Origin of the sequence: Ruminococcus sp. NATIVEDY160, assembly GCF_045819885.1 — a bacterium.
GTDB lineage: Bacteria > Bacillota > Clostridia > Oscillospirales > Acutalibacteraceae > Ruminococcoides.
The window spans coordinates 573,107-630,777 of sequence record NZ_CP162391.1; the positions used below are offsets into that span (position 1 = coordinate 573,107).

The window sequence follows — 57,671 nt, forward strand, 5'->3', positions numbered from 1 at the left end:
GCGGTGACAACGCAGCTATGGTCGGCTCGCAGGGCTACTATGAGTATCTCAGCGGAAATATCGCAAAAACCGATTTGAACGCCTATGCTACGATGAGCATTGAATGATAATATGTCTGAAAAAAGATTGACAAGAAAGACAATCTATTCTATAATAAAACCATAATTTTTTAAGGAGGTTAGCCATCATGGATAACAACTTCAACAATGATAATGTGCAGCCCAATCAGGTGCCTAATCCTGAGCAGACTCCGCAGGGTAAGGATTATTCCGCTCAGTTCGCTCAGTACAACCAGCCCAGAAACGGCTTTGATAACCAGAATACTGACGCTAATCCGTATCAGCAGCCTGCTCAGACCGATTACAACCAGTATCAGCCGCAGCAGCCCGCTCAGCCCGATTACAACCAGTATCAGCCGCAGCAGCCCGCTCAGCCTGACTACAATCAGTATCAGCCGCAGCAGCCTGTTCAGTCTGACTACAACCAGTATCAGCCGCAGCAGCCTGTTCAGCCCGATTACAACCAGTACCAGCCGCAGCAGCCTGCTCAGCCCGATTACAACCAGTATCAGCCGCAGCAGCCTGCTCAGCCCGACTACTACAACCAGTATCAGAACAATCCCGTTCAGCCCTACGACTACAACCAGGCAGGCTATCAGCAGCCCGAGTACCAGCAGGGCAATGTTTACAACGCGGCTCCCGCTGAGGGTCCCACAGGCGCGGCAAAGGTGTTCAGCATCATCTCTCTCGTCTGCGGTATCATCTCTGTAGTTTTCGGATGCTGCGGATGGGGTATCCTGTTCGGTGTTCCCGGCGCTGTATTCGGTATTATCTCTAAGGCAAAGTGCGGTGCGAAGAATCCGCTCGCTCTTGTCGGCATGATTCTTTCATTCGTAGGCATCGGTCTCTCGATCATTATGATCGTCGTAATGTGCGTAAGCGGCAACAGCAGCTTCTCCACGCCGTACAGCTCCTACAACTGGTAAAATCTTCACAACTGTAAATCATCGGGCAGAGTGATCTGCCCGATTCTGCTATAGGGAGGTGAGCGCGTGAAGTATAAACCATGGCAGAAGGTGCTCGTCATTGTCGCGCCGTTCGCGGTTCTGGCGGTGCTTGCGCTCGCGGCGTGGTTTGTTCTGACGCATTTTACCTTTCCGACCTGCCCGAGCGTGCAGTATTTTCATATTTACTGTCCCGGCTGCGGCTCAACAAGGGCGGTAAAGGCGCTTCTGAGCGGAAATATCCTTCTCGCGCTAAGGCAGAACCTCTCAATTCCCGTACTGACGGTCATTGCGGCGCTGTATTACATCGAGTTCGCGCTGAAAATTTTCGGCGTGCGCTTCCGCATACCGCCGCTGCACAATTTGAAATTCATGGTATTTCTGCTGGTTTTGTGGTTCGCGTACTTTGTTCTGCGCAACTTCATTCCCGCGATTGCCCCAATATAATAGAAAAGGAAAGTGTATTTATGTCAAATCCCATTGTTACATTCGAAATGGACGGCGGCAAGCTCATCAAGGCTGAGCTTTATCCAGAAATCGCGCCGAACACGGTCAACAACTTCATCAGCCTTGTAAACGACGGATTTTATGACGGCCTGACTTTCCACCGCGTAATCTACGGCTTCATGATTCAGGGCGGCTGTCCCGACGGAACAGGTATGGGCGGTCCCGGTTACCGCATCAAGGGTGAGTTTGCGATGAACGGCTTCAAGAACGAACTTAAGCACACAGAGGGTGTGCTCTCGATGGCGCGTTCGATGATGCCCGACTCCGCAGGCTCTCAGTTCTTTATCATGCACAAGGCGGCTCCGCACCTCGACGGCCAGTACGCGGCTTTCGGCAAGGTTATCGAGGGCATGGACGTCGTAAACGAGATAGCTGAGTGCGATACCGATTTCTCCGACAAGCCTTTGGACGCTCAGATTATGCGCAAGGTCACGGTAGAAACCTTCGGAGAGGCATATCCCGAGCCCGAAAAGTGCTGATTTTCGTATACTATATATAGTGCATATTAAGGAGGACTTTTATGAACGTACTTTTAGCGGGCGGAGCAGGCTATATCGGCAGCCACACCTGCGTTGAACTGATTGAGGCGGGACACAGCGTTGTCGTTGCCGACAACTATTCGAACTCCTGCCCCGAGGCTATCGCGAGGGTTGAGGAGATCACCGGCGCATCGGTCAAGCTCTACGAGGCTGACGTTTGCGACCCCGGGGCGGTCGAAAAAATCTTCAGCGAGAACGATATTGACGCCGTTATCCACTTCGCGGGACTCAAGGCGGTGGGTGAGAGCTGCGAAAAGCCGCTTCTGTACTACCGAAACAACATCGATTCAACCCTGACGCTTCTCGAGGCAATGAAGCGCCATAACGTAACGAGGTTTATTTTCAGCTCATCGGCTACGGTTTACGGCACCCCGAAGGAGGTTCCGCTGGTTGAGACCATGCCCACAGGCACCCCGACCAACCCCTACGGCTGGACAAAGCTGATGATGGAGCAGATTCTTACCGACACACAGCGCGCAAATCCAGGAATGTCGATCGTGATCCTGCGCTACTTCAATCCCATCGGCGCGCACAAGAGCGGCAGGATAGGCGAGGATCCCAACGGCATTCCGAATAACCTCATGCCCTTTATCACCCAGGTTGCCGCGGGCAGACTGCCGCAGCTCGGAATTTTCGGCGACGACTATCCCACACGCGACGGCACAGGCGTGCGCGATTATATCCACGTCGTGGATCTTGCGAAGGGTCACGTCAAGGCGATCGACTACTCCGCAGACCACACCGGAGCTGAGATCGTCAACCTAGGCACAGGCACCGGTTACAGCGTGCTCGAGATCGTAAAGGCATTTGAGCGGGTAAATAATATCAAAATCCCGTATGTTATCAAACCGCGCAGGGCAGGAGACATCGCCGAGTGCTTTGCAAACGCCGAAAAGGCCGAAAAAGTATTAGGTTGGAAGGCAGAGCTCGGTATGGACGAAATGTGCTATGACTCGTGGAACTGGCAGTCGCATAATTTAAACGGGTATAAATAAGCTATTTTGTTGTGGAAAACGACAAATTCTTGACTAATTATTTGTTTGAATAAACAAATTATCAAAAAACCGAAAATTTCCGATTTCCAATTTCGAAAATTTATTGACTTTTGGGAATCACTTGTATTATAATAGTATTGCTTATAGAAGCATTACTAAACAAGGAGGAAAAAAAGAAATGTTCAAAAAAGCATTAAGTCTTCTGCTTGCGTTAATGCTCATTGTAACATCGGTTTCCATCACCGCCATCAGCGTTGCTGCTGCCGAAGGTGACGAAGAGGTTGCTGCCGCTGCATATTATGTAGTTGGTGACAGCGAAGAGCTCTTCACCAAGGCATGGGGCGAGGGCATGATCGATTCAAACGCGATGACCGCAAATGAAGACGGAACATACACGAAAGTGTATGAAGCTGTTGGTCCTTTCGAAAAGGCTGTTTCCTTTAAGGTAACAAACGGCACCGATTGGATTGGCACAAGCGATGGCAAGAATGTTGCCATTGATGTTTTTGCTGCCGGAGACATTACTGTAAAGTATGATCCCAAGGCTAAGGACGATCAGGTTACTGTTACCGGTAAAGGCGTAAAGACTGTTGAGTCAACCAGCCCTGTTGAGACCACAGTAGCTGAGCCCGCAACTGCTGAGCTTGCTGCGACCACAACTGCTGCGGCTGCAACCGTAGCACCCGTAACTGAGCCCGCTGAGACAGCTGTTGCAGCTGTTGCCACCGAAGCTCCCAAGGCTGCTGCTAAGGCAGAGGATGCACAGGTTGGCGCTCCCGAAGGCGAAAAGCTCGTTGTAACTGCCAAGTCAAACATCACTCCTACCTACACTCAGAGCTTCGATCCCACCACAGGTCAGGTTACTGTTACCTACTGGATCCAGATGACTGAGAAGTATATGATCAATGCTCAGTGGACAATGTCTTATGACAAGGATTACCTGACCATTGACAATACCAAGGGTGTAAACACTGACAGCAAGGGCAAGAAGAACCTTATATTCAGAGTTACAGAAGGCGCAGGTACCATCGTTAATACTGAAGTTGAGTCAATGCCCAAGGGCGGTATCAAGGCTAACGCTTCTGACCTTGACGGTTATGATCTCAATGACGAAGGCGACAGAGTTCCTTTCGTTTCCGTAACCTTCAATCCCACCGGTAAGACCGGTAACACAGAGGTTGTTCTCGACGTTGAAATCATGAACGTTAAGAATGACGATGATCCTAAGGAAGATTTCTTTATTAAGAATTCTGAGATCGTTCAGAAGGGCCTTGAGTATCTCCCCAAGGAAACTCCTTCTGCTGTTTATGCAGGTCCCTTCGATTCCGATTATAATGCACCTGAGCAGCCCACAACTGCTGAGCCCACCACTGAGGCTCCCACAACAACTGAGGCTCCCACAACAACCGAAGAGCCCACAACAACAGCTCCCGCTAAGCACCTCACTGTAAATGCTAAGTCAAACTCTGACTACTTTAAGCCTGCTACTCAGACTTATAACGAGCCCGAAATCCCCGAGAAGGTTACCGTTCAGTTCTTCATTAACACCGCAGCATACCAGATGGTAAACGGCCAGTTCGAGCTTAAGTATGATCCCAAGGTTCTCGCACTTAAGGAAGAGAACAACAAGGAAGGCAGAAAGAGCACTCTTACTCCCGCTGCAAGCGCTACTCCCGGTACCGCAATCGTTGCTAACTGGGACAACCTCGCTGTTGAGCCTGTACTTCCCATCAACTTCTCCAACATCAACGACGGCGGCATCTGGCTGACCGAAGAAGACGGCACTCCGCTGGCAGTTATCAGCGCTGTATTTGAGGTTGTTGGCGATGGCGACACAGAAGTATTCCTCGATACTCAGGTTCTGACTCTTAACACAAAGGGCCAGCCTGTAGATCCCGATACGTGGTTTGAGGCTAACAGCAACTCTGATAACTATCAGGAAATGCTTGCTAAGTTCGCTGAGAAGGCTGAAATGGGCTTCAAGATTCTGCCCGAAGTTACTCCTACTCCCACTGAGGAGCCCACAACTGCTGAGCCCACAACTGCTGAGCCCACAACCGTAGAGCCCACAACTGTAGCTCCCACCACAGAGGCTCCCACAACCGAGCCCAAGCCCGCTGAGGATATCTTTGTAATCGCAGGTTCCTCCAACTTTGTTGAGAACGGCTGGTCACCCGATCCCGATACCAACAGAATGACCTTTGATACCGCTGACGGCCTCTACAAGGTAACAGTACCCGATGTAGCTGCTGAGGAAGGCGCTCTCTATCAGGTTAAGGTTGTTCAGTTTGTCGGCGGCGATCCTGCTAACGCTGTATGGCACGGCATGGACGGCACAGACCTCAACTATGACTTCATGCTCAACGCTGACGGTACCGTAACCGTAACCTACAACCCCGAAACAGCCGAGTTCGCTGTTAAGGGCGACACCGTAATTCCGCCCGTATACAAGATCGACTCCATCACTGCTGTCGGCGGCGGCCAGGGCAACTTCCTTAACGGTATTACCTGGGATCCCGCTGCTGCTGAGAACAGAATGACAGAAGTTAAGCCCGGCGTTTATGAGATCACCTACGAAGATGTTGATACCAACACAGAATATCAGTTCAAGTTTGCTGCTAACGGCGGTTGGGATATCAACTGGGGTCTTGTAAAGGATACCGAAGCTAAGCTCAACGAGGCTAATCCTTCTCAGTACAACGGTGAGAACATTCTCTTCAACGTTGAGTCTGAGGACGATACCTGCAACGTAACACTCCAGCTCGATATTACTAACTGGGATACCACAAAGAAGACCGGTGCTACATACACCATCTTTGTAAACAGAGAAGAGCCCACAACTGAGGCTCCCACCACAACTCAGCCCGCTCCCGAGACTCTCGCAGTTAACGTTAACACCGGTGTAAGTGAGCACGTAACTGACATGCCTAAGGTATTCGCTCTCGACGGCGAAGCTGCAAAGACTGTCAATGTTGTCGACACCTTCACACTCACATGGAAGCTTGATTCCGACGCTAAGGCTGTTGAGTCCTTACAGTGGATCTTCAACTATGATGCTACCAAGCTCGAGCTTGTAAATGCTGAGATGCCTCAGATCACCTCCGGTGCAGAGATCAACGATACTGTTGCCGGTGTTGTAAAGGCTAACGCTTCCAACATCAAAGGTTATGCAGTAGATGCTGACAATGCCTTCATCAACCTTACCTTCAAGGCTCTTGCTTCCGGCACTGTTGACACCACTATGACTCTTGACGAGTTCGCACTTGTTCCCGTTGAAGAGCCCACAACCGAGGCTCCCACAACTGCTGAGCCCACCACAGAGGCTCCCACGACTGTAGAGCCCACCACAGAGGCTCCCACAACCGTAGAGCCCACCACAGAGGCTCCCACAACCGTAGAGCCCACCACAGAGGCTCCCACAACTGTAGAGCCTACAACAGAAGCTCCCACAACTGTAGAGCCTACAACAGAAGCTCCCACAACAGAGCCTGTAGAGCCCACAACTGATGCTCCCACAACTGTTGCTCCCGAGACAACAACAGCTCCCGAGACAACAGCTCCTGCTACTACAATAGCTCCCACAACATCCAAGTCTACATCAGATTCTGCTACAAAGGATAGCAGCAACAGCAGCAATGGTACCGTTAAGACCGGTAGTGCTTCTATGGCTGTAATTATCCTCCTCGTACTTGTATCTGCAACTGCGGCTATCTACTTTGCACGCAGAAGAGATAAGGAATAATTTGAGTCTATGATTCAAATTTGAAAACTGAATAAGTTTGGCACCCTCCGAGAAATCGGAGGGTGTTTTTTTGCACATTAAGGAATTAACTCGGTTAGTATCCAAACGAGAACAGATTAAATTTGAATTTTATATGAAAAATTGGTGAAAATCCTTTAATATTCGTTGAAATAATATTTTTTATGTTATATAATAGAATAGCTAATCAGACGAAAATTCCTCTGATTCAGAACAATCAACGTAAAAGGAAAGATATTAATTATGAGACGACTGATTTCTATCATTACCGCTGTTATGATGACCGCATTGATTCTCACAACATCTGTTTCCGCCGCGAATGCAGCCGATGATGTGCTGACAATTAACGGAGAAGGCAAGGTTAATGTAGGTGACACCGTTAAGTTCACCCTTTACCTTGATGAAACAAAGGAAGACATTATCGGCTTTGAGCTTCGTCTGTTCTACAACAGCGAATATCTTAAGCTTGATAAAAAATCTCTTACCTCAGAAAAGTTTGACAATCTCTTCTATAATCCCGATATCGACGGAAAGATCCCAATGAACTGGACAGATATCGGCAATCCTGTCAGCTTTGCCGCAAAGGATGTTTTTCTTTCATGTGAGTTTGAGGCAATCAAGGGCGGCGAAGCGTCGATTGAATACTTTGTCACCGAAATGTACGGCGACGATATGACCTATCTGAAGTCATACAAGTGGACGTATGATCTCGAGGTAAATGGTAAAAAGGTAATAACCGACGGAGTTCCGCCTATCACCAGCGATGAGGAAACTCTCAACGAACGTCAAAGCAGCTTCATCAATTATGTTGACGGAATGGGCGAGGAGAATACTCCGAACAAGGACAACCACGAGTCTGTGGAGGGCAAGCATCACGCAACCTACAATGTATACGAAAATGACGTGATTGAAGTTACAAGATACGAGGATGTTGAGAACAGTCCTGCGAAAAACCCGAACTTCTGGATTCTCGCGATCGGCATTCCCGTTATTGCCGCGCTTGTTATTGCCGCAATTGTCATCGTGATAAAAAATAAGAAAAAAGCAGGAAAAACTGAAAAAACTGATTCTTCTGACGAAAAATAATTAGGTAAGCAATACACATTTGTGCATCTGAACGAAGGTTTATTTAAACTTTGTCTTGATTTTTTAATTATTTTGTTATATAATAGTGATAACCGAAAATCGGAATACTATTGGAGGAATTTAATATGAGAAAGAGAATTTTAAGCGTAGTTCTCGCAGGCGCTCTTTCCGCGAGCATCGTTGCTACAGGCGTAGTTACCGCTTCCGCTACAAAGAACCCTGACGATACTTACACTCCCACTCCCGGCGTTACAGCTAAGACATACAGTTTTGCTATGCCCGGTGCCTGGGAAAGTGATTATTGGACAAAGAACGAGAAATGCGCCGGTATCTACTGGTGGACCGGTTCTGACACTCCCGGCAGTGTATTTACACATGACTGGCCCGGCTATAAGGTAAAGACCGTTGATGAGGAAGGCGTAAAGAACCTTTACAGTACTCCTGTTCCCGCAGACGCTAACCAGATTATTTTCAGCAACCATATCGACGGTGGTATGCCTAACACTGAAGGCTTTACATGGGAACGTTTCTATGCTGCCTGCCAGATCAAGGATACTCCCGCTCAGTACTATTCATTCATGGAGTCCGACTACTATACAAAGGCTCTTTGGAAGTATGTATGGGACAAGGCTGCTGACGCAGTTGAGATGGATCACGTAAACTGGAGTGATGATGAGACTCAGATGACCAAGGATGAGGCCGCTGAGGTTGCTGCTATTTACGAAGCACTCCAGGCAGCTGTTGAGGATGACGAGTTTGAACTCGATATTCCCGAGTTCGGCAAGTATGCAAAGAACTTCTATGTAGAGATGGAAAACGGCGACGGTATCGCTCAGAACTTTGATAACATGGTATTTGTTGCTAACCTTGACAAGAATACCATCAGAAAGTCCTACACCATCGTTCCCGAAGGTAAGGATACATACGACGGTGACTGGTTCTTCTATTATGGCAAGGGCGAGTACGGCACATGGCCGACCAAGGAACTCCTTATGGAAAACACAGGTATCACCTTTGATGATAAAGGTAATCCCGTTCTTCCCGAAAAAAGCGATCTTGTAATTGATGAATACGGCTCTGTAAATCAGCTTAAGGAAGTTACCTTAACTGATGAAAAAACCGGTGAGTCACGTAAGGTTAAGGTTAATCTTATGGTTTACGGCAACTTCACGGGCAAGTACTATGAAGACAAGACTGCTCCCGAGCATCCTTCAGTTCCCACTCAGCCTACAACTGTTGCTCCCACTGCATCTCCCGATGCTACTTCCGCTACAGGCGCCACCAAGGGCTCCTCAAGCAACAGCAGCACCAATAGCGCGAACGGTTCCGTTGCTACAGGCGACTTCTCCTTCGCAGCAGTTATCTTTGTAGTTGTAGTCGGCGCTCTCGGCGTATTCTACTTCTCACGCAAGAAGTACAACAAGTAATTAACTGATTACCATAAACGCTCCCTTATCTGAGGGAGCGTTTGTTTTTGTAATGCTTGATTTTTAATACAACTTAGGGTATAATGTATAGAGAAAATGCTGTTCGGAGGTTTTCGTGATGTCTAAATGGACGGTTTGTCTTTTTATGACACTCGTCCTCGTGATTGCGTCCCTTACGGGAGTTTACGCTGAGGAAGAGCCTGAGGAAACACAACTGAATACGCCTGCTGCCCAAGATAGCACCGAGCCGTTGTCATCAACCGCTGAAACGACGCAGCCGACTTCAACCGAGGAGGTCATTCCCGCGGATTATCCCGCGCTTACCGTCAATGCGATCTCAAATTTTTTCCCGAACGCTACGGCTGAGTATTCCGTCAGCAAGAAGCAGGTTGAGGTTACCTATTCTTTGCGTTGTTCTATGAACATGATGAACGTACAATGGTACCTCTATTATGACCCCGAGGTTTTCACTGTTTCTGAGGAGCTGAACAATCCCGAGTCGATCTGTCCCACGATCGGCGACAAGGCAGCCATCACCTACGGCGAAAACGTGATTATCTACCGCTCGTCCAGCATTAATCTTTACGATTTTTCCACGAAAGAGGTTCCTTTCGTTAAGATTATCTTCAATGTCAATGAGCTTGACCCTGAGCAGCCTGTTATTACAAAGTGCGACCTCACTGTCGATGTGCTGTGCGCTTCCGAGCTTGACCCAAAGACCCGCAAAAGCGATGTAGATAAAGAAGTATTTTTTGTATCAAATTCGGAGCTGAGCCAGAGAGCGATCGATTCTGTACGTCTTTCCCGCAACACTTTCCTCACGCAATCGAACTTCGTCCAGGCGACCACCGCTCCCGTAACGACAGCTCCGCTGGCAACGGACGAGCACGGAAACATTATTCCAGCAACTCCCGATGAACCCGAGGAGAGTACCGCATATAACACGGCGTCGACAGACGCGACCTCTGCAACAGGTGAAAAGCCCGAACCGCCGACAGCTCCGACTGAGCCGCCGACCACACCCGAGGAAAAGGCTCCCGTAGGCACGGGCGGCCCCGGAAATGCGCTTATCTGTCTGGGCGCGCTGTTTATTGCGACGTCCGCGCTGTTCGTAATGCGCAAGAAGGAAATTCTTTATAACTAAACGAAAAAAGGTCGGACTCACAGTCCGACCTTAATATTTTTACAGATATGAAAAAAGGGCTGTTCCGGTGAACAGCCCATTTAATTCTTAGTTGGCACGGGTTACCTTGCCTGAACGCAAACAACGGGTGCAAGCATATACACGCTTGGGAGATCCGTCAACGATAGCCTTTACGCGCTGTACGTTGGGCTTCCAGGTTCTGTTGGAACGTCTGTGTGAGTGAGATACCTTGATACCGAACTTTACATCCTTACCGCAGAATTCACATTTTGCCATGCGTCTGCACCTCCTTATTCAAATCAAATATTATTCCTAACTTTGTTATAATAACAGAAAAATGAAAAAAAAGCAAGTGTTTTTCGAAAATTTCTCAACTTGTTTTTTTATCTTGTAATTTCGGTTACGATATTGTATAATATATATTACCTATAAATCTATTATGGAGGCTTATATGCTTTCTCAGTTACTCAGCGGAAATTTTACAATCCAGACGATTATCGCCGAAATTCTGGCGGTTCTCGTCATCATCTTTCTGATTTTGCCGTTCCACGAGTGGGCTCACGCGCAAACCGCCTACCTGCTCGGCGATAAGGGCATAAAGCAGCGCGGCAGACTGTCGCTGAATCCTCTCAGCCACATCGACCCAGTTGGTGCGTTGGCAATGCTGTTCATCGGCTTTGGCTGGGCAAAGCCCGTGCCTGTTGATGCGCGCTACTTCAAGAACCCGAAGGTCGGAATGGCGATCACCGCGTTCATGGGACCTGTCGCGAACCTCATCGCTGCTCTCGCGGGACTGTTTGTTTTCCATACGCTGTGGTGTATAGTACCAACGTTTTTCACGGCAGGCGGATTCGGCAGCTACGTGCTGGCGTTTCTGCAGTTCTACATCATTGTAAACGTCAACCTCGCAGTGTTCAACCTTCTGCCCATTCCGCCGCTCGACGGTTCAAAGATACTGTTCGTTTTCCTGCCCGACAAGGCGGTAATGTTCTTCTACCGCTACCAGATGTTCTTCATGATCGGCCTGATCGTACTGCTGTGGGCAGGCCCGCTCAGCTACGTGCTGACCTTCCTTTCGCGCGGCGCGCTATACGGAATATATCAGTTCTCAACTCTGCCGTTCCGGCTTTTCGGACAGAGCACGGTTCCGTTTAACGCGATTTTCTGAGGCTGAGAATGGAAGCACAGTTACAGTACAAGTTCGACGTATTCGAGGGACCTCTGGATTTGCTGCTTTCGCTGATTTCGAAGAATAAGATCGACATCTACGACATTCAGATATCAGAGCTGCTCGACCAGTATATGGAGCAGATCGCGCAGATGCGTGAAAACCGGATGGACATAGCCTCGGAATTCCTGACAATGGCGTCGCGGCTTGTCTATATAAAATCCGTCATGCTTCTCCCGAAGTACGAGGAAGAGGCTGAGGAGCTTAAGAAGGAGCTGACAGGACAGCTGCTTGAGTACGCCGTATGCCGTGAGATCGCGGCAAAGCTCGGCGGTATCTACGATTTTGACGCATTTTTCCGTGAGGCTTCTCCCGTGGAATATGACTTGACCTACAACCGCCTTCACCCGAGCACTGATATCGTCAAGGGCTATATCAGCGCGGTGGGCAGAGGCAAACGAAGGCTGCCGCCTTCCGAGCAGGCATTTTCGGGCATTGTCGCCCACAAGATCGTCTCGGTAAACAGCAGAATCATTCACCTCATGCGAAGGCTGCGCCACGGTAAGCGGCTTGAGTACCACGAGATATTTGAGGCGTGCGACGGCAAGAGCGAGCTTGTCGCGACATTTCTCGCAACTCTCGAGCTTGTCAAGGGCAAGCGCGTACGCATTGAGGGCGAGGGCGAGCATGCTGTCGTCAGAATGATCGAAGGGGATAGAGAATGAGTGAAATAAACTACACCGCCGCGATTGAGGCGATACTCTTCGCGAGCGGAGCGTCGGTTGAGGCCTCGCGAATAGCCGAGGCGCTCGAAATCAGCGAAAAACAGGCGATTGAGTACGCCGAAACGCTGATTGAGGAGTATAAAGCCGCCGACAGGGGAATAACAATATTGCGTCTGGATAATTCCTTCCAGATGATTTCGAATAAGGAATACGCGCCTCAGATACGCACGGTTATGGATCTGCGCCGCAACACTCCGCTTTCGCAGGCGGCTCTGGAGGTGCTCGCGGTTGTCGCCTACAACCAGCCCGTCACAAAGGCGTTTGTCGAGCAGGTGAGAGGCGTTGACTGCAGCGGTGTTATCGGCAGCCTGACCTCGAAGGATCTGATCGAAGAGAAGGGCAGGCTTGAGCTGCCGGGACGGCCGCTTTTGTACGGCACGACCGAGAACTTCCTGCGCTGCTTTAATCTGCAGAGTCTGGATGATCTGCCGCCGCTTCCCGAGGACGAAAAAAAGGACGAGCCTGAAGCACAAACCGCTGAGGAATAAACAAGAGGGAGGGTTATTTTGCTCTGGCTGTATATATTAATCGGAATAATCCTCTTTTTCCTGCTGATACTGCTCATACCCGTCGGGGTGAGGGTGTGCTACAACGAAGAATTTATCGCGGAGCTTAAAATCGGTTTCATAACGATACAGCTTTATCCGCCGAAGCCGAAAAAGCCCAAAAAGAAGAAAAAGAAGAAAGAACCAAAGAAAGAGGAGAAGCAGGAGGAAAAGCCGAAGGAAAAGAAGCCGAGCCTGCTCAAGGAGAAGGGCATCGGCTGGTTTGTCGATTTGATTCGGCAGATCGCGACCCTCGCGGGCGGAGTAATGAAGGACTTCTTCAAGCACCTTGTGATCCGCAATCTGCAGGTCAGCATCACCTACGTCGGCTCAGACGCGCAGGACACCGCCGTTAAGTACGGCTACTTCTGCCTTTCGGTCTATCCCGCGGTCAGCATTCTCGCTGACGTTGCCCACTGCAGACACTACGGCGTAGACATTGCGCCGAACTTCAACGAAAAAGACAAGTCCGTATATTACGCCGAAATCGACATCAGGATCCGAATAATCTGGGTCGTCGGTCTGGTATTCAAATACGGCTTTCGTATAATAAAGCTCCTGCTCGCGCTAAGGCGCGGCAAAACCGAGGAGCTTGAAAAATTCCTGAATGAACAAACTTCAAATAAAGGAGAGAGCGATATGGAACATCCAATCGGCAGCTTAATGAACATCACAATGGAAAAAATCAAAGAGATGATTGACGTCAACACCATCGTCGGCACTCCGATCACGTCTGCTGACGGCACGCTGATTATCCCTGTTTCCAAGGTCAGCTACGGCTTCGCCTCGGGCGGCTCCGACCTCCCCACCAAGAAGGAGAACAAGGACTGCTTTGGCGGCGGTTCGGGCGCAGGCGTTACGATTCAGCCTGTCGCCTTTCTCACGGTATATCAGGGCAATGTGCGCCTGATTCCCGTCGACGGCAACAAATCAGCGCTTGACGGCATAATCAACGCGATTCCCGATGTTGTTACCAAGGTAAAGGAGTTCGTTGGTGACCGCAAGAAGAATAAGGAAGGCGAAATTGCCAAGACGGACGACTTCTCAGAGATCACGGTGGACGATATCGATATTTGATTTCATAAAACAGAGCCCTTCCGCGTAAAATTAAGCGGGAGGGGTTCCTATGAAAAGACTTGCCGCAATCATGATCTGCGCCGTTTGCGCGTTTATTCCGCTCAAAGCGTACGCCGCCGACGCCCCCGAAACGGGCGCTCAGGTGTACGTGCTCTACTGTCCCGACAACGGTGAGATCCTCGCTTCAAAGAACGAAAACGAGCGCATGAAACCCGCAAGCACGACCAAGCTCATGACCACGCTGATTACGCTTGAGAGCGCCGCAAAGGGCAATGATATCATCACGTTTAACAAGGACATGACAGCCGAGGGCAGCTCGATGTACCTCAAGCTCGGCGAGCAGGTCACACTGCGCGATCTGGCTGTCGGAATGATGATGTCCTCGGGCAACGACGCGGCAAACGCTGCCGCGATCACTATAGGCGGCAGCTCTGAGGGCTTTGCGGAGCTTATGAATGAGCGTGCGGCAGAAATCGGAATGAATAACACTCACTTTGTCACGCCGAGCGGACTCGATGACGACGACCACTACAGCACCGCCTATGACCTTGCGCTGCTGATGGCTGAGGGCTTGAAGAACGCTGATTTCGCCGATCTCACCTCACTGAAAAGCGCTCAGGTGGTGTTTCGCGAGCCGAATGACAAGCGCGTGACATATACTAACCACAACCGCCTGCTTTCTCTATATGAATACTGCATAGGCGGCAAGACGGGTTACACCCAGGCCGCGGGCAGGTGCCTTGTTTCGGCGGCAAAGAAAGACGGTCTGACGCTGATCTGTGTCACGCTTAACGATAAAAGTGACTGGGACGACCACATTTCGCTTTACGATTACGGCTTTTCGAGGCTGAAGGCTGTCCGTTCAGATGACAGTGAATATCGGCTCGACGTTCCGCTCGTCGGCGGTGAAAGCGACTCCGTACCCGTTGTCGGCGGCAAGGACTTCTCCGCGACGGTACCGGATGACGCTGAGGTCGAGCGCAGGGTCGTGCTCGACAACTTCCTCTACGCGCCGATCGGGGAGGGTCGTCAGGTCGGCAGAATCGAATACCGTGCGGACGGCGAGCTGCTCGGCGCGGTACCCCTTATAGCGGCGGCTGACGCGCCCGAGCGGCAGTACCAAAGGGGATTTTTTGACTGGATAAAGGATTTGTTTACACATGGATAAAAAAGAACCCATCAGATTACAAAAATTTTTGGCTCAGTGCGGCATCGCGTCGCGCAGAAAGGCTGAGGAGTTGATTTTGCAGGGCAAGGTCAAGGTCAACGGCAAGCCCGCGATCCTCGGCGACAAGGTGACGGACAAGGACAAGGTCTTTGTCAGCGGCAAGAGGATTGTTATGCCGCGCACCAAGTACCGCTACATAATGCTCAACAAGCCGCGCGGCTTTGTCACCACTATGAGCGACGAGAAGGGCAGAAAGTGCGTCGCGGAGCTCGTCGCGGACGTAGGCGAGAGGGTTTATCCCATCGGAAGGCTGGACAAGGACTCTGAGGGAATGCTCGTTTTCACAAACGACGGCGAATTTGCCAACAAGGTCATGCATCCGCGCAACAGCGTGTATAAATTCTACCGCGTGACCGTCCGCCCGGGCATCACCGAGGAACAGCTCGTAAAGCTCGAGACAGGCGTTGAAATCGACGGCAAAAAGACCGCACCTGCGATCGTCCACGTTCTCGTACAGGACAAGGAAGCTAACCGCGTTGTGCTCGAGATGATCCTGCACGAGGGCAAGAACCGCGAGATCCGCAAAATGTGCGCGGCGGTGGGGCTGGAGGTCGCGAGACTTCGCCGTACCCAGATAGGCGGCGTCAAGATGGGAATGCTCAAGCAGGGCGACTGGCGCGACCTCACCGAGAAGGAAGTAAAAAATCTTCTCGCGAACCCGATCGTTAAAGGACGGGTTATTTAAAAATCTATTGTTTTTTATCTCATTTTGTAGTATACTATAAGATGTTTGAGTAATATTGGCATTGGAGGAATAATGTAATGAGTATGGAACAAATCAATGCCGCAAGGGCTGAAATCGCAGCGACCTCCGCGTACAAGACGATCACGGAGTTTTTTGACGCTGACAGCTTTTGCGAGATTGACGCTTTCGCAAAATCAGGCGAGGGCTTTGCCGAGGCAGTAGCTGGCTACGGCACCGTTGAGGGTCTGCCGGTTTACGCGTTCGCGCAGAACAGCGATATCAGCGGCGGCGCTCTCAGCAAGGCGCAGACAGCGAAGCTCAGGAAGCTCTACGCTCTCGCTCTCAAGACAGGCGCACCCGTTGTCGGCTTTTACGACAGCGTCGGCGGCAGACTCGCTCAGGGCACAGAGCTGCTCGCGGGCGCAGGTGAGGTGCTGAAATACGCGTCGAAGATTTCGGGCGCGGTACCGCAGATTTCCGTAGTAACGGGCACCTGCTTGGGTACAAACGCTCTGGCTGCGGCAAGCGCTGATTTTGTGATTATGACAGAGGACGCTCAGCTTTCTCTCGACGTGACAGGCAAGGACGCGGACGCGCAGACAAACGCAAAGAAGGGTACCGCTTCCTTTATCGCGAAGGACAGCTCCGACGCGGTGGCAAAGGCGAGAGAGCTGATGACATATCTTCCCTCCAATAACCTGACCACAGCGCCCCAGTACGACAGCGTTGAGCCCGACGGTGAAAACACCAACTGCATCGTCAGCAAGCTCGTTGACGCAGGCTCAAAGCTCCGTATCGCGGACGATTTCGGCGACAACGCGCGCATCAGACTTGCCCGTCTCGGCGGACAGGTTATCGGCGTGGTTCGCACCACAGGCGGCAAGCTCGACTGCAAGGCTGCTAACAAGGCGGCAAAGTTCGTCCGCTTTTGCGACGCTTTCTCGATTCCCGTGATCACCTTCGTCGATTGCGACGGATTTGAGGAAATTAAGGCTGCCGCGAAGCTGACTTCCGCGTATGCCGAGGCCACCACAGCGAAGATTTCCGTTGTTGTCGGCAAGGCTGTCGGTTCCGCTTACATCGCTCTCGCGGGCACAGGCGCGAACGCCGACGTGGTTTACGCTCTTCCCGAGGCGGTGATTTCTCCCGTCAACGTTGAGGCTGCCGCGTTCATCATGGCTCCCGAGGAGATGAATGTTCCCGTTTCCGAGCAAAAGGCTGTTGCCGATAAGTTCGCTCAGGAGAAGCTCAGCGCGTTCAACGCCGCTCAGAACGGCTATGTCGACGGCATTGTTGAGTTTTATGAGCTCAGAGCAGCGCTGCTTTCAGCTCTTGAGATGCTCTCAGGCAAGAGAGTTCCGACTGTCGCCAAGAAGCACAGCACCATTTAACCGCATTTTGTATTGATAAATTAACCGTTCCATTGGAACATTACTGAGATAAAGGGGAAATCAAACATGAAGAATCTTAGAATTACCGTAAACGGCACCGCATATGATGTACAGGTCGAAGAGCTTTCCGGCTCCGAGGCTCCCGCAGTTGCCGCTGCACCCGCAGCCGCAGCTCCCGCTCCCGCCGCAAAGCCCGCAGCTCCCGCAGGCGCGGCAGGCAGCATTGTTGTAAAGGCTCCCATGCCCGGTACCGTTGTTAACGTCGTTGTTTCCGCGGGACAGGCTGTAAAGTCCGGCGACGACCTCGTATTCATCGAGGCTATGAAGATGGAAACTCCCGTTAAGGCTCCCCAGGACGGCACCGTCGCTACAATCGACGTGGCCAAGGGCGAGGCTGTTGATTCAGGCAAGGTACTCGTAACACTGAACTAAAGGGGAGAATAAGGCAATATGGCAAAGAAAATCAGAGTAACGGAGACTGCGCTGCGTGACGCGCACCAGTCTTTGATTGCGACCAGAATGACAACTGAGGATATGCTTCCGATTCTCGACAAGCTCGACAAAATCGGCTACTATTCCCTCGAATGCTGGGGCGGCGCGACCTACGACTCCTGCCTTCGCTTCCTCAACGAGGATCCGTGGGTAAGACTTCGCACGATCAAGGATCATTGCCCCAATACAAAGCTCCAGATGCTCTTCCGCGGACAGAATATGCTCGGCTACCGCCACTACGCGGACGACTGCGTTGAGTATCTCGTACAGCGCTCGATTGCGAACGGCATCGATATTATCCGTATCTTTGACGCGCTCAACGACATCAAGAACCTGCAGACCGCTATCAAGGCGGCTAACCGCGAGGGCGGCCACGCTCAGGTTGCCATCAGCTACACCACAGGTCCCGTTTTTACCGACGAGTACTATGTTGAGTACGCTAAGCGCATTGCCGACGCGGGCGCTGACTCGATCTGCATCAAGGATATGGCGGCGCTTCTCACTCCCGTGCGCGCCGAGAGCCTTGTCAAGGCGCTCAAGCAGGCGCTTCCCGAGATGCCTGTTCAGCTCCACACCCACTACACCTCCGGTCTTGCTTCCATGTGCCTTCTGAAGGCGGTTGAGGCAGGCGCCGACGGTATCGACACCGCTATCAGCCCTCTCGCTCTGGGCACCTCTCACGCTCCCACAGAGTCCATGGTTGCGGCGCTTCAGGGAACCGAGTACGACACGGGTCTTGATATCCGTCAGCTCGCCGAGATCCGCGCATACTTCATGACTCTGCGCGACAAGTACATCGAAAACGGTCTGCTCGACCACAAGATGCTCGCTACCGACGCGAAGGCGCTGATTTATCAGGTTCCCGGCGGTATGCTCTCAAATCTCCTCTCCCAGCTCAAGCAGGCGGGCAAGGAGGATAAGCTCGACGAGGTTCTCGAGGAGGTTCCGCGCGTGCGCGAGGATTCAGGTTATCCGCCGCTCGTAACCCCGACCTCACAGATCGTCGGCACACAGGCTGTGTTCAACGTGATCACAGGCGAGCGCTACAGCATGTGCACCCGCGAGTTCAAGGGCATGGTTGCAGGCGAGTACGGCACGACCCCGATGCCTATCGACCCCGAGTTCCAGAAGAAGATCTGCGGCGATATGGAGATCATCCACGGCAGACCCGCAGACCGTCTTGAGCCCGAGCTCGACAAGCTCAGAGGCGAGATCTCCGAGTGGATCGAGCAGGAGGAGGACGTTCTCTCCTACGCTCAGTTCCCGAAGGTTGCGCTCGACTTCTTTGAGAAGCGCAGAAACGCGAAGGCGGGCATCAACGGCGATCTGCTCGACAAAGAGAATATGATTCACCCCGTCTAAGGGTAAGCTAAAGGGACAGCCTCGGCTGTCCCTTAATTGTTTGTATTCAGATGTGACGGTACAGGAAGTCAAGCGCGTATTCTGTCGCTTCGTCGTGGTATTCTCCCGAGAATCCGTGACCCGCGCCGTCGATTATGTGGTACTCCGAGTCGGGGTACAGCTCGCTTGCTTCCTTTGTGACGGACGGCAGGACAATGTTGTCCTCGCTGCCCTGTAAAATCAGCACGGGCTTTGTGAAATCGGAAATCTCCTCGCGCACGTCGTAGTCCTTGATATCCTCAAAGAACTTTTTGCCGACGGTGATACCGCTGATGTCGGTTTCTTCCTGCATATCCTCGCTGTACAGATATTTCGCGAAGTCCACCATTCCGAAGGCGGGGTAGAGGAGAATCAGACCCGCGACCTCGTCCTGATGCCGCATTCCCGAGATAGCCGTGACAAGACCGCCCTGACTGCCGCCCTGGAGGAAGATTCTGTCCGTGTCGACAAAGTCCCATGTTTTTGCTGCGGCAAGAATCACGTCGATATCCGACACCTCTGTCATGACCGACATATCGAGTGACGAGCCGTCGCTTTTGTTCTCGTTGTTCTTATTGCTGCCGCCGCGGAAGTCGAAGGTGTATACCGCGAAGCCCTTGGAAGCGTATTTTTTGGCGTATGACGCGCCCGATTCGTGGTTGGCGCCCAGACCGTGGGAGGTGATGATAAGCGGAGATCTGCCGTCTGTTTTTGGTACGAACGCCTGACCGTAGATTTTCTGTCCGTCGTTCTCACACCAGATTTCGCGCACTTCATAGTCGTAGGTTTTATATTTGTCAACAACAGCAGCAGGTGCAGTTGACGGTTCCGTTGTCTGAGCCGCGGTTGTCTGCTGCGAGCTTTGCTGAGGACTGCCGCATGACGTAAGCGATAAAGCCGTAACCGCTGCCGCTAATATTGCTGCTATTCTGTATTTCAGTTTCATAGCACGCCTCCTTTTTATTATATTATATCGTATTCAATTCAAAATATCAAATAAAAAAAGAGACCCGATTTTCGTCGGGTCTTTTTTGTGCATTTGGATTATTCAGCCTGGATCTTTACGAACTGCTCCTGCATGTACTCGTATACCTCGGGGTCGAGGTTGCCGAATACGTAGCACTTGTCGAGATACTCGTCGCTCGGGAGAGTCAGCTCGTTGTTCTTGATTTCATCGTCGAGCAACTTTACAGCCTCGTCGTTAGCGCAGCCGTAACGGAGGTACTTGCAGTTCTCGGCGGCGATTTCGGGCTTCTGCATGAAGTTGATGAACTTCTCGGCGTTCTCCTTGTTCTTGCTGCAGGTGGGAATGCACATAGCGTCATAGAACAGGTTTGAGCCGTAATCGGGCAGGCAGTAGTCGAGATCCTCGTTCTCGTCCATCATAGCAGCGATATCGCCGGCGTAGTAGGGAGCGATCGCGGACTGAGAGGTCTCCATCTCGGTGAATACCTGATCCATTACGTACTTCTTGAGCAGGGGCTTCTGCTCGCGGAGCTTCTCGCTTGCCTTGTCGATATCCTCCTTGGTGCAGTTGGAGGGGTCGATGCCGAGAGTCTGCATGGCGATAGCCATAGCGTCACGGCTGTTGTTGAACATCAGAATATCGCCCTTGAGATCCTCGTCCCAGAGAGCGTCCCAGTTCTTGGGAGTGTTCTCGACCTTTGTCTTGTCGTAAACAAGAGCTGTAACGCCCCACTGATAAATAACGGTGTACTTGTTGTCGGGGTCGCAGTCAAGGCCCTTGAAGCGGTCGTTGATATACTTGTAGTTCGGAATGTTGTCGTAGTTGAGCTCGAGCAGCATGCCTTCCTTAATCATCTTAGAAATCATGTATTCCGAGGGAACAATAACGTCGTAGCTTACGTTGCTGTTCTTGAGCATATTGTAGAGGTCCTCGTTGGTCTCGTAGGTGGTGTAGTTGACCTTGATGCCCGTTTCCTTCTCGAATTCCTCGATAACGTTCATCAGACCGTCCTGACCCTCAGCGATATACTCGCCCCAGTTGTACACGTTTACTTCTCCCGCGTCGGTCTTGCCGCAGCCTGCGAACATTGTCGCGAAGGAGCCGAGCATTACAACGCAGAGAGCGATGGCTAAGATTTTTTTCATTTCCCAATCCTCCAAAAAATATTATTAGTCACCTTGTGACGGGATAACAGATTTTACAGACTCATTTTTTTCTTTTCAGCCCTGCGGTCGCGGATATTGATAAGCACCATGATAATGATGATCACGAGGAACAGCAGGGTAGAGAGCGCGTTGATCGTGGGCGGAATCTTGCGGCGAAGCATGCCGTAGATTTCGGTACTGAGGTTCTGGAACCTCGCGCCCTGTGTGAAGTGAGTGATAACAAAGTCGTCGAGCGAATATGTAAAGCTTATCAGCGCGCCCGAGAAGATACCGGGCATCAACTCGTGAATGACGACCTTGCGGAACGCCTGGAACGGTGTACAGCCCAAATCGAGAGCCGCATCGTACAGACTTGAGTCCATGCGTCGGATTCGCGGCATGACGTTGAGCACAACGAACGGTACGCAGAAGCAGATATGCGAGAGCAGAACCGTTGTGAAGCCCATCTCGAAGTTGAAGATCACGCCGAGGAAGGTAAAGAGCAGCATCAGCGATACGCCCATTACGATATCAGGGCTGATGATCGGGATATTGGACGCGTTCTGCACGAGCATGCGCGTTTTGCCCTTAAGGTTGCTTATGCCGATTGCCGCAGACGTGCCGAGAATCGTCGCAAAGAACGAAGCGAGCACCGCTACCAGCAGCGTATTTGTGAGCGCGTTCATGATTGAGCTGCTCTTGAAGAGCTGGATATACCAGTCGAAGGTGAATCCGCCCCATGCAGCCGAACGGCTCTTGTTGAACGAATAGAAGATAAGCACCGCGATAGGCGCGTACATGAACACCATTATCAGCGCTATGTAGACCTTGGTGAGAATACCTTTGTTTTTCATTACGCAATCGCCTCCTCATCGCCGAACAGGTTCATCAGTACGAGGAACACGAGAATGAATATCATCAGAACGAGCGAGATCGCCGCGCCGATGTGGTTGTTTGTGAAGAAAATCTTGTCTATGATATCACCGATCATGATGTCGTCGGTGCCGCCGAGGTACTGAGCCACGACGAAGGTACTTGCGCTGGGCACGAAAACCATCGTGATGCCCGAGATGATGCCCGGGATACTGAGCGGAAAAACGACCTTGCGGAAAACCATCATCTTGTTTGAGCCCAGATCCTGAGCCGCCTCGATCAAACCCTTGTCGATCTTGCCCATAACGGTGTAAATCGGCAGCAGCATGAAGGGCATGTACTCGTAGACCATTCCGACGATGACCGCCGCGGTGTTGTTGCTGTAGGAGCCGTGGATACCGATTGCCGAGAGCAGGGTATCGAGAGGGCCGCCGCTCTGAAGCAGCAGGACCCAGGCGTAGATCCTGAGCAGAAAGTTCATCCACATCGGGATCATCAGCAGCATGATGACAGTGTTCTGGGTCGACTCGCGCATCTGGGTGATCATATACGCCAGAGGGTACGCGATGATCAGGCAGAGTATCGTCGAGAGCAGCGCGATCCACAGCGACTTGAGAAAGACGTTGGTGTACTCAAACGCCGAGCTGAACGCGTCGAGCGAAAAGCTGCCGCTGTTGTCGGTAAAGGCGGTTATTCCTATCATCACCAGAGGAATCATCGTAAAGACGAGCATCCAGACGAGGTAGGGAACCGAGAGGAGCTTTGATTTCATTTCTCACCCTCCCCGTTTTGCGGTTCGGGGTCAAGCACCTCGAACTGAGCCTTTGTAAAGTCAAAGCTGAGCGGCACATATGTCGCGACCTGTTCGTCGGTATCGCTGAGCATGAGCCATTTGCGCTCGTCGGACTCGAGAATGATCTCGTTATGCTCGCCCTTGTAGACGACAGACTCGATGTAAACGTCCTGCAAATCGCCCGTGCCGTCGCCCGCGAGGGAAAGCGCTGAGGGCGGAAGAGTGATTCTGACTCTTGTTCCCTCGGGGAAGAAGTGACCGTAGACCTTGATGGTTTCCTTCTCGAGCTCAAACTCGAAGTACTTTTCTTCCTTGCTGCCGTAGCTGACGGTGGTTTCTATTATATTATCATAGAAGGGCAGGAGCTTGTTCATGATCTGGATATTGAACGGTACGATGCTCATGCCGACGGTTGTGCCGACTTCGGCGCTTCTTGTGGAGTGAACGAGAATCTCGCACCTGCCGCAGCGGATGCTCATCTCGTAGTGAACGCCCTTGAAGGTGACCTTCTCGACGACGCCCGTCAGCTGACCCTTATCAGGAGGTGTGATGATGATATCCTCGGGGCGGATAACCACATCAACGGGAGTGTTCTTGCCGAAGCCCTTGTCGACGCACTCGAGCTCCTTGCCGAGGATTCGGATTCGGCAGTCGTCAATCATGATGCCGTTGAGGATATTCGCTTCGCCGATGAAGTCTGCGACGAAGGCGTTGACAGGCTCGTTGTAGATATCCTCGGGAGTGCCTGTCTGTTCGATTACGCCGTTGTTCATGACTACAACGCGGTCGCTCATGGTGAGCGCCTCTTCCTGGTCGTGGGTGACGTAGATGAAGGTTTTCTGGGTGTTCTTATGGATCTCCTTGAGCTCGAGCTGCATATCCTTGCGCAGCTTGAGGTCGAGCGCTCCGAGAGGCTCGTCAAGGAGAATGATGTCAGGGTCACAGACGAGGGCGCGCGCGATCGCGACACGCTGCTGCTGACCGCCCGAAAGCTTCTGCACGGGACGCTTCTCGTAGCCCTTGAGGTCTACGACGGCGAGCATCTTTGTGACCTTCTGTTTTATCTCATTCTTCGGCAGCTTCTTGAGCTTGAGGCCGAAGGCAACGTTGTCATATACATTCAAATGCGGGAACAGCGAATATTTCTGAAAGACAGTGTTGACGTTTCTCTTGTGCGGCGGCAGGCCGTTGATCCTGTTGCCGTCAAAAATCACGTCGCCGCTTTCGGGCTCGACAAAACCGCCGATAATGCGCAGCGTAGTGGTTTTTCCGCAGCCGCTCGGGCCGAGAATCGTCACAAATTCCTTTTCATGAATATCAAGGTTGATGTGGTTGAGAATTACCTCTCCGTCGAATCTGACGAAAATATCCTTTAAGGATACGATCACCTTTTTAGATGTCTGTTCCATTTATGCACCCCTGTTCTGTAATTGTATTCAGGCTTGGGCATATTCGCCTACAAAACCATTTTAGATTATATTCGAATAGCCCCGAAATGTCAAGGATTTAGCACCGTTAAAAGCACCAAAGAAAAGATAATGAATTGTAAATAATACAATTTAAAACAGTCAGCTTGCGCGAAGTTGCAGTAATTAAGGCGTATTGATAAAATAGTGGTAAAAATACATGAAAGTCAAAAGGAATTAAAAGGACAAATGCGCTAAAAATTTTTATCATTTCGCATAACAAAATGAATTAAATAAAATTTCAACAAAATATTTGTTATTTATTTGTAATAAAAACCATATACTTTTGATTATTGATTTGATATAATAAAAATGAACTTTTATGAAAGGATGATTTTTGGATGAAAATGTTCAGAAAGCTCGTAAGCGTAGTTGCGGCTGCGACAGTGCTTACGTCCTCTTTGGCGTTTACCTTTTCCTCCTACGCGGCGACAGTTCCCGCCGATACAGAGGTCTCCGCGGACACCGCGATACAGGAAAACGTTCAGGACGGCGTAATCCTGCACGCGTTCAACTGGTCTTACAACTCAATCAAGGAAAATCTGCCTGCAATCGCAGCCGCGGGTTATTCCACTGTACAGACTTCACCTGTGCAGCAGCCCAAGGATTTCAGCGCGTCTACCGACGTTGCGGGTCAGTGGTGGAAGCTCTACCAGCCCGTCAGCATGCAGATCGCGCAGAAGTCATGGCTCGGCACAAAGGCTGAGCTGACCGCTCTCTGCTCCGAAGCGGACAAGTACGGCATCAAGATTATCTGCGATATCGTATCAAACCACTTCGGTAACCTTTCAGAGCAGGCGGGCGCAAACTCGCTCAGCGATCAGGTTGCAACCTATCAGCCCGATTTCTACAACAACAAGTCCTCTTACTTCCGCTCAAACAACTTCAATGCGGACGACAGCTCAATCCAGAAGACCGTTCAGGGTCACGTTTCCAACTGCCCTGACCTCAACACAGGCAACTCCAACGTACAGCAGGCTGCTCTTAACCTGCTCAAGGAGTGCATCGACTGCGGCGTAGACGGCTTCCGTTTCGACGCTGCAAAGCACATCGAGACTCCCAACGACGGCAGCTACGGTTCACAGTACTGGCCGGTTGTTGCGAACGGCGCAAAGACCTACTACTCGCAGAAGAATCCCGGCAAGAGCCTCTTTATCTACGGCGAGATTCTTAACACCTGCGGTACAGGCAGAAACTTCGGCAACTACACCCCCTACATCAACGTTACCGACAACAAGACAGGCGACGCTTGTCTGGCGGCCGTTAACAACAAGAACGCGGGCTCAGCGGCAAGCAGCCAGTACAAGGCAGGTGTTGCGGCTTCCAAGGTAGTTCTCTGGGCAGAGTCCCACGATACCTACGAGGGCAACTCCGGTTCAGGCGGTCTGAGCAACACCTCAGGCGTTTCCGACGAGACCATCGCCAAGGCTTGGGCGATCGTTGCGGCGAGAAAAGACGCTACAGCTCTGTTCTTCGCGCGTCCCGGCACCGCTCACATGGGCGAAGCTTCAACCGACGCTTCCTACAAGAGCTCAGCGGTTGCCGAGGTCAACAAGTTCCACAACCTCTTTGTAGGCCAGAGCGAGAAGCTCGGATCCTCGGGCAGCATCGCTTATGTACAGAGAGGCGGCAAGGGTATCGTTCTCTCCAACGTAAGCGGCACCTCTACCACCGTCAGCGTTGCAAACACCGGTATGGCTAACGGCACCTACACCGATATGGTTTCCGGTAACACCTTCACCGTTTCGAACGGCACCGTTTCCGGTTCAATCGGTTCCACAGGCGTAGCGGTAGTTTACCAGGGTCAGACCACTCCGAAGGCAACAAGCTCCGTTGAAAGCTGCACCTTCAAGGGCGAGACCATCACCGTTAAGCTCGCCTACGAGAACGCTGTAAGCGCTACCTACTGCCTCGACGATTCCAGCCCCGTAAGTTTTGCAAACGGCACCGCTATCAAGATCGGTTCCGACTATAACTACGGCGACACAATCACTCTCACCCTCAAGGCTACAGACAAGAACGGCGTGACCGAGACCAACGTATACAAGTACAAGAAGGAACAGGATACAGGCTCGGGTATTTACATCTGGCTGAACGCGGCCAAGAAAACCACTTGGAAGGCTCCCTTCAACGTATATATCTACGATGAGGACACCGAAAAGGGCAAGACCTACGTCAACGCTGTTGCATGGCCCGGCGATGGTATGACCTATGATGAGACCCAGAAGATGTGGTACTATGAGGTTCCCACCACCAGCTACCTCAACGGTCAGGTCAGCAACTTTGACCTCACAAAATCCAGCAACGCATACTTCATCATCAACGGTATTTCTACCTCCACAAACCAGACTGTTCAGTATCCCGCGGACGGTACTGCCCAGAGCAAGAAGCCGAAGGTAAACGGTCAGTCATGGGAATATGCCGTAACAAACGGTAACTCAATGACCACTTCCACCAGGAAGCCTTCAAGCGTTGACATTCCCGCTACGGTAGTAACAAAGGGATATGAGGCTACAACTGCGGCTCCCACAACCCAGGCTCCCACAACCACACAGCCTCCCACAACAACCCAGCCGCCCACAACAACACAGCCTCCTACAACAACCCAGCCGCCCACAACAACACAGCCTCCTACAACTGCGGCTCCCACAACAGCGAAGCCCACTCAGGCTCCTACAACAGCGAAGCCCACTCAGGCTCCTACAACCCAGGCTCCCACAACCGAGCCTGAGCCCGAGATCATCAGATATTACGGCGACGTAACAGGCGACGGCGTCATTGACATCAAGGACGTTTCTTTCGTACAGCTTCATGTCGCGAACTCGAGAAAGCTCACCGGACTTGATCTTCTTATGGCTGATGTTGACGGCAACAACGAAGTCAATATCACCGACGCTACCTACATTCAGCTCTACATAGCTAAGTATGAAAAGCACGCTAAGGTTGGCGAACCCTACGCAGTTCCCAGACCCACACAGCCTACAACGGCAAACCCTACTGAGCCTGCGACGACCGGCAAGTCGCTGACGGTAACGGCAAAGTCCAATATCTTCCCGCAGGCGACAACAAAATTCGATCCCATCGCAAACCAGATTACCGTTACCTATTGGATTAATATCAAGGAGTACCCCATGGTTAACGCTCAGTGGGCGCTCTCCTATGATAAGAATTATCTGACAGTCGACATGTCCGATGGTGTGAATTTCAAGACCGGCAAAAACAACAAAAAGGTTCCGGCGGTATTCCCCGCAACCGACGACGGCAATTCTCCCGTTATCAACTTTGAGCCCGAGTCAATGCCCAACGGCGGTATCCTTGGCAACGCTTCCGACCTCTCCGGCTATGACCTCACTACAGAAGACGGCGGAAGAGTACCGTTTGTAACCGTTACCTTCAATCCCGTAGAGGGCGCTGAGGGCAGCACTACCGTAAATCTTGACGTTATTGTCATGCAGCTCGGAGATGATCAGGGCAAGCAGTTCTACTTTATCAACGACTCCAAGATCGTACGCCCCGACATCAATTATCTGCCTTCCGATACCGCGACAGCTGTATACGCAGGTACATTTGATAACAGCAAGCAGCAGACACCTGATGTTACTACTCCCCAGCCCACAGAGGCTCCCACAACGGCTGCTCCTTACCCCGGCAGCCTCAGTGTAAAGGCAACATCAAACATTTTCCCGCAGGCGACAACCACATTTGACCCTGTCGCGAACCAGATTACCGTTACGTACTGGATCAATATTAAGGACGCTACTATGATCAACGGTCAGTGGACAATGTCGTATGACAAGAAGTACCTCACCTTTGACAATACAGACGGTGTTAACAGAAACGGTAAGAAATATCTTATTTTCCGCGCGACCAATGGCGAGTCAAGTGTCAATAATATCGACGTTGACACTATGCCCGGCGGCGGAATCAAGTGCAACGGAGCTGACCTTGATGGCTTTGACCTTTCCGGCGAAACCGGCGGAAGAGTTCCGTTCGTATCCGTAACCTTCAATCCCGTAAGGGGCATGACAGGGGAGACAACCGTAAATCTTGACGTAGAGTATCTGCAGCTCAAGGATGACTCCAATCCGCAGTACTACTTTATTAACGATTCCAAGATCGTACGCTCCGATATCAGCTACCTGCCTTCCGATACCGCGACAGCTGTATACGCAGGTACCTTTGACAACACCAAGCAGCAGAAGCCCGACGATGTGCAGCCCACAACAGCGGCTCCCACAACACAGGCTCCTACAACACAGGCGCCCACACAGGCTCCTACAACTCAGGCTCCTACAACTCAGGCTCCTACAACTCAGGCTCCTACCACTCAGGCTCCTACCACGGCTCCTACAACTCAGGCTCCTACCACGGCTCCTACAACAGAGCCTCCCACAGAGCCTCCGACAGATCCGGTTCCTGATGATTTCACCGTGAAGTTCACAAACAACCTCGGCTGGTCAAGCGTATATGTACACTATTGGACAGACGGCGCTTCCTCCTCCGAGTGGCCGGGAATCCAGATGAATGACATCGGCGAAAACGGCTATGATCCCGGCGTACACAACTACTCCGCAACCATTCCCGAAGGCGCTGCAGGCATCGTATTCACCGCAGGCGAAAACGGTCCCCAGACAACCGACGTAACCGATTTCTCAGCGGAAGGCTGGTTCGTAAACAGCAGCTACACCACCGAAAAGGACGGCAAGACCCTCTACAACGCACTTCCCTGGGGTACCGATATCAGCGGTGGCGGCGGTTCTGACACCTATACCGTCAAATTCTCCTGTAATTGGGGCGGCACCATGAGAGCGTATTACTGGGCAGAGGGCAACACCCCTGTTGAGTGGAACAGCGCTCCCACAATGAATGTTGAGCAGCAGGACAATGGCTACGGTCAGTCTGTTTACGTCATCGACATTCCCTCAATTTACAACATGGTCATCTTCCAGAACGGAAGCAAGCAGACTGTTGATATCAACACCAACAGCCAGAGCACAAATTACTTTGACGCAGGTGAGAGCAACGGCAAGCATAATGTCGGCACCTGGTAATCATTTGAATAACTGAACAAAACGCATCCAATATGCGGCGTCTACCCGGGCGGTAGGCGCCGCTTTTGGCGTTTATATCAATAAAAAATGAGTAGTTTATGAAAATTTTTCAAAAATTTTCTCCAAAACACTTTACTTTGATAAATTGTTACTATATAATATTAAGGTATGATTTTTAATCAAATAAATTATTGGAGGAAAAATTATGAAAAAGACACTTGCATTTCTCATGGCCGGTGCGATGGCTGCTGCCGCTCTCGTCGGCTGTTCCGCAAAAAATGACACAAGCTCAGCTGCGTCCGACGCCGCTGCTACCACCGCTGCCACTGCTGACGGCGACTGGGATTACATCTCCGGCAAGGGTGAGATGACAATCGGTATCACATACTTTGAGCCGATGAACTACATCGGTGAGGACGGCAAGCTCACAGGCTTCGAGACCGACTTCGCTACCGCTGTTTGCAAGGAGCTCGGCGTAGAGCCCAAGTTCCAGGAGATCGAGTGGGATTCCAAGGAGATCGAGCTCAACGCTAAGACGATCGACTGCATCTGGAACGGCCTCACCATCACTGCCGAGAGAGAAGCCAATATGAGCATTACCCTGCCCTATATGTCCAACAAGCAGGTAATGGTTGTAAAGGCTGAGAACGCTGACAAGTACAAGACCGCAGCCGACGTAAAGGGCGCCAAGGTCGTTGCCGAGGCAGGTTCCGCAGGCGAAGAGGTTGCAAAGGGCGAGGACTTCTTCAAGGAAGCGACCTACACTCCCGCGGATTCACAGGCTAAGTGCCTCCTCGAGGTAAAGTCCGGCACATCTGACATTGCTATCATCGACTACGTTATGACCATCGGCACACTCCGCGCGGGTTCTGACTACTCAGACCTCAAGATGGTTGAGGGTCAGGATTTCTCTCCCGAGGTATACGGCATCGCATTCAGAAAGGGCAGCGACGCAAGCCGGAAGGTCAGCGACACTATCGTGAAGCTCTATAACGACGGCAAGCTCCAGGAGATCGCGAAGAAATACAACCTTGAGGAGCAGATTCCCAAGATCAACGCCAACGCAGAATAATGGATCAGTTTTTAAACGTAACTCTTGACCTGCTGAACGGCTTCGGTCAGAACTGTACCATCTTCGGCTTAACGCTTCTGATGGCGATTCCGCTCGGACTTATTATCTCGTTCGGGTCAATGTCAAAATTTCTTCCGCTCAAGGGTCTGGTCAAGACCTTTGTGTGGATTATCCGCGGCACACCGCTGATGCTGCAGCTCTTCGTCGTATTCTATATTCCCTCGCTCGTGTGGGGAGTCTCTTTTGACCGCATGACAGCTGCGATCATCGCCTTTGTCATCAACTACGCGGCGTATTTCTCAGAGATTTTCCGCGGCGGCATCGAATCAATCCCGAAGGGACAGTACGAGGCGGGACAGGTGCTCGGCATGAAGAAAAGCCAGATTTTCTTCAAGATCGTTCTCATGCAGGTCGTAAAGCGCATTGTAGCTCCGATGAGCAACGAGATCATCACCCTCGTCAAGGACACCTCGCTTGCGCGTGTAATCATGGTGCCCGAAATGCTCAAGGCAGCCGAGCGCTTCACAATGCAGGGCTTGATCTGGCCGCTCTTCTACACAGGCGTGTTCTTCCTGATTTTCAACGGCGCGCTCACTCTGCTTTTCTCCTTCATCGAGAAAAAGCTCAGCTACTACAAGGGTTAAGGAGGGGTCGCTATGCTTAAGGTTGAAAATATCGGCAAGAGCTTCGGCAAGAACGAGGTTCTCAAGGATATCAGCTTCTCTCTCAACAAGGGAGAGGTTCTCGCGATCATCGGCTCCTCGGGTTCGGGCAAAACAACGCTCCTGCGCTGCCTGAACTTCCTCGAAACCCCTCAGAAGGGCAAGATCTCCGTAGGGGACGAGGTGCTGTTTGACAGTGACGGAGAGGTGGCTAAGAGCGACCTCGATATCCGCCGCAAGCGCCTGCACTTCGGACTGGTGTTCCAGAACTTCAATCTGTTTCCGCAGTACAAGGTCATCGAGAACATAACTCTGGCGCCGACGCTTATGGCGAAGGAGCAGCTCCGCGAAAACGGCTCCTACAAGGGAGCGAAAAATATGAAGCAGGCTCAGCAGGCGATACGCGAGGAGGCGGAAAGCCTGCTCAAAAGGGTCGGTTTGTACGAGAAGCGCAACTCATATCCCTGCGACCTCAGCGGCGGACAGCAGCAGCGTGTGGCGATTGCCCGCGCGCTCGCGCTTGACCCCGACATTCTCTGTTTTGACGAGCCTACCTCGGCGCTCGACCCCGAGCTGACGGGCGAGGTTCTCAACGTAATCAAGGGACTCAAGAGCTCTGACAGCACGATGATCGTTGTTACCCACGAAATCGGCTTTGCCCACGACGTCGCCGACCGCATAATCTTCATGGACGGCGGTCTGATTGAGGAAGAGGGCACTCCGCAGGAGGTCATCGACAATCCGAAAAGTGCGAGAACCCGCGAATTTCTGGCTCGCTTCAATCAGTTTGGAGATTAAATTTATTTGTATCAAAAGAGACGGCTTTGCGCTGTCTCTTTTTGTTTTTGCGGAAAAAGGCGCTTTTTGCCTAATAATGGAAGTGCGCGCGCCGCTAAATTTTATTTCCAACCTATTGAAAAGGCTGAGGTAAAATGTTATAATATCAATAATTATGTGATATAATCAGTATAAGTATGTGATACGGAGGAATGAAGATGGCTGTCAAGGTTACCTTGCTCAACTACACGCCAAATCCCGAGCAGACCGTCGCGATGGCGGCAAAGCTCTGCTACTCACCGTCGGGTATCGAGGATATCCGCGACGGACTCACCGAAGAAAAGACCGCGGCGTTTATTGATATGCTTTCAGACCTCGGTCACGCCAGCCCGATTGAGCACGCGTCCTTCACCTTCGGAATCGAGGGTATTTCGCGCGCCTGTTCACACCAGCTTGTTCGGCACCGCATTGCTTCCTACAGCCAGCAGTCACAGCGCTATGTCGACGGCACAAAGTTTGACTTTGTAACACCGCCCGCAATCGCCGAAAACGAGAAGGCTCTCGCCGCGTACGAGAAGGTCATCTCCATGCAGAGCGAGGCGTACCGCGAGATCCGCGACGCGCTTGTCGCAGGATATATCCGCGATTATACGGGCGAAAACTCAGGCAGGACCGACGCCGAGATCATGGTGGACTTCAGGGAAACGGACAAGAAGCGCTATTCCGCCTTCGTCAAAAAAGCCAACGAGGATGCGAGGTTCATTCTGCCGAACGCCTCGACAACAAAGATCGTATGTACCTTCAACGCGCGCAGCCTTCATAACTTCTTCGCGCACCGCTGCTGCAACCGCGCACAGTGGGAGATCCGCGAGGTTGCCGAGCAGATGCTTCTGCGCTGCCTTGAGGTAGCTCCGCACCTGTTCAAAAACTGCGGCCCGTCCTGCCTGTTCGGACCATGTCCCGAGGGCGCGATGTGCTGCGGAAAAACCGCGGAGGTCCGTAAAAAATACGGAAGAAAGTGATAGCATGGGAAAGATTATTGTAATAGAGGGTCTTGACGGCAGCGGCAAGGCTACCCAGACAAAGCTGCTGTTTGAAAAGCTGCAGAGCAGGGGAATGAACGTCAGAAGGCTCGAGTTTCCCGACTATGACAGCCCCAGTTCCTCGCTTGTTAAAATGTACCTCGGCGGCGAGTTCGGAAGCAATCCCGAGGACGTCAACGCCTACGCCGCGTCGGCGTTTTACGCGGTTGACCGCATCGCGGGCTTCCTCAAGGACTGGAAGCGCGGCTATCAGGAGGATACAGTGTTCCTCAGTGACCGCTACGCAACCTCGAATATCATCTACCAGATGTCAAAGCTGCCCGAAAGCGAACGCGAGAGCTATATCAGGTGGCAGGAGGATTTTGAATACGATAAATTAGGCCTTCCGCGACCCGATGCGGTGCTCTACCTCGACGTTGAGCCCGACGTTTCGCAGAAGCTGATGGAAAAGCGCTACGGCGGCGACAACTCCAAGAAGGATTTGCATGAGAGCAACCTCAGATTTCTTCTGAGCTGCCGCGAAAGCGCGCTGTACGCCGTTGAAAACTGCGGCTGGCAGCTGATTAACTGCTGCGAAAACGGCGATATCAAGCCGATTGAAAAAATCGCCGCCGATATTGAAGCGGCGCTTGAGAGTATTTTATGCTGAATTTTCAACACCTCGAAAAGTCAAAAATAAAAGAATACGAATCATACTATTCAGACCCCAATGCGGTCGGACTGGAGTACAACTTTGTTTCCGCCTACCTCTGGTCGCGCGAGTACGATATCAAGGTCGCCTTTTATGACGACACCATGATAAAAGCCTATTTCCGCGACAACGGCTCGGTGTGGGGCTATTGTCTGCCATCGGGCAAGAACGTGAAGGGCGCTGTCGATGCGGTTTTCGCGGACGCAAAGGAGAAAAACGAGAGAGCCTGCTTCGGCTACCTCTCCCAAAAGGAGCGCGACGCGCTTGAAGCGCTCTGCCCCGAACGCTTTGTCTTTGAGCGCAGCGACACAACTCAGGATTATATCTACTTTTCCGACGACCTCGCGTACCTCGCGGGGAAGAAATACCACTCCAAGCGCAACCACATCTCAAAGTTCTTCCGCACCTTTGGCAACACAGAGGTCAAAAGCATGGCACCAGAAAACATCGGCGACGCGATGACAGTGGTTGAGCTGTGGTGTGAGGAAAACGGCATTGACCGCGAGAGTTACGCTGAGTATTATGTGATCCGCGAGGCTCTGGATAATCTCATTGAGTTTGCTATGCGCGGAATTATCCTCTACGTCGAACGGAAGCCCGTAGCGATGACTCTCGGCAGCGAGATTTCGCCCGTGTGCTTTGATGTGAATTTTGAGAAGGCACTGACAGCCTACGACGGAAGCTACGCTGTGATAAACAATGAATTCGCCAAGCGGCTGACCGCATATACATATATAAACCGCGAGGAGGATCTGGGGCTGGAGGGCCTGCGAAAGTCAAAGCTGTCCTACCACCCGGCGATCATCTACGACAGATATGACGGAGTGGCGAAATGGTGAGCTTCTCAAAAACCGACAAGACCGATCTGCCTGCGCTTAAGGCTCTATGGCTGACCTGCTTTGAGGAAGATGAAAGAGCTGCAGAATTATTCTTTGAAAGAACAATGGGCTTTACCCACGCCTACAAGGCGACGGAAAACGGAGAGCTTATAGCCGCCGTTTATCTTGTCGGCTGTACCTTGAACGGCAGGCAGGCGCATTACCTCTGCGGAGCAGCGACCCGCCCCGACTGTCGTAACCGCGGTGTTATGAGCGGACTGATTCGCTTCGCGCTCGACGACGCAAAAAACAGGGGAGACGTGTTCTCCGTTCTTTTTCCTGCCGACGAGGGGCTGTACCGCTTCTACTCAAGGCTCGGATATCTCGCAAAGTGCACCGCGAGAACGCGCAGGCTGACCCGCGCCGACTTGGGCGAAACGCAAAACCCCGGCTGCGGTACTCCCGACACCGACGTGCTGCAAAAGCTGTCGCTGAAAAATAATTTTCTTTTTTGGAATAAAGACTTTGTGAAATTCGCCTCTGACTATTACGGAGTGTACGGAGTAAAAACCGCTCGCTCCGAGAACGCCTTCGCGATCTATTCGCTGAAGGGAAGGACGGCAACCGTCTACTATTCGATTTATAATGAGATAAAAGAATTAAAAAACCTGCTTTCCAAGATCGAGGCAGATACATATATAATAACGGGAACGGGCGCGAATCCGCTTCTTGCGGGAGCAAAGCGCGAAATCTGCGGAATGCTGCGCCCGCTTACAAACGAAAACCCGCCCGACGATGTGTTCATCGGGATAACGCTCAACTGAAAGGAGCAGCTTATGTTTTATTTGTTTTTAGCAGAAGGATTTGAAGAGACCGAGGCGCTTGCCACTCTCGACGTAATGCGCCGCGCGCGCCTCAACGTCCAGACCGTAGGCGTTACAGGCGTATATGTAACGGGCTCACACGGCGTGACCGTAAAGCCCGACGTTGACCTCTCGGACATCACATTTGACGGACTAGAGGGCGTGGTGCTTCCCGGCGGAATGCCCGGCACCATCAATCTCGGTTCAAACGAGCAGGTTCTCGAGTGCGTGAGATATTGCTTCGAAAACAAGAAGATCACCGCCGCAATCTGCGCCGCACCGTCGATTCTCGGCAACCTCGGCTTTTTGGCAGGCAGAAATGCGACCTGTTTCCCGGGCTTTGAGTCCGAGCTCAAAGGCGCGCTGTGCACAGGCGCTCACGTCGAAACCGACGAGCACGTCATCACCTCAAAGGGCGCCGGCTGTGCGATCGAGTTCGGCCACGCTATCGTCGCCCTCGCTCTCGGCAAGGCTGACGCCGACAGGGTCATCGAGGAAATGCAATGCCTTTGATCAACGTCAGAAAACGCAAGCACGAGCTTCGCGCGCGCTTCAAGCGGTTCCGCGCGGAGTGTCCGCCAGAGCTGAAAAAATCGCTGGACAAACGGCTTTTTGAGCGGTTCGTTTCACTGGAGGAGTATTTGGCTGCGGACGTTCTCTTTGCATACATCTCACAGCCGATCGAGTGCGACACCTCGGCGATTATCGCGGACGCGCTTGAAAAGGGCAAGCGTGTCGCGGTGCCTAAGTGCCACAAAACCTCGAATGAAATGGATTTTTATTTCATAAAATCATATGACGACTTAAGCCCCGGCAAATACGGCATTTTGGAGCCTGTGCCCGAGCGGTGCGAAAAGGCGGTGGATTTTTCGTGCGGGCTGTGTCTGGTACCCGGGCTCAGCTTTGATCTGCAGGGCTACAGACTCGGCTTCGGCAAGGGCTATTACGACCGCTTTTTATCGGATTTCGGCGGCACGACCGTCGGTATCTGTTACAGCAAATGCACCATGGGCGAGCTGCCGCGTGGCACCTTTGACCGTGCGGTCGACATCGTTTTGACCGAAAAATTCAGCAACCGCACAGGAGGCTGAACATTCCGCGAAAGCGGCAGATAAAGGAATGAGTATTATGAATAACGACAACAACATCAATTCGCTGGAGGAACAGCGCCGCCGCAAGGCGGATAACTTCCGTCTCCGCATTCAGGACGATTACGACGACGAGGGCGAGTCAGGCTACAGCGACGAACCTGAGGAAATCAGCTCCTACAGCGGCGAAGATGTGAAGGATCAGATAGCGCGCGAGTCCAGACGCTCGCTCAAGCGCAAGATGAAGGAGGAGAAGCGTGAGCTGCGCGCGCGCAACAGGAGAAACAGACGTATTTTCCGTATCGCGTGGCTTGTGTCCGTCGCCATCGTCGGCGGTGCTATCGCCATGTTCCTCATCACCGGCATGAATGACCTGCTCGCGATCAACCGCAAGAATCCCGACACTGTCACCGTCACAATACCCAAGGATCCGACGGTTGACAGCGTGACCGAGGTTCTCGCGAAGAGCGGAGTGATCGGCGAGCCGAATTACTTCAAGATGTACGCGACCGTCACCAAGTCAGACCAGTTCACCCAGGGTACCTACGAGCTGACGAAAAATATGGACTATCAGGCGATAATCTCCAATCTTCAGGGCAATTCGCGCCGTACCGACACCGTTGAAGTCACTATCATCGAGGGTATGAGCGTCGTTGAGATCGCGGACAAGCTGGTTGAGGAGAAGGCGATCGCGGACAAGGACGAGTTCCTCAAGCTCTGCTCGTCCGACGAGTTTGATGATGACTTCGACTTCCTCAAGAGCATCAAAAACTCATCTGACCGCTACTTCAAGCTCGAGGGTTATCTCTATCCCGATAAATACGAGTTCTACCAGAACGACGACCCGCGCAGCGTAATCTACAAGCTGCTCAACAACTTCGAGAATAGGCTGTACCAGAAGCAGGACTTCGGCTACGACAAGCTCTACTCCGTAAACAAGATGCTTGAGATTTCCGAAACTCCCTACAGCCTCGACGAGATCCTCACGATCGCGTCAATCGTACAGGCTGAGGCTGCCGATAAAGAGGATATGTACTATGTTTCCTCTATCCTGCACAACCGTCTGTCAGCCGATTCGTCAATGGGTGTTTCAAAGCTCGGTCTTGACTCGACAAAGTACTATCCGTACCGCAGCGAGGACAAGCTGCCTGCGGATTCCGCAAAGAACTACAAGAGCCGTTACGATACATACGATAAGGAAGGTCTGCCGCCCGGACCTATCTGCAACCCGGGTATGGAGGCGATCAAGGCGGCGCTCAAGCCCTACGATACAAGCTACTACTTCTTCTGCCACGACAAATACGGCAACGCCTACTACGCTTCGACGATTTACGAGCACGAGGCGAATCTGGAGAATATAGATGATTAAGCGGCCTGAATTATTAGCTCCCGCGGGCGATATGGAGAGCCTGCGCGCGGCGCTGAGTTATGGCGCCGACGCGGTCTATCTCGCGGGAAAGCAGTTCGGTATGCGTTCCGCGCCGAAGAACTTTGACAGCGACGACCTGAAGGAAGCCTGCCGTCTTGCTCACGGCATGGGCAGGAAGATTTACGTCACCTGCAACGTGCTGCCGCGCAACAGAGAGCTTGCGGACTTGCCGGCGTTTCTCAGCTACGCGCAGGAATGCGGAGTTGACGCGTTCATCATCGCCGACCTCGGCGTGCTTGAGCTCGCCAAGCAGTACGCGCCGAAGGTTGCGCTTCATATCTCCACACAGGCGGGCGTGACGAACTACGCCTCCGCCAACGCGCTCTATAAAATGGGCGCTTCGCGTGTAGTCCTCGCGCGCGAGATCCCGCTTGATGAAATCGCAGAGATCCGCGCAAACATTCCCGACGACCTCGAGATAGAGTGCTTCGTTCACGGCGCGATGTGCGTGTCATTCTCGGGCAGGTGCCTGATATCGAGCTATCTCACGGGGCGCGACGCCAACCACGGCGACTGCGCGCAGCCGTGCAGGTGGAAGTACCACCTCTTTGAAGAGAAGCGCGAGGGTCAGTTCTTTCCTGTTGAGGAGGACTCAAGCGGCACCTATCTCTACAATTCGCGCGATATGTGCATGATAGAGCACATTCCCGAGCTTGTCAGAGCAGGCGTTTCGAGCCTCAAGATCGAGGGCAGAGCGAAATCCGCTTACTATACAGCCGTAGTCACAAATGCCTACCGTCACGCCATCGACGATTATCTGAGCGAGGGCGATGATTACACGCTCAAGCCGTGGATACTTGAGGAGCTGGAAAAAATCAGCCACCGCGAGTACAGCACGGGCTTCTATCTCGGCGGCGAGCCGGGACAGGCGGTTCACAGCGGCGGATATATCCGCCACTACAATCAGGTGGCTGTCTGCGAGGAAAATATCAACGATAACACAGCCGTTATCACCCAGCGCAATAAATTCTGCGTAGGCGACACGCTCGACATTCTTCCGCCCGACGGTATACCTCGATTAGTCAGGTGCCTTTCGCTCACGAATGAAGCGGGCGAGGAGGTCGAAAGCGCGCCGCACCCGATGGAGCGGCTGACCATAAAAACCGACAATCCGATTCCCACAGGATCGGTTATCAGATTAAAGCTGAATAAGTAAACCCATATAAAGGAGTAATCAGAACAATGCAGTGGACAGGATTAAACGAGCTCAGAGAAAAATTTCTTGAGTTTTTCGAGTCAAAGGGATGTCTCAGACTTCCCAGCTTTTCCCTTGTTCCCAAGGACGACAACAGCCTTCTGCTTATCAACAGCGGAATGGCGCCGATGAAGAAGTACTTTACAGGCGAGGTAACACCGCCGCGCAAGCGCGTTACCACCTGCCAGAAGTGTATCCGCACGCCCGATATCGAGCGCGTAGGTATCACAGCCCGTCACGGCACCTTCTTTGAGATGCTGGGCAACTTCTCCTTCGGCGACTATTTCAAGCGCGAGGCGACCGCGTGGGCGTGGGAATTCTTCACCAAGGTGCTCGAAATGCCCGAGGAAAAGCTCTATGTTTCCATTTATCAGGACGACGACGAGGCATACGACATCTGGACAAAGGAAGTCGGCGTAGATCCCTCACACATGGTTCGTCTCGGCAAGGAGGACAACTTCTGGGAGCACGGCTCAGGTCCCTGCGGTCCCTGCTCCGAAATCTACTTTGACCGCGGCGACGAACACGGCTGCGGCAAGCCCGATTGTCACGTCGGCTGCGAGTGCGACCGCTTTGTTGAGGTCTGGAACCTCGTATTTACCCAGTTCGAGAACGACGGCAACGGCAACTACACTCCTCTCGACCACCCGAACATCGATACGGGCATGGGTCTTGAGCGTCTCGCCTGCGTAATGCAGGGCGTTGACAACCTCTTCCTTGTCGATACCGTTCAGAATATCATGAAACACATCTCCGAGATCACGGGAGTTGAGTACGGCAAGGACGCCAAGAGCGACATCTCGCTCCGCGTTATCACCGACCATATCCGCAGCACCACATTCATGATCGGCGACGGTGTTATGCCTTCCAACGAGGGCAAGGGCTATGTTCTCCGCCGTCTGCTCAGACGCGCTGCGCGTCACGGCAGGCTTTTAGGCTACCACGAGCCCTTCCTCTACAAGGTATGTGACACCGTTATCAGGGAAAATCTCACCGCTTATCCCGAGCTCAAGGAGAAGCAGGAGTTCATCACAAAGGTTATCCGCGTCGAGGAGGAGAGCTTCGCCAAGACGATCGACCAGGGCTTCAGAATGCTCAATAACCTGATCGAGAACAAGGAAATCAAGAAGATCAGCGGCGAGGACGCATTCAAGCTCAACGACACCTACGGCTTCCCGATCGACCTGACCCGCGAGATTCTCGGCGAGCAGGGCATCGAGGTCGACGTTAACCGCTTCCAGGAGCTCCTCAAGGAACAGAAGAAGCGTTCGCGCGACGCGAGAAAGAACGCCGGCGCTGACGCGTGGATCTCCGATTCCACCGACCTCTCCGATATTCCCGCGACCAACTTCGTCGGCTACACAGACCTTACCGCTCAGTCAAAGATTCTCGCAATCATCAAGGGCGGCGAGCGCGTCGAGACCGCAGGCGAGGGCGAGAGCGTAGCGCTCGTTCTCGACACCACTCCGTTCTACGCTGAGAGCGGCGGACAGGTAGGTGACACCGGTGTTATCGGCGGCGAAGGCTTTGAGGTCGAGGTTGATAACACCACAAAGGATGCCTCCGGCAAAATCTTTATCCACTCCTGCCTTATCAAGGAGGGCGGCGTAGCGGTAGGCGAGAGTGTTACCGCATCGGTAGACTCAGACAGACGCGCCGATATCATGCGAAACCACACCGCTGCACACCTGCTCCAGTCGGCTCTCCGCGAGGTGCTCGGCAACCACGTTCAGCAGGCTGGTCAGCTTGTAAACGACACTATTCTCCGCTTTGACTTCACTCACTTTGAGGCGCTCACAGCCAAGGAGCTGATGGACGTCGAGGAGCTTGTTAACAGGAAGATTTTTGAGGCTATCGAGGTAAATACCCGCGAGATGCCTATTGAAGAAGCCAAGAAGCTCGGCGCTATGGCTCTGTTCGGCGAGAAATACGGCGACGTTGTCCGCGTTGTAAGCGCAGGCGACTTCTCTGTAGAGTTCTGCGGCGGTACTCACGTAAAGAATACCGCGAACCTCGGTCTGTTCAAGATCCGCCAGGAGGGTTCCGTTGCGGCGGGCGTAAGAAGAATTGAGGCGCTCACAGGCAACGGCGTTATCCGCTATATCAACAACGCCAACGCCTTGATAATGGGCACTGCACAGATTCTCAAGTCCAACCCCAAGGCTCTTATCGACGGCGCTCGCCGCGCTGAACAGCTGATCAAGTCTCAGGCAAAGGAGATCGCAGACCTCAACGCGAAGCTCGCTTCTTCTCAGCTCGACGAATTCTTCGTAAACGCCGCTGATGTCAACGGCGTAAAGATCGTCACAGGCTTTGTCAAGGGCGCGAACGCCGATCTGCTCCGCGATATGTGCGCGCGCGCAAAGGATAAGGAGAGCTCGGTAGTAGTCGTGATCGCCACCGCGAACGAGGGCAAGGTCACCTTTGCTGCGGGCTGCGGCAAGGACGCGCTCGCAAAGGGCGCGAATGCCGGAAAGATTGTCAGAGCGGTCGCTCAGGCGGCAGGCGGCAACGGCGGCGGCAAGCCTGACATGGCAATGGCGGGAGCCAAGGACGAGAGCAAGATAACAGAAGCGCTCGCTGTGGTTAAAGATACGGTTTTATCCATGCTGAAATAATGCCCGGAATAAAATATTCCGCGTTAGCATACATATTAGTGTTAAAAACTTACAATTCTGAGAACAGATAATTGTGAATTTATCCAGTTAAAAAATTTGAAAAAGTATTGAAGTTTTGTAACTTTTATTGTATAATTATTGTACTGAGATTTAAAAATTCTCGGATGAACGATCAATTTTAGGAGGAGATCAAAAAATGTTCAAGAAAATTGCAAGCATTCTTCTTGCAGCAATTATGGTTGGCAGCACCGCTGTCGTAGCCGCAAGCGCTGCTGAAGCTGACAACGCTGTTGCTGCTGCAGACGATTCCGCTGTAGCTGCCGCTGACGATTCTGCCGTTGCTGCTGCAGACGATTCTGCTGTAGCCGCTGGAGATGATTCTACTGTTGGCGCAGGCAACAAGATTTACTTTGAAGTTAACCCCGACCTGTGGAAGAACTTCAAGACAGTTACCCTTTATCTTTATCCCCACGGCGGCGACGCTCTTATCACTTGGGGTTCCAAGAAGGGTAACATGAAAGACGAAGGCGGCAATAAGTGGTCTTTCGACTTCGACGCTAAGGACATCGAGATCGAGTCCGGTAAGCAGTACGGTATGATTTTCACCGGCGACTGGGGCGTTCAGACCTGCGACATTATCTGGGATTCCAGCGTAATGGGCGACACCGCATATTGCACAGGCGATCAGGTTGAGAACAACGTAGACTCTAACAAGAAGAGCTACTATGTAAAGTGGAAGAACGCTGACGCTTCCAAGTATGCTCCGCCCGTATGCATTACCTCTATCGGTAACATCATCGGTGAGGCTCTCTGGTCAGGCACAACCTACTATGACATGCTCGTAAACTTCATTAAGTCCGACGGTTCCGACGGTCTTTCCAACGCTCTCAAGTACAACGGCAAGAATGCTCAGCAGACTCTTGACGATATCGCTAAGCAGTGGGGTCTCAGCCAGGACGACATCGAGAAGGCTATCAAGGAAGCAGGCAAAGAAGGTCAGGTAGACTGGAAGAAGTCCAATTCTTCCGCTTCTGAGAGCTCCGGCTCCGGTTCCGGCGGTTCCTCAAGCTCCGGCGGTTCCTCAAGCTCAAGCTCAGGTTCTTCCTCAAGCTCCTCTTCCTCCAAGACCTCAGGTACAGGTTCTGTAACCTCCGGTGAGGGCGACACTCTTATCTTCCTCTTCGGCGGCATCATGCTTGCTGCTGCAGGCGTAGTATTCCTCGCAAGAAAGAGAAGAGAGGACTAATTCAAAACTGAATTATGTTGAAATAAAGGGAATGGTCCGCCATTCCCTTTTATTTTTCAAAAAGTTTAAAATATCCCTTGACAAATGCATCTGTATTTGATATAATCTTAATGTTGCATCGGGATGTAGCGCAGTTTGGTAGCGCACACGTCTGGGGGGCGTGGAGTCGCAAGTTCAAGTCTTGTCATCCCGACCAAATAGAGCAGTTTTCGGACTGCTCTTTTTCTTTTGCCATCTTTACTCAAAACACCTAAAATCGGCTTGAACAGTGATTTACTGAGCATTATTAAAGTTAAGTTATCTTTAATAGAACAGCAAACATATCTTGCGCTGATAAACATATGGTGCTGTAAAGTGAATAAAAGCGTGTTGACTTTAATGCCGTACTTTTCGGCAAACTCCTTTTGCTCGTCGGTAGGCGTGAAATCCAAATTCTTTAAGGCGTTAATGATTTCATTGCCTGTAGCACCGTATGGCATTTTATCTCCGTCCATAATGTTGCGAGAGATTTTGAATTCTTCTTACTTTAAGCGGTGAAAAACAAAAGTTTTTTGTCCACTTTTTTTCAAAAAAGTGGGCGGGGTCAAGGGGCGGCAGCCCCTTGGCGGGATTTTAAAGGGTGCAACCCTTTAACTCCCCAAAATTCAAAACAAAATTTGCGTAAGCAAATTTTGGCAATTTTTTTAAATACTAAATCAAACAGTAATTTTAAAAAATCAAACAGTAATTTCAAAAAATATCTTGAAAAAATACGGAATATATTATATAATCAATCATTGTGAGAAGGGGTTTGAGTTTCAGAGTCCCTCCAAAGCGATTTTTACGAACCACTCATTAAAGAGTTAAGGCATACGGACAGCCGGGTTCACTGCCGATTGGTGGGTTTATCCACTTTATTGATTTTATACTTTCGTTTTGATAAGTCGGTTGTCGGATAATCAATGCAGAATATCCTGTTATACAGACTTATGAAACGGTCAATAAGAGTAGTAAAAGTATTTGTTGCTATATAGGCTCTGCGTACCCTTTTATCTGATGATGTGTGGTTATCGGTTTTCCGAAAAAGAATTTTTTCGGGTATTTATGGCAATCACGAATATCACCGAAAACATTTACGCAAGCTGTCTGTTGGGTCAGTTTGCGTTTTTTTGTGCTGAGGTTTATTATGGGAGAAGAAAGAAAACTTAATCAAAATCATGCCCCTATTTATGAGGCACTGGAAAATTTTCGTAAGATGCGTGTTGTGCCGTTCGATGTTCCCGGACACAAACACGGCAGGGGAAATCCTGAACTGACTGAATTTCTGGGAAAACAATGTGTAAGTATTGATGTCAACAGCATGAAACCGCTGGATAACCTTTGTCACCCTGTTTCTGTCATCAAAGAGGCAGAACTGCTTTGTGCGGACGCATTCGGTGCTTATCATGCTTTTCTGATGGTAGGCGGAACAACCAGTTCCGTACAGAGTATGGTGTTATCGGTCTGTAAGCGTGGCGATAAAATCATACTGCCACGGAATGTTCACCGCAGTGTGATTAATGCGTTGGTGCTTTGCGGTGCAATTCCTGTTTATGTCAATCCCGAAGTGGATACAAAGTTAGGAATATCTCTTGGTATGAAAAGGGAACAGGTAGCCAAAGCGATTGAAGAAAATCCCGATGCGGTTGCGGTTTTAGTCAACAATCCCACCTATTACGGAATATGCAGTGATATGAAAGCGATTGTTGCCATGGCACACAAGGCAGGTATGTATTGTCTTGCTGATGAAGCACACGGAACACATTTCTATTTTGGTGAAAATATGCCGATATCTGCGATGAAAGCGGGAGCAGATATGGCTTCTGTTTCCATGCACAAAAGCGGAGGAAGTCTTACACAGTCCAGTCTTTTGCTGATGGGAAAGAATGTCAATGCAGGACACGTCCGTCAGATTATCAACCTGACACAGACAACATCAGGAAGTTATTTACTGATGTCCAGTCTGGATATCAGCAGACGTAATTTAGTACTGCGTGGCAGGAAAGTCTTTGCCAAAGTAGTAAATATGGCGGAATATGCCCGTGAGGAAATCAATGCCATAGGAGGCTATTACGCTTTCGGAAAAGAACTCATCAACGGTAATTCCGTTTTTGACTTTGACCCGACAAAACTGAGTGTTCATACCAGAGATATCGGTCTGGCAGGCATTGAAGTCTATGACATTCTGCGTGATGAATACGATATTCAGATAGAATTCGGTGATATCGGCAATATACTGGCATATCTTTCCATAGGCGACCGCAGACAGGAACTGGAAAGACTGGTAAGTGCATTGGCAGAGATAAGACGCAGATATCAGAAAGACAGCAGTGGTCTGCTCAGTCAGGAATATATCGACCCCGAAGTGGTAACCAGTCCGCAGGAAGCCTTTTATGCCAAAAAGCACAGTGTTCCTCTCAGAGAAAGTGTTGGTTGTATATGCAGTGAATTTGTCATGTGCTATCCTCCCGGTATTCCGATTTTAGCCCCGGGAGAACGCATTACGCCCGAAATTCTTGACTATATTGAATATGCCAAATTAAAGGGCTGTTCCATGACAGGACCTGAAGACCCTGATATCTTAAATCTGAATGTTTTGGTGTAAGGAGTGTTTTTATGGAATTATGGTTCAGTGAGTTTCATGCTCCCGATGTCAAGCACAGTATCAAAGTAAAACGACATCTTTATTCGGAAACAAGTGACTATCAGCAGATTGATATTTTTGAAACCTTTGAGTTCGGACGTGTTCTTGCTCTGGACGGCAATGTTATGCTGACAGAACGTGATGAGTTTATCTATGACGAAATGATTACTCATGTTCCTATGTCGGTTCACCCGAATATCAGAGATATTCTGATTATCGGTGTGGGCGATGGCGGTGTTGTGGGACAGCTGACACGGTATAAAACGGTAGAACGCATAGACCTTGTGGAAATGGATCCATTGGTTCTTGACGCTTGCCGAAAATATCTGCCTGAAAATTCCAGTCAGCTCAACGACAGCCGTGTCAATATTTATTTTGACAATGCCCTGCGGTTTATCCGCCGTTGTAAGGAAGAATATGATTTGATTATTGTGGACTCTCCCGACCCTTTCGGCCCCTCAGAAGGCTTTTTTACCAGAGAATTTTATGGTATCTGTTACAATGCTCTGAAAAGTGACGGTATTATGGTAAATCAGCAGGGAAGTCCGTTTTATAAACACGATGCAGAAGCAATGAAAAGAAGTCATAAAAGAATTGCCAGCACATTTCCTGTCAGCAGGGTCTATCAGGCACATATTCCCACCTATGCGGCAGGATACTGGCTTTTCGGGTTTGCCAGCAAAAAGTATCACCCTATTGACGATTTGAATGTGGAAAAATGGCTGGCACTTCATCTGACAACCCAGTATTATACCACAAAACTGCATATCGGGTCTTTTTATCTGCCCGCATTTTTAGAGAGAATGTTGGAGGAGGTGGAACAGTCATGCTGAAACCCAATATTGAAAGTTTTATCGGCTGTGACAGTGATTATGAAAATGCCGATATTGTTCTTTTCGGAACGCCGTTTGATTCGACAACCAGTTTTCGTCCGGGAGCAAGGTTTGGTTGTTCGGCAATACGGCACGAAAGTTTCGGACTGGAAACATTCAGTCCTTATCAGAACAAGGATTTGACAGACTGCCGTATATTTGACAGCGGTGATTTGGAATTATGTTTCGGAAAAGCGGAACTGGCTTTGCAGGATATTGAAGACCGTGCGTCAGAGATTCTAAAAGATAACAAACTGCCTGTTATGATAGGCGGAGAACATTTGGTAACACTGGGTAGTGTGAGAGCAGTATACCGAAAATATCCTGATTTGCACATTATCCATTTTGATGCACACGCTGATTTACGCAACGATTATTTAGGAGCAGAATTAAGTCATGCCTGTGTCATGCGACGCTGTCATGATTTGTTGGGCGATAACAGAATTCATCAGTTCTGTATAAGAAGCGGAGAAAAAGCGGAATTTGTCTTTGCCGAAAAACATACAGATATTCATTTGTTTTCTTTTGACGGTCTTGACGAAGTGGTGGAATATTTGCAACAGTCACAGATACCCGTCTATTTTACGATTGATTTGGACTGTTTAGACCCGTCAGTTTTTTCGGGAACAGGTACACCCGAAGCAGGCGGTGTACCGTTCAGTCAGTTGCTGACAGCGTTAATCAAAGTCAGCAGAACCAACATTGTGGGAGCAGATATCAATGAGTTAGCCCCTATGTTAGACAGTAGCGGTGTATCAACAGCAGTTGCCTGTAAAGTTCTGCGGGAATTGCTGTTGGCTGTCAGTCACTGATATTCAGAATAAAGGAGATTATGTTAATATGAGCAGAGTTTTAGTAATAGGTTGTGGGGGAGTAGCGTCTGTTGCAATACAGAAGTGTTGTCAGGCGAGTGAAGTATTTCAGGAACTGTGTATTGCCAGCCGAACCAAGGCAAAATGCGACAGTCTTGCCGAAAAACTTTCCAAAAAAACAAAAACCAGAATTACCACTGCACAGGTTGATGCCGATGACGTTCAGCAGGTTATCCATCTTATCAATGACTATAAGCCCGATTTGGTAATGAATATCGCTTTACCCTATCAGGATCTTACCATTATGGACGCTTGTCTTGCCTGCAAAGTCAACTATATGGATACCGCCAATTATGAACCCGAAGATACAGACGCCCCCGAATGGCGTGCCGTTTACGAAAAGCGTTGTCAGGAAAAAGGATTTTCCGCTTATTTTGATTACAGCTGGCAGTGGAATTATCGTGAAAAATTTGAGAAAGCAGGACTTACCGCTTTACTGGGCTGCGGTTTCGACCCCGGTGTAACACAGGCATATTGTGCCTATGCCTTGAAACATGAATTTGATACCATTGATACCATTGATATTTTAGACTGTAACGGCGGTGACCATGGTTATCCGTTTGCGACAAACTTCAATCCCGAAGTCAATCTGCGTGAAGTTTCCGCCCCCGGAAGTTACTGGGAAAACGGACACTGGGTAGAAATTCCGCCAATGAGTATCAGACGGGAATATGATTTTGACAGTGTAGGCAAAAAGGATATGTACCTTTTACATCATGAAGAAATTGAATCCCTTGCCGAGAACATTCCCGATGTACAGAGAATCCGTTTCTTTATGACTTTCGGACAGAGTTATCTTACCCATATGAAATGTCTGGAAAATGTGGGTATGTTATCCACAACACCTGTGCTTTTTGAGGGTAAGGAAATCGTTCCCATAAAATTTCTGAAAGCCTTATTGCCCGACCCCGCAACACTGGGTGAAAGAACTCACGGCAAAACCAATATCGGCTGTATTTTCACAGGAAAGAAAGACGGCAGGAAAAAGATTTATTCCATTTATAATGTCTGTGACCATCAGGAATGTTATCAGGAAGTCGGCAGTCAGGCAATAAGTTATACCACAGGTGTTCCAGCCATGTGCGGTGCTTTGATGTTGCTCAGCGGAAAATGGAATATGACAGGTGTGCATACTGTGGAAGAATTTGACCCCGACCCGTTTCTGGAAGCACTTTGTCAGTACGGTCTGCCTTACAGAGAAAATCACAGTCCCGAAATAGTTGACTGACGGAGGAGAAAGTATTGTCTGAATATTTAGCAGATAGCCGTAAGGTGTTTTCGGCACTGGACGGAGAAGACCCTATAACTTTATTTTCCGCTTTAAAGACCCCGTGTTATATTATTGACGAGGTACAGTTGCGGAAAAACGGTGAAATTCTCTGTAAGGTAGCAGAAAACACGGGCTGTAAAATATTGCTGGCACAGAAAGCCTTTTCCAATTATAATTTTTATCCTTTATTGGCGGAATATCTGTCGGGAACAGAAGCAAGCGGTCTTTTTGAAGCAAGACTGGGTTATGAAGAAATGCCTGATAAAGAAGTCCATGTTTTTTGCGGAGCTTACCGTGAAGACGAATTTGACGAACTGTTGCAATATGCCGACCACATTGTTTTTAATTCCCCTCATCAGCTGAAAAAGTTCGGCTTTTCGGCAAAGGAAAAAGGAAAAAGTATCGGGTTAAGAATTAATCCTGAATTTTCCACACAGGACGGACACGGGATATATGACCCTTGTGCATATGGCAGTCGTCTGGGAACAACACGCTGTCAGTGGGATACAGAAATGACTTCTGAACTTGTGGCTTTACTGGACGGTCTGCATTTTCATACATTATGTGAACAGAACGCTGACGATTTAGTCAGAACGGTAACCGCTGTAGAAAACAGGTTCGGGGATATTCTGCCCAAAATGAAGTGGCTCAATATGGGCGGAGGACATCACATTACCCGATGGGATTATGCTATTTCTTTACTGGAACGGTGTATTACCGATGTACAGAAAAAATGGAATGTGCAGGTTTATCTTGAACCGGGTGAGGCAGTTGCTCTGAATGCGGGATATCTTGCGACAAGAGTACTGGATATTGTGCAAAGCGGAGATATCTGCAATTCCATACTTGATGTCAGTGCCAGCTGTCATATGCCTGACGTTATCGAAATGCCCTATACACCGCCGTTGTATGGTGCTATGGCAGAAAAATCGGCACATTGTTACCGTCTTACCTGTCCTACCTGTCTTGCGGGTGATGTTATCGGCGACTATTATTTTGGTAAAGATTTGCATATCGGTGATATGTTGCTGTTCGGAGATATGGCAATTTACTCTACTTGTAAGAACAACACATTCAACGGTATGCCCTTGCCGAACATTTTCCGACTGAATGAAAACAGAATGTGCCGTCAGATTACGGATTTTGATTATTATGACTTCAAAATGAGATTGGGCAGCAAAAAATATTCATCGTCGGCTCGATGAGAATATATCATTTTCTGACAATAAATGGAGAGATATCATGATAAATATTTTTTACCGTATAGTGGGCAGTAAACGAGTTGCCCTGATACTGGATTGTATAGGCATTGCTTTTGGAGCTGTTATTGCCGCTTTTGCTATAGAAGAATTCTTGGTGCCGTGTACGATTCTTGACGGCGGAGTTGTAGGTATCGGTATTATGATTAACAGTCTTGCTCATATACCACTTGGCATTTTGACGATTGTCTTTAATATTCCGTTTTTGGCTGTCGGTTCTCGTCAGTTGGGAAAGCTGTTTATTGTCAAGTCAGCGTTCGGCATGACAGTATTTTCCACATTTTTACAGATATTTGCTCCATTAAGAAATGTTACCAATGTTCTCGGCGTCGTTCGTCTGGACGAGGCTCGAAAACACAAAACCAAAGCAAAAGAAATCCTTGCCGATATCCCGGATGATACCGACAAGGAAACTTTGAAATCTCTAAAACAAACCGCTAATGCTGAAAAGCAGGAATACAGCCAACTGAAGAAGCTGCGCTGGTCATTACTCACCAATGGAGATAAACTCTCCGGAAGTAAAACCGAACACTTGCAATCTATACTAATGTCTACTGAATAAATGCAACTTTCAAACTTCGGAAAAGCAACGATAACATCTCCGCCCTCAGCTTCTCAATCTTTCTCAGGTTGAGGAGCAGGACGGACATAGCGATGCTGTGGCAAGTTGTTTCCTTCAATCTTGTCACGATCATACCCATACCGCATTTGCGTTTGGCGAGGCTGAATTTGCGCTCAACCTCGACACGCTCGCATTCGTCGATGTAATTCTGTTTTTTGTCAATCTCAGTGTCCTTTTTCGGTCTGCCGAGAGCCGCTCCCGAAAGTCTGATGTTATGCTGCTTACAGAAACTCAAATTATCTCGGTTTCGATAGATTTTATCCGCAAGAATGCGTTCGGGATAATGCCCTGTGCGCTCTTTGTATCGCTCAATCATATCCTGCAAACCGGTTGATTCGTTGTACGCGTCAAAACTATGGCGTTCCAATCGCGTCCATCCGCCACAGACACTGATGTCGAGCTTTACACCGAACTCAACCTTAGCTTTGGCTTTTCCTCTTACTATCGGGCGAAGCCACGGTTGGCTCAGATTGACAACTCTGTCTTTAACGCTGTGAGTATGATTGTCATACATCTCTTTTTGCTGATTGTAAATTGTTTGGATTGTGGAAAACTTTTCTTTGAATTTTATCGGGATTTCCTTTCCCGAAGAAAGCATTTTTTCAATACTGCCTATGTTTCTTTTGAGATAGCCAAGCTGCTTGCCGATTGCTTTGCGTGTTTGTTTTGCTTTAGGCTTGCGGCTGCGGGAGTATGACGTGTAGTCCTTATGCGCCTTTTTGCGATAAGTACGCGGCTTTTGCTCACCCTTCACATGCAGTTCGTCGATGATTTTCTCACTGCACTCACGCGCTTTGTTGAGCAAGGATACGTCCTGAGGGTAGGAAATCTGTGACGGTGCGCAGGTGGCGTCAACTATCATTGTTCCGCTGTTCTTGTCATCATCATCGGAATCGTCAGATTCTTCTTTGGTTTCTTTCTCAATCTTCGCCTGCTCTGCCGCGATAATCATTTCGTTGATTTCTCCGATGATTTCAGGAGTCAAGCGCTTGCGGAAATATACCATCATGGACGAATCGAACGGCGGCTTGCTGTCGTCAAAGGCTTTGTAGCCGCAGAAGTACTGAAGATATGGATTCTCCTGAATCTGAAGCGGGATTTCGGCGTCGGAGTAGCCGTACTCCGCCTGAATAATTCTCGCGCCGAGACCGAGGCGAAGAGATTTCGCAACATTACCTTTCTTATTTGAGAACAGCTTTGCGTATTTCTTCTCAATTTCTATCCACGGAATCGTCTGTGCACGCTTCACCCAGCGGTTACTATTTTTCAGATTCATGCCAACCGGCTGCCCGAAATCCTCTAAACTTATCTGTCCGTTGTCGAATTTATACATCCCATTCATCTCCAAATGCAAGCTTTTTGCGGCTTTTCCGCTCTTTTCCTTGCATTTATTATACCACATTTTCGCTGTTTTGTCAGTATTTATCGGAGGTTTTGGGTTATTCAGTTTACATTATACTACAAGATCACCATGACCTTGCGGTTTGCTATGCCATGAAAGAGGAGATATGCCGACTGTATACTTTGAAAGATTATGATGAGGCTGTTAAAAGTTGGACTGATTGGTTTGTAGCCGCTAAGGAAAGTGAAATACCTGCATTGGTCAAGTTTGCGGAACAAAAGGAAAAACGACTTCCCGGTCTGGCCGCTCACGCTATCTATCCCATCAGCACCGGTAAGCTTGAAGGTTTCAACAACAAGATTACTCCGTCTTATCCGCAATGTTGTAAATATTCATATCCTCATGCGCAGCAGCCTTTAATTTGTCTGAATGAAGAATAATATGACCCAGCTCATGCGCCGCGACGATTTTGCGCTCTGCAGGGCGCAGATTCTCATTGATCGCGATAAACTTGATGCCGTGAATGATGACACAATACCCCTTCAAATGCTCCAGATTGCTGGACTCGCAGTGGATATCAAGCGCATCCATCAGTTCGAACGGATCGGAAGTGTTATACTTCTCGATGAGTTCCTCAACACATGCGTAAATATAGTTCTTTTTCATTTTGTTCTTTACCTCTTGATTGCAAATAATTGTTCAAAAAATGGATTTCGAGATTCAAAAAATGACGAAAAAAGCTACTCGCCTATCATCATTATACAAAAACAGATGTGTCATAAAAAGGACACTGCTCTGACATTCCTCTGTTTTTATGTCTTTTGAATGCTTTTTTTCATTTACAATCCGGCGAGGTTTATTGCTCGTCTTCGCGGTCTTTTATAATTTGCCTTGCTTTCATGTAGAGCGTCTGAAGCTCATAAATGAAGGCAAGCTGCTCTTCGTCAGATAATTTTCCGCCTGCAAATAAAGCAGAAGCGTGAGCGAGGATTTCCTTCTTATCCTCTTCCGTGAGTTCTGTTTCCTCTTTTTCGCCGTAAATCAGATAGTCGACCGATATATCCAAAACATCGGCAAGCCGTTGAGAAACGTCTATGCGGTTAGGCGTAACATGCCCCAGCTCATAATTCTGAATAGTTCTTCCGGTGATTCCGCAGAGCTTTCCCAGTTCTACACGGGTAAGCTCTTTCTTTTTGCGCGCTTTTAATAATCGTTCGCCGTAACTGCTCATAATTTCACCTCAAATAAAGTAGAAAATATTTTCTCAAACTCCCTATTGACAAAGAAAAGTATTTCTGTTACAATACTGTCAAAAGGAAATCATCTTCCTGTTACAAGCTAATAATTGCACATATGTTTTAATATGTCAAGAAAAATATTTCTTTATAGAGGTGGGATATGAGAAACATACTGCACAGCGATATGAATAACTTTTACGCCTCGGTCGAATGTATGCTGAACCCGTCTCTCAAAGGAAAGCCTGTAGCCGTCTGCGGCAGTGTAGAGGAGCGGCACGGTATCGTATTGGCGAAGAATTATCCTGCCAAAGCATATGCCGTTCAGACAGGAGACCCAAATACCGTTTTGCAGGTTCCGACAGTCAGCGGCAGGGATATCGATTTTACCTACCATTCCGGCTCAGATACCGGTGAAGGCGCTGACGGCTGGGTGCTGCTCACAAGCGATACCACAGGCAGCGACTACGACCTCTATGTGTTCGGCTACAACAAGAAAATGCTTCCCGCAGACGAGACCGTCACCCTGTTTGACAAGGTTCAGCTAAAGAGCTTCATCGACGGCGAGAAAAAAGACGGAGTAACGATCGGCGTTAAGGGCTACGGCATTCAGGGGAATTATCTCAGGGGTACGAACGTGGACTTCACAAAGGCGCACTATTCTGCGGCGGATTTGAATGAAATCTATTCCATCGTCAGGAACAAGGCGGGCATATGAAAGGCGGTCTGCAATGAAAAAGAGAACATTAATCATCATTGTTGCCGCGGCTCTGGTTTTTGCGGCGGCGACGGCAGTCACCGTTTATGCGTATCTGCAAAACACCGTTCAAAAGTCCAACGAGTTCACGATCGGCGAGGATAAGGCAGAGGTAACCGAGGCGTTCACCGAGCCGCCCGAGATGCACATGACCGACACGTTTGAGAAGGTCGTGAGCGTGCAGAATACCGGGACCTCCGAGGAGTTTGTCCGCGTGTACCTCGACTTCTCCGATTCCTACGTCAGGGACAAGGCGAAGATCGTATACACGAAGAACGGAACTCAGACGTCCAAAAGCTGGAGTGAATTTATAAACGATCTGCCGATAGATTGGGCGTATGTATCTGAAAGCGACGCGACCGACGGCGCACTGCTCGGCGGATATTTTTACTACACAAAGAAGCTCGCGGCGGGTCAGACCACACCTCCGCTGATGGAGGGCGTGCAGACGAATTTCGCCGCCTCCGAGGGCGACTCAAACGTCGACAATATCGACGACTTCGACATCGTTGTCTACACCGAGACCGTGCAGACGACGGAGATGGAATATACCGACAGCGACTGGAAGCCCACATGGAGAAGCTTCCTGGATTTGCAGCAGTAATAATTAACGAACATAATCCGAACCTTTTCCTTTCGGGAAAGTGGTTCGGATTTGCTTTTTGCAGCGGAACATTGTAAATGCCAATAATTTAATAATTCTTGACACGATAATCAGAGTTAGATATAATAGCATTACCAAGACAAATACGTCAAAATTTTTTTGTTAAGATAACCTGTTTATTGATCGGAGGATATTGATATGAGAAGTAAAATGCTGATTTTTATTGTTATGCTCGCTGCGGGAGCCATGATGCTCACAGCCTGCGGAGAAGAGAGCAAGGAAAGCTCTGCTACTCAGTCAACCACACAGTCTGCAACCCAGACAACTACGAAGTCAAGCTCCAAGGACGCTTCAAAGTCCGCTGAATCCAAGTCAGATAACAGCAGCTCGGCTTCCGAAAAAAAGGAAAGCAGCGCGGCGTCGGGCAACGAAGGCTCCGGCAATGCAAATCAGGCGGATTCAGATGATTCAAATGAGGGCGGCGGCTCAAATCAGCAGAGTGCAGAGAAGAGAGAAGAGAAATCAGGTGATTCCTCTCAGAGCAGCCCGTCTAAAAAATCCGATACGGAGTCGTCAAAGCAGGAGTCAAAGTCTGCCGAGGACATTCCCGAGCTTCCAACCGATGAATATGAGCTTCCGTTTATTCCTGCGTGATAAATAATCTGTACTCTTTGTTTTTTGAAGAAATTGTCTATTTAAATATGCACAGTTTTCGGGTAAAATGCAGTTATTCCAAAGAAGGGATTGAAGCATTATGACCCAAAAGAAAAGCAAAAACACGTCAATCTATTTTATTACAATCACGGCTCTGATGACCGCGCTTGTATATGTGTTCACGGCGTTTATCAATATCAGATTGCCGATTGCGGCAAACGGAGGATTGATTCACCTCGGAAATGTACCGCTATTTATCGGTGCGATACTTTTCGGACGGCGCGTCGGCGCGATCGCGGGCGGTGTAGGCATGGCGCTGTTTGACCTGCTCTCGGGCTGGACGGTATGGGCGCCGTTTACGCTCGTAACTGTCGGTCTGATGGGCTATGTCGTAGGCTTGATCGCCGAGCGCAAGCCTAAGTTCGGCTGGTACATAGTCGCGATTGCTGCGGCTGCGGTGATAAAAATTATCGGCTACTACATTGCCGAGGCGGTTATTTATCAGAACCTCATCGTTCCGTTCGGCTCGATTCCGGGAAATCTGGTTCAGGTCGGCTGCGCAGCTGTTATCGTACTCGCAGTTATCGTTCCGCTCAGAAAAGCGGTAAACAGAATTATTCCCGCGTATGCAATCTAATAAATCCGCTGTCGGTATCAGCCGGCGGCGGTTTTTCGTTTTAAGCGGGTATTGCAAAAACACCATGCGGATTATATAATATAAACAGGAAGGGGTGAACAAAATGAACAGCGTCGAAACCGTCAGCTACGACGGATATTTTACCCTTCAGTGGCACATCACACACCGCTGCAACCTGCGCTGCTCGCACTGCTACCAGGACGATTATACCGCATATGAGTCTGCGGACGCGCTCGGGAATATCCTTGACCAATATGATGAGCTGCTGAGAAAGTACCGTTTCAAGGGCTATCTTAATATAACGGGCGGCGAGCCGCTGACACACCCCGCGCTGTTTGGAATTCTCGAGGAAGCGGCGAAGAGAAATATCAAAACCGCAGTCCTGACTAACGGCACATTGATTGGCAGGAGAGAGGCGCGGCTGCTGAAATCCTGCGGCGTTTATTATGTACAGGTAAGTCTTGACGGCACCGAAAAGGTGCACGACAGCATTCGCGGAGAAGGCAGCTTCCGCAGGGCGGTCAGCGGAATTCGCGCCCTGCGCAGTGCAGGTGTATTTACGACGGTATCCTTTACCGCACAGCGCGAAAACCTCGGCGAGCTGCCGCGTCTTGCGAGATTTTGCCGCGATATCGGGGTGAATAAGCTCTGGTACGACCGTGTAGTTATTCCCGGGGCAGAGGACATTTCGCACCTTTCCCTGACGACCGATGAATTTATAAAGCTCAGCCGACGTGCCGCGAGGCTCAACGCGAAGGGCATGGTTTCATGCGCGCGCGCCTTGCAGTTCATTCCGTGCAGGCAGAAGGATATCTACCGCTGTACCGCGGGCGACAGGCTGCTGACGGTTCTGGCTGACGGCTCGGTTATGGCGTGCCGCCGCCTGCCGATTGTATCGGGCAACGTGCGCGAGAAAACGCTGATTGATATTTATGAAAACGACCCTGAGCTGATTCGCCTTAGAAGCGTCGGAATTCCCGAAGAATGCGGCGGCTGCGAATATGCCTCACAGTGCACGGGCGGCGCGAAGTGTATATCCTATGCGAGATTTGGCAGGTACGACATTCACGACCCCGACTGTGTATTCCTGAAAAACAAAAAATGAGCATACGCCCGGTGCGGAGCGTATGCTTATTTCTTTATCGGAATATTAATCGTTTGTTTTGATCGCATCGGTCACGGTTGCGGTCTGACCGCTGACCCTGAAACGAATATCGTATCCGCCGTAAGCAAAGCCGTAGCCGCGGCTTTCATCCGTCTGATAACCCGGGCGCGGGTCGTAGGAGAGAGCTTCTCTGAGAGCCGATAGCTGCTTTGAGGTAAAGAGCGAAGCGACGCTTTCGGGTATCTCAACATTCAGCGGCTCTTGCTTATCGGGGCCGTATTCGCCTGTCGCCGCGTCGGACACGCTGTCGGCGAACGGCAGGTATGGCTTGATATCGAGGATCTCCGTGCCGCTCATAAGGTCAGCGCCCGCTACGGTCAGCACGGGGCCGTCCGCGGCGGTCTGCTCCAGCGAGATAAGCCGCACTCTCGTCAGTCCGATGGGATTCGGGCGGTTCGGTGAGCGCGTCGCGAAAACTCCCATTCGCTTGTTGCCGCCAAGCTTCGGCGGGCGGACTGTCGGCGACCATTCGCGCTTGCCCATAGGCTCAAACAGCCAGATGATCCAGAGGTATTCAAATTCCTCTATTCCGCGGAAGGCATCGGGGTTTCGGTATTCCTTTTCCATTATTATGCGCGAGATCAGGTTCTCTGACATTCCGCTCTGACGCGGCAGCCCGAATTTTGTGGGGAAGTCGTTGTATATATGCGCGATAGGTTTCATGCTCATTCTCCGTTCTTGTCGGTTATTTTAATCATACAACAGAATAAT

The 57,671-nt window shown here is 50.3% G+C and carries 53 protein-coding genes, 1 tRNA gene and 1 pseudogene (1 of these 55 cut by a window edge); 45 read left to right on the forward strand and 10 right to left on the reverse strand.

Annotated elements, in window-relative coordinates; genetic code table 11:
• The 9 genes from tsaD to AB1I49_RS02780 all read left to right on the forward strand — a co-directional run.
• On the forward strand, positions 1 to 107 hold the end of the coding sequence (gene tsaD / locus AB1I49_RS02740) for a tRNA (adenosine(37)-N6)-threonylcarbamoyltransferase complex transferase subunit TsaD (RefSeq protein ID WP_316612257.1). The gene continues 898 nt to the left of window position 1, outside the view; only the last 107 of its 1,005 coding nucleotides appear in the window; its start codon lies beyond the left edge, outside the window; it ends in the stop codon at positions 105 to 107.
• Between the two features lie 80 nt (positions 108 to 187).
• Entirely contained in the window at positions 188 to 985 is a 798-nt protein-coding gene (locus AB1I49_RS02745) for a DUF4190 domain-containing protein (protein ID WP_407721321.1), read from the forward strand.
• A 66-nt stretch (positions 986 to 1,051) separates the two neighbouring features.
• On the forward strand, positions 1,052 to 1,450 hold the full coding sequence (locus AB1I49_RS02750) for a DUF2752 domain-containing protein (protein WP_316617110.1): 399 nt from the start codon (positions 1,052 to 1,054) through the stop codon (positions 1,448 to 1,450).
• 20 nt (positions 1,451 to 1,470) lie between these two features.
• On the forward strand, positions 1,471 to 1,989 hold the full coding sequence (locus AB1I49_RS02755) for a peptidylprolyl isomerase (protein WP_316610706.1): 519 nt from the start codon (positions 1,471 to 1,473) through the stop codon (positions 1,987 to 1,989).
• A gap of 41 nt (positions 1,990 to 2,030) precedes the next feature.
• Positions 2,031 to 3,044, forward strand: coding sequence for a UDP-glucose 4-epimerase GalE (galE, locus tag AB1I49_RS02760; protein WP_407721322.1), 1,014 nt, complete (start codon positions 2,031 to 2,033; stop codon positions 3,042 to 3,044).
• A 178-nt stretch (positions 3,045 to 3,222) separates the two neighbouring features.
• On the forward strand, positions 3,223 to 6,786 hold the full coding sequence (locus AB1I49_RS02765; RefSeq protein WP_407721323.1) for a pullulanase X25 domain-containing protein: 3,564 nt from the start codon (positions 3,223 to 3,225) through the stop codon (positions 6,784 to 6,786).
• Between the two features lie 261 nt (positions 6,787 to 7,047).
• Positions 7,048 to 7,890, forward strand: a complete 843-nt coding sequence (locus tag AB1I49_RS02770; protein ID WP_407721324.1) for a hypothetical protein — start codon at positions 7,048 to 7,050, stop codon at positions 7,888 to 7,890.
• A gap of 125 nt (positions 7,891 to 8,015) precedes the next feature.
• Positions 8,016 to 9,317: a hypothetical protein gene (locus AB1I49_RS02775; protein ID WP_407721325.1), complete on the forward strand. Its 1,302-nt coding sequence runs from the start codon at positions 8,016 to 8,018 to the stop codon at positions 9,315 to 9,317.
• Between the two features lie 118 nt (positions 9,318 to 9,435).
• Positions 9,436 to 10,461, forward strand: a complete 1,026-nt coding sequence (locus AB1I49_RS02780; protein ID WP_316610610.1) for a hypothetical protein — start codon at positions 9,436 to 9,438, stop codon at positions 10,459 to 10,461.
• 87 nt (positions 10,462 to 10,548) lie between these two features.
• On the opposite strand, the gene rpmB is transcribed toward AB1I49_RS02780, so the two are convergent.
• Positions 10,549 to 10,737 (reverse strand): 50S ribosomal protein L28, encoded by a 189-nt coding sequence (gene rpmB, locus AB1I49_RS02785; protein WP_015523414.1) that lies wholly within the window; start codon positions 10,735 to 10,737, stop codon positions 10,549 to 10,551.
• A gap of 175 nt (positions 10,738 to 10,912) precedes the next feature.
• On the opposite strand from rpmB, the gene AB1I49_RS02790 reads away from it, so the two are divergent.
• From AB1I49_RS02790 to AB1I49_RS02830, 9 genes are all read left to right on the forward strand, one after another.
• Positions 10,913 to 11,629 carry a site-2 protease family protein gene (locus AB1I49_RS02790; protein ID WP_316612341.1) on the forward strand — a complete coding sequence of 239 codons (717 nt, stop codon included), beginning with the start codon at positions 10,913 to 10,915 and terminating at the stop codon, positions 11,627 to 11,629.
• An 8-nt stretch (positions 11,630 to 11,637) separates the two neighbouring features.
• A complete protein-coding gene (locus AB1I49_RS02795) occupies positions 11,638 to 12,354 on the forward strand; it encodes a segregation and condensation protein A (RefSeq protein ID WP_407721326.1) in 717 nt (238 codons plus the stop codon).
• Positions 12,351 to 12,902: an SMC-Scp complex subunit ScpB gene (gene scpB, locus AB1I49_RS02800; RefSeq protein WP_316610607.1), complete on the forward strand. Its 552-nt coding sequence runs from the start codon at positions 12,351 to 12,353 to the stop codon at positions 12,900 to 12,902. The genes AB1I49_RS02795 and scpB overlap by 4 nt, the downstream gene beginning before the upstream one ends.
• 18 nt (positions 12,903 to 12,920) lie before the next feature.
• On the forward strand, positions 12,921 to 14,036 hold the full coding sequence (gene ytfJ / locus AB1I49_RS02805; protein WP_316610606.1) for a GerW family sporulation protein: 1,116 nt from the start codon (positions 12,921 to 12,923) through the stop codon (positions 14,034 to 14,036).
• A gap of 49 nt (positions 14,037 to 14,085) precedes the next feature.
• Positions 14,086 to 15,204 (forward strand): D-alanyl-D-alanine carboxypeptidase family protein, encoded by a 1,119-nt coding sequence (locus AB1I49_RS02810; protein ID WP_316610605.1) that lies wholly within the window; start codon positions 14,086 to 14,088, stop codon positions 15,202 to 15,204.
• Complete coding sequence (locus AB1I49_RS02815) at positions 15,197 to 15,949, forward strand: pseudouridine synthase (protein ID WP_407721327.1); 753 nt, start codon at positions 15,197 to 15,199, stop codon at positions 15,947 to 15,949. The genes AB1I49_RS02810 and AB1I49_RS02815 overlap by 8 nt, the downstream gene beginning before the upstream one ends.
• Before the next feature lie 77 nt (positions 15,950 to 16,026).
• A complete protein-coding gene (locus tag AB1I49_RS02820) occupies positions 16,027 to 17,340 on the forward strand; it encodes a carboxyl transferase domain-containing protein (RefSeq protein ID WP_407721328.1) in 1,314 nt (437 codons plus the stop codon).
• 66 nt (positions 17,341 to 17,406) lie between these two features.
• Positions 17,407 to 17,772: a DUF2118 domain-containing protein gene (locus AB1I49_RS02825; RefSeq protein ID WP_316610602.1), complete on the forward strand. Its 366-nt coding sequence runs from the start codon at positions 17,407 to 17,409 to the stop codon at positions 17,770 to 17,772.
• A gap of 18 nt (positions 17,773 to 17,790) precedes the next feature.
• Complete coding sequence (locus AB1I49_RS02830) at positions 17,791 to 19,194, forward strand: oxaloacetate decarboxylase subunit alpha (RefSeq protein WP_316610601.1); 1,404 nt, start codon at positions 17,791 to 17,793, stop codon at positions 19,192 to 19,194.
• Between the two features lie 46 nt (positions 19,195 to 19,240).
• On the opposite strand, the gene AB1I49_RS02835 is transcribed toward AB1I49_RS02830, so the two are convergent.
• The 5 genes from AB1I49_RS02835 to AB1I49_RS02855 form a co-directional block, all read right to left on the reverse strand.
• Positions 19,241 to 20,158, reverse strand: coding sequence for an alpha/beta hydrolase family protein (locus AB1I49_RS02835; RefSeq protein WP_407721329.1), 918 nt, complete (start codon positions 20,156 to 20,158; stop codon positions 19,241 to 19,243).
• A gap of 98 nt (positions 20,159 to 20,256) precedes the next feature.
• Complete coding sequence (locus AB1I49_RS02840; RefSeq protein ID WP_316610550.1) at positions 20,257 to 21,324, reverse strand: ABC transporter substrate-binding protein; 1,068 nt, start codon at positions 21,322 to 21,324, stop codon at positions 20,257 to 20,259.
• 53 nt (positions 21,325 to 21,377) lie between these two features.
• The gene (locus AB1I49_RS02845) at positions 21,378 to 22,178 is read right to left on the reverse strand and encodes an ABC transporter permease (RefSeq protein ID WP_316610549.1); all 801 of its coding nucleotides are present in this window, start codon (positions 22,176 to 22,178) and stop codon (positions 21,378 to 21,380) included.
• Positions 22,178 to 22,969: an ABC transporter permease gene (locus AB1I49_RS02850; RefSeq protein ID WP_316610548.1), complete on the reverse strand. Its 792-nt coding sequence runs from the start codon at positions 22,967 to 22,969 to the stop codon at positions 22,178 to 22,180. Before AB1I49_RS02850 ends, AB1I49_RS02845 begins: the two co-directional genes overlap by 1 nt.
• Positions 22,966 to 24,399: an ABC transporter ATP-binding protein gene (locus AB1I49_RS02855; protein WP_405317538.1), complete on the reverse strand. Its 1,434-nt coding sequence runs from the start codon at positions 24,397 to 24,399 to the stop codon at positions 22,966 to 22,968. The genes AB1I49_RS02850 and AB1I49_RS02855 overlap by 4 nt, the downstream gene beginning before the upstream one ends.
• 398 nt (positions 24,400 to 24,797) lie before the next feature.
• On the opposite strand from AB1I49_RS02855, the gene AB1I49_RS02860 reads away from it, so the two are divergent.
• From AB1I49_RS02860 to AB1I49_RS02960, 21 genes are all read left to right on the forward strand, one after another.
• Complete coding sequence (locus tag AB1I49_RS02860) at positions 24,798 to 29,507, forward strand: alpha-amylase family glycosyl hydrolase (protein ID WP_407721331.1); 4,710 nt, start codon at positions 24,798 to 24,800, stop codon at positions 29,505 to 29,507.
• 205 nt (positions 29,508 to 29,712) lie between these two features.
• Positions 29,713 to 30,579 (forward strand): transporter substrate-binding domain-containing protein, encoded by an 867-nt coding sequence (locus tag AB1I49_RS02865; protein WP_316611779.1) that lies wholly within the window; start codon positions 29,713 to 29,715, stop codon positions 30,577 to 30,579.
• Positions 30,579 to 31,223, forward strand: a complete 645-nt coding sequence (locus AB1I49_RS02870) for an amino acid ABC transporter permease (protein ID WP_316611778.1) — start codon at positions 30,579 to 30,581, stop codon at positions 31,221 to 31,223. The genes AB1I49_RS02865 and AB1I49_RS02870 overlap by 1 nt, the downstream gene beginning before the upstream one ends.
• A 12-nt stretch (positions 31,224 to 31,235) precedes the next feature.
• Positions 31,236 to 32,039 (forward strand): amino acid ABC transporter ATP-binding protein, encoded by an 804-nt coding sequence (locus AB1I49_RS02875; RefSeq protein WP_316611776.1) that lies wholly within the window; start codon positions 31,236 to 31,238, stop codon positions 32,037 to 32,039.
• 197 nt (positions 32,040 to 32,236) lie between these two features.
• Complete coding sequence (gene thyX / locus AB1I49_RS02880; RefSeq protein WP_316610152.1) at positions 32,237 to 33,040, forward strand: FAD-dependent thymidylate synthase; 804 nt, start codon at positions 32,237 to 32,239, stop codon at positions 33,038 to 33,040.
• 4 nt (positions 33,041 to 33,044) lie between these two features.
• Entirely contained in the window at positions 33,045 to 33,710 is a 666-nt protein-coding gene (locus AB1I49_RS02885) for a dTMP kinase (RefSeq protein ID WP_316610151.1), read from the forward strand.
• The gene (locus AB1I49_RS02890) at positions 33,704 to 34,591 is read left to right on the forward strand and encodes a DUF2156 domain-containing protein (protein ID WP_316611775.1); all 888 of its coding nucleotides are present in this window, start codon (positions 33,704 to 33,706) and stop codon (positions 34,589 to 34,591) included. Before AB1I49_RS02885 ends, AB1I49_RS02890 begins: the two co-directional genes overlap by 7 nt.
• On the forward strand, positions 34,585 to 35,394 hold the full coding sequence (locus tag AB1I49_RS02895; RefSeq protein WP_407721332.1) for a GNAT family N-acetyltransferase: 810 nt from the start codon (positions 34,585 to 34,587) through the stop codon (positions 35,392 to 35,394). Before AB1I49_RS02890 ends, AB1I49_RS02895 begins: the two co-directional genes overlap by 7 nt.
• A 12-nt stretch (positions 35,395 to 35,406) precedes the next feature.
• Positions 35,407 to 35,946: a DJ-1 family glyoxalase III gene (locus tag AB1I49_RS02900; RefSeq protein ID WP_405318075.1), complete on the forward strand. Its 540-nt coding sequence runs from the start codon at positions 35,407 to 35,409 to the stop codon at positions 35,944 to 35,946.
• Entirely contained in the window at positions 35,937 to 36,524 is a 588-nt protein-coding gene (locus tag AB1I49_RS02905) for a 5-formyltetrahydrofolate cyclo-ligase (protein ID WP_407721333.1), read from the forward strand. The genes AB1I49_RS02900 and AB1I49_RS02905 overlap by 10 nt, the downstream gene beginning before the upstream one ends.
• A gap of 37 nt (positions 36,525 to 36,561) precedes the next feature.
• Positions 36,562 to 37,890 carry an endolytic transglycosylase MltG gene (mltG, locus tag AB1I49_RS02910; RefSeq protein WP_407721334.1) on the forward strand — a complete coding sequence of 443 codons (1,329 nt, stop codon included), beginning with the start codon at positions 36,562 to 36,564 and terminating at the stop codon, positions 37,888 to 37,890.
• Positions 37,883 to 39,106 (forward strand): peptidase U32 family protein, encoded by a 1,224-nt coding sequence (locus AB1I49_RS02915; RefSeq protein WP_316610141.1) that lies wholly within the window; start codon positions 37,883 to 37,885, stop codon positions 39,104 to 39,106. Before mltG ends, AB1I49_RS02915 begins: the two co-directional genes overlap by 8 nt.
• A 26-nt stretch (positions 39,107 to 39,132) precedes the next feature.
• Positions 39,133 to 41,763 carry an alanine--tRNA ligase gene (alaS, locus tag AB1I49_RS02920; protein ID WP_407721335.1) on the forward strand — a complete coding sequence of 877 codons (2,631 nt, stop codon included), beginning with the start codon at positions 39,133 to 39,135 and terminating at the stop codon, positions 41,761 to 41,763.
• A gap of 196 nt (positions 41,764 to 41,959) precedes the next feature.
• Entirely contained in the window at positions 41,960 to 43,009 is a 1,050-nt protein-coding gene (locus tag AB1I49_RS02925) for an LPXTG cell wall anchor domain-containing protein (RefSeq protein WP_407721337.1), read from the forward strand.
• 119 nt (positions 43,010 to 43,128) lie between these two features.
• Positions 43,129 to 43,205 (forward strand) — tRNA-Pro (locus tag AB1I49_RS02930).
• 969 nt (positions 43,206 to 44,174) lie between these two features.
• A complete protein-coding gene (locus AB1I49_RS02935; RefSeq protein WP_092970597.1) occupies positions 44,175 to 45,632 on the forward strand; it encodes an aminotransferase class I/II-fold pyridoxal phosphate-dependent enzyme in 1,458 nt (485 codons plus the stop codon).
• Positions 45,633 to 45,643: 11 nt separating this feature from the next.
• Positions 45,644 to 46,504 (forward strand): polyamine aminopropyltransferase, encoded by an 861-nt coding sequence (gene speE, locus AB1I49_RS02940; protein ID WP_201428950.1) that lies wholly within the window; start codon positions 45,644 to 45,646, stop codon positions 46,502 to 46,504.
• Positions 46,498 to 47,355, forward strand: coding sequence for an agmatinase (gene speB, locus AB1I49_RS02945; RefSeq protein ID WP_201428951.1), 858 nt, complete (start codon positions 46,498 to 46,500; stop codon positions 47,353 to 47,355). The genes speE and speB overlap by 7 nt, the downstream gene beginning before the upstream one ends.
• Positions 47,356 to 47,383: 28 nt before the next feature.
• Entirely contained in the window at positions 47,384 to 48,643 is a 1,260-nt protein-coding gene (locus AB1I49_RS02950) for a saccharopine dehydrogenase family protein (protein WP_407721339.1), read from the forward strand.
• Positions 48,644 to 48,657: 14 nt separating this feature from the next.
• Complete coding sequence (locus AB1I49_RS02955) at positions 48,658 to 49,890, forward strand: carboxynorspermidine decarboxylase (RefSeq protein WP_407721340.1); 1,233 nt, start codon at positions 48,658 to 48,660, stop codon at positions 49,888 to 49,890.
• Between the two features lie 37 nt (positions 49,891 to 49,927).
• Complete coding sequence (locus tag AB1I49_RS02960; RefSeq protein WP_201428952.1) at positions 49,928 to 50,506, forward strand: YitT family protein; 579 nt, start codon at positions 49,928 to 49,930, stop codon at positions 50,504 to 50,506.
• Here the strand turns inward: AB1I49_RS02960 and AB1I49_RS02965 are convergent.
• Complete coding sequence (locus AB1I49_RS02965; protein ID WP_407721341.1) at positions 50,496 to 51,899, reverse strand: IS5 family transposase; 1,404 nt, start codon at positions 51,897 to 51,899, stop codon at positions 50,496 to 50,498. The genes AB1I49_RS02960 and AB1I49_RS02965 overlap by 11 nt on opposite strands.
• Here AB1I49_RS02965 and AB1I49_RS02970 point away from each other — a divergent pair.
• The gene (locus AB1I49_RS02970; protein ID WP_407721342.1) at positions 51,803 to 52,348 is read left to right on the forward strand and encodes a transposase; all 546 of its coding nucleotides are present in this window, start codon (positions 51,803 to 51,805) and stop codon (positions 52,346 to 52,348) included. The genes AB1I49_RS02965 and AB1I49_RS02970 overlap by 97 nt on opposite strands.
• On the opposite strand, the gene AB1I49_RS02975 is transcribed toward AB1I49_RS02970, so the two are convergent.
• Together AB1I49_RS02975 and AB1I49_RS02980 are read right to left on the reverse strand one after the other, a co-directional pair.
• The gene (locus AB1I49_RS02975; RefSeq protein ID WP_407721343.1) at positions 52,269 to 52,574 is read right to left on the reverse strand and encodes an ImmA/IrrE family metallo-endopeptidase; all 306 of its coding nucleotides are present in this window, start codon (positions 52,572 to 52,574) and stop codon (positions 52,269 to 52,271) included. The two genes, AB1I49_RS02970 and AB1I49_RS02975, sit on opposite strands and share 80 nt — an antisense overlap.
• A gap of 190 nt (positions 52,575 to 52,764) precedes the next feature.
• Positions 52,765 to 53,139, reverse strand: coding sequence for a helix-turn-helix domain-containing protein (locus tag AB1I49_RS02980; protein ID WP_407721344.1), 375 nt, complete (start codon positions 53,137 to 53,139; stop codon positions 52,765 to 52,767).
• Positions 53,140 to 53,306: 167 nt separating this feature from the next.
• Here AB1I49_RS02980 and AB1I49_RS02985 point away from each other — a divergent pair.
• From AB1I49_RS02985 to AB1I49_RS03005, 5 genes and pseudogenes are all read left to right on the forward strand, one after another.
• Positions 53,307 to 53,480: pseudogene (locus tag AB1I49_RS02985) on the forward strand (DNA polymerase IV); the annotation flags it as partial.
• A 394-nt stretch (positions 53,481 to 53,874) separates the two neighbouring features.
• Positions 53,875 to 54,504, forward strand: coding sequence for a hypothetical protein (locus AB1I49_RS02990; RefSeq protein ID WP_407721345.1), 630 nt, complete (start codon positions 53,875 to 53,877; stop codon positions 54,502 to 54,504).
• Positions 54,505 to 54,702: 198 nt separating this feature from the next.
• Positions 54,703 to 55,158: a hypothetical protein gene (locus AB1I49_RS02995; protein WP_407721346.1), complete on the forward strand. Its 456-nt coding sequence runs from the start codon at positions 54,703 to 54,705 to the stop codon at positions 55,156 to 55,158.
• A gap of 100 nt (positions 55,159 to 55,258) precedes the next feature.
• The gene (locus AB1I49_RS03000; protein WP_316611106.1) at positions 55,259 to 55,795 is read left to right on the forward strand and encodes an ECF transporter S component; all 537 of its coding nucleotides are present in this window, start codon (positions 55,259 to 55,261) and stop codon (positions 55,793 to 55,795) included.
• Between the two features lie 103 nt (positions 55,796 to 55,898).
• Positions 55,899 to 56,900 (forward strand): radical SAM/SPASM domain-containing protein, encoded by a 1,002-nt coding sequence (locus AB1I49_RS03005; RefSeq protein ID WP_407721347.1) that lies wholly within the window; start codon positions 55,899 to 55,901, stop codon positions 56,898 to 56,900.
• A gap of 45 nt (positions 56,901 to 56,945) precedes the next feature.
• On the opposite strand, the gene tsaA is transcribed toward AB1I49_RS03005, so the two are convergent.
• Positions 56,946 to 57,623, reverse strand: a complete 678-nt coding sequence (tsaA, locus tag AB1I49_RS03010) for a tRNA (N6-threonylcarbamoyladenosine(37)-N6)-methyltransferase TrmO (RefSeq protein ID WP_407721348.1) — start codon at positions 57,621 to 57,623, stop codon at positions 56,946 to 56,948.
• Between the last annotated feature and the right edge of the window lie 48 nt (positions 57,624 to 57,671).

Excerpts from the sequence above, each read along its gene's own strand:
- AB1I49_RS02745 (WP_407721321.1), top strand. The coding sequence starts at position 188 with ATGGATAACAACTTCAACAATGATAATGTGCAGCCCAATCAGGTGCCT.
- AB1I49_RS02755 (WP_316610706.1), top strand. The coding sequence starts at position 1,471 with ATGTCAAATCCCATTGTTACATTCGAAATGGACGGCGGCAAGCTCATC.
- galE (WP_407721322.1), top strand. The coding sequence starts at position 2,031 with ATGAACGTACTTTTAGCGGGCGGAGCAGGCTATATCGGCAGCCACACC.
- AB1I49_RS02765 (WP_407721323.1), top strand. The coding sequence starts at position 3,223 with ATGTTCAAAAAAGCATTAAGTCTTCTGCTTGCGTTAATGCTCATTGTA.
- AB1I49_RS02770 (WP_407721324.1), top strand. The coding sequence starts at position 7,048 with ATGAGACGACTGATTTCTATCATTACCGCTGTTATGATGACCGCATTG.
- AB1I49_RS02775 (WP_407721325.1), top strand. The coding sequence starts at position 8,016 with ATGAGAAAGAGAATTTTAAGCGTAGTTCTCGCAGGCGCTCTTTCCGCG.
- AB1I49_RS02780 (WP_316610610.1), top strand. The coding sequence starts at position 9,436 with ATGTCTAAATGGACGGTTTGTCTTTTTATGACACTCGTCCTCGTGATT.
- rpmB (WP_015523414.1), bottom strand. The coding sequence starts at position 10,737 with ATGGCAAAATGTGAATTCTGCGGTAAGGATGTAAAGTTCGGTATCAAG.
- AB1I49_RS02790 (WP_316612341.1), top strand. The coding sequence starts at position 10,913 with ATGCTTTCTCAGTTACTCAGCGGAAATTTTACAATCCAGACGATTATC.
- AB1I49_RS02795 (WP_407721326.1), top strand. The coding sequence starts at position 11,638 with ATGGAAGCACAGTTACAGTACAAGTTCGACGTATTCGAGGGACCTCTG.
- scpB (WP_316610607.1), top strand. The coding sequence starts at position 12,351 with ATGAGTGAAATAAACTACACCGCCGCGATTGAGGCGATACTCTTCGCG.
- AB1I49_RS02810 (WP_316610605.1), top strand. The coding sequence starts at position 14,086 with ATGAAAAGACTTGCCGCAATCATGATCTGCGCCGTTTGCGCGTTTATT.
- AB1I49_RS02815 (WP_407721327.1), top strand. The coding sequence starts at position 15,197 with ATGGATAAAAAAGAACCCATCAGATTACAAAAATTTTTGGCTCAGTGC.
- AB1I49_RS02820 (WP_407721328.1), top strand. The coding sequence starts at position 16,027 with ATGAGTATGGAACAAATCAATGCCGCAAGGGCTGAAATCGCAGCGACC.
- AB1I49_RS02825 (WP_316610602.1), top strand. The coding sequence starts at position 17,407 with ATGAAGAATCTTAGAATTACCGTAAACGGCACCGCATATGATGTACAG.
- AB1I49_RS02830 (WP_316610601.1), top strand. The coding sequence starts at position 17,791 with ATGGCAAAGAAAATCAGAGTAACGGAGACTGCGCTGCGTGACGCGCAC.
- AB1I49_RS02835 (WP_407721329.1), bottom strand. The coding sequence starts at position 20,158 with ATGAAACTGAAATACAGAATAGCAGCAATATTAGCGGCAGCGGTTACG.
- AB1I49_RS02840 (WP_316610550.1), bottom strand. The coding sequence starts at position 21,324 with ATGAAAAAAATCTTAGCCATCGCTCTCTGCGTTGTAATGCTCGGCTCC.
- AB1I49_RS02845 (WP_316610549.1), bottom strand. The coding sequence starts at position 22,178 with ATGAAAAACAAAGGTATTCTCACCAAGGTCTACATAGCGCTGATAATG.
- AB1I49_RS02850 (WP_316610548.1), bottom strand. The coding sequence starts at position 22,969 with ATGAAATCAAAGCTCCTCTCGGTTCCCTACCTCGTCTGGATGCTCGTC.
- AB1I49_RS02855 (WP_405317538.1), bottom strand. The coding sequence starts at position 24,399 with ATGGAACAGACATCTAAAAAGGTGATCGTATCCTTAAAGGATATTTTC.
- AB1I49_RS02860 (WP_407721331.1), top strand. The coding sequence starts at position 24,798 with ATGAAAATGTTCAGAAAGCTCGTAAGCGTAGTTGCGGCTGCGACAGTG.
- AB1I49_RS02865 (WP_316611779.1), top strand. The coding sequence starts at position 29,713 with ATGAAAAAGACACTTGCATTTCTCATGGCCGGTGCGATGGCTGCTGCC.
- AB1I49_RS02870 (WP_316611778.1), top strand. The coding sequence starts at position 30,579 with ATGGATCAGTTTTTAAACGTAACTCTTGACCTGCTGAACGGCTTCGGT.
- AB1I49_RS02875 (WP_316611776.1), top strand. The coding sequence starts at position 31,236 with ATGCTTAAGGTTGAAAATATCGGCAAGAGCTTCGGCAAGAACGAGGTT.
- thyX (WP_316610152.1), top strand. The coding sequence starts at position 32,237 with ATGGCTGTCAAGGTTACCTTGCTCAACTACACGCCAAATCCCGAGCAG.
- AB1I49_RS02885 (WP_316610151.1), top strand. The coding sequence starts at position 33,045 with ATGGGAAAGATTATTGTAATAGAGGGTCTTGACGGCAGCGGCAAGGCT.
- AB1I49_RS02890 (WP_316611775.1), top strand. The coding sequence starts at position 33,704 with ATGCTGAATTTTCAACACCTCGAAAAGTCAAAAATAAAAGAATACGAA.
- AB1I49_RS02895 (WP_407721332.1), top strand. The coding sequence starts at position 34,585 with ATGGTGAGCTTCTCAAAAACCGACAAGACCGATCTGCCTGCGCTTAAG.
- AB1I49_RS02900 (WP_405318075.1), top strand. The coding sequence starts at position 35,407 with ATGTTTTATTTGTTTTTAGCAGAAGGATTTGAAGAGACCGAGGCGCTT.
- AB1I49_RS02905 (WP_407721333.1), top strand. The coding sequence starts at position 35,937 with ATGCCTTTGATCAACGTCAGAAAACGCAAGCACGAGCTTCGCGCGCGC.
- mltG (WP_407721334.1), top strand. The coding sequence starts at position 36,562 with ATGAATAACGACAACAACATCAATTCGCTGGAGGAACAGCGCCGCCGC.
- AB1I49_RS02915 (WP_316610141.1), top strand. The coding sequence starts at position 37,883 with ATGATTAAGCGGCCTGAATTATTAGCTCCCGCGGGCGATATGGAGAGC.
- alaS (WP_407721335.1), top strand. The coding sequence starts at position 39,133 with ATGCAGTGGACAGGATTAAACGAGCTCAGAGAAAAATTTCTTGAGTTT.
- AB1I49_RS02925 (WP_407721337.1), top strand. The coding sequence starts at position 41,960 with ATGTTCAAGAAAATTGCAAGCATTCTTCTTGCAGCAATTATGGTTGGC.
- AB1I49_RS02935 (WP_092970597.1), top strand. The coding sequence starts at position 44,175 with ATGGGAGAAGAAAGAAAACTTAATCAAAATCATGCCCCTATTTATGAG.
- speE (WP_201428950.1), top strand. The coding sequence starts at position 45,644 with ATGGAATTATGGTTCAGTGAGTTTCATGCTCCCGATGTCAAGCACAGT.
- speB (WP_201428951.1), top strand. The coding sequence starts at position 46,498 with ATGCTGAAACCCAATATTGAAAGTTTTATCGGCTGTGACAGTGATTAT.
- AB1I49_RS02950 (WP_407721339.1), top strand. The coding sequence starts at position 47,384 with ATGAGCAGAGTTTTAGTAATAGGTTGTGGGGGAGTAGCGTCTGTTGCA.
- AB1I49_RS02960 (WP_201428952.1), top strand. The coding sequence starts at position 49,928 with ATGATAAATATTTTTTACCGTATAGTGGGCAGTAAACGAGTTGCCCTG.
- AB1I49_RS02965 (WP_407721341.1), bottom strand. The coding sequence starts at position 51,899 with ATGTATAAATTCGACAACGGACAGATAAGTTTAGAGGATTTCGGGCAG.
- AB1I49_RS02975 (WP_407721343.1), bottom strand. The coding sequence starts at position 52,574 with ATGAAAAAGAACTATATTTACGCATGTGTTGAGGAACTCATCGAGAAG.
- AB1I49_RS02980 (WP_407721344.1), bottom strand. The coding sequence starts at position 53,139 with ATGAGCAGTTACGGCGAACGATTATTAAAAGCGCGCAAAAAGAAAGAG.
- AB1I49_RS02990 (WP_407721345.1), top strand. The coding sequence starts at position 53,875 with ATGAAAAAGAGAACATTAATCATCATTGTTGCCGCGGCTCTGGTTTTT.
- AB1I49_RS02995 (WP_407721346.1), top strand. The coding sequence starts at position 54,703 with ATGAGAAGTAAAATGCTGATTTTTATTGTTATGCTCGCTGCGGGAGCC.
- AB1I49_RS03000 (WP_316611106.1), top strand. The coding sequence starts at position 55,259 with ATGACCCAAAAGAAAAGCAAAAACACGTCAATCTATTTTATTACAATC.
- AB1I49_RS03005 (WP_407721347.1), top strand. The coding sequence starts at position 55,899 with ATGAACAGCGTCGAAACCGTCAGCTACGACGGATATTTTACCCTTCAG.
- tsaA (WP_407721348.1), bottom strand. The coding sequence starts at position 57,623 with ATGAAACCTATCGCGCATATATACAACGACTTCCCCACAAAATTCGGG.